A 56363-nucleotide genomic window follows, 5' to 3' on the forward strand; every position below is an offset into this window, starting at 1 on the left:
ACGCCGAAGCCGATCGCCGCTTCCCCGACGCCGATCACCGGACGATCTCCTTGTCGGCGCCGCGGGCGAGGATGGCGCTGGCCTCGGTCGCCACCTCCTCCTCCAGCGTCATCGGCCCGTACCAGCGGTTCACTTTGCGCCAGTCGGTCAGCAGCAGCAGCAGCGCATGCGCGCCGAACATCCCGGCGGCGATGGCGAAGGCGACGAGGCCTGCCAGCCAGGCCGATTGCGGCAGCCACATCGGGGTGTTCAGCGGCGAATTGGCATGCGCCTGGAACAGCAGGCTTTCCTCCAGCACTGCCCAGCCGCGCCAGGCGGCGAAGATCGCCAGGCCCGCCAGCAGCACGAAGGCCAGCGTGTTCAGCACTGCCCGCGGATAGGGCGGCAGGTGCCCCAGCAGGAAGTCGACCCTTGTATGCGACTTCGCCACCAGCGCATGCGCGAAGCTGAGCGTCGAGAAGACCGCCAGCGTATAGGCGCCGATCTCGTCGACGCCGAGCAGCGAGAAGGCGAAGAACTTCCGCCCGAAGATCTCGACGCATGTGAGGAAGGCGAGGCCGAGCAGCCACCAGCCGCCGATGATGGCGACCACCCGCGCCGGCGTCTCCAGCCAGCGCGCCACCGGGTTGTCCTGGCTCACGCCGGCAATCCCGACAGCGCCCGCCAATGCCGCGCGATGTCCGCCCGACGGGCGATCCAGACGCCGGGCTGGCGCGTCACGTGTTCCAGCAGCAGCTCCAGGCCACGGATGCGCCCGGGCCGGCCGATGGTGCGCAGGTGCAGCCCGACTGACATCATCTTCGCGCCCTCCCGCATCAGCTGGTCGAAGGCGCCGATGCAGTACCGCGAGAAATCCTCGGCCTGGACGAAGCCCTGGCCGGGGGCGAAGCGCATGTCGTTGGTGTCGAAGGCATAGGGCAGGATCACGTGCGGCGCGCCGCCGACCTGCACCAGCCGCGGCAGGTCGTCGTCATAGGCATCCGAATCATAGAGGAACCCGCCTTCCTCGCGCAGCAGCCGCCGGGTGTTGACCGAGGGCGCGGATTTCGTGTGCCAGCCGACCGGGCGCGTGCCGGCGGCCTCGCCCAGCACCGCGACGGTGCGCGCGATCACCGCGCGCTCGGTGGCCTCCGGCATGTTGGCATGCATCTCCCAGCGCCAGCCATGCGCGCTGACCTCGTGCCCCGAAGCGGCCGGCGCCGCGGCCAGCGCCGGCGTCGCCGCGACGGCGCGGCCGCAGCAGGAAAACGTCGCCTTCACGCCGAAGCGCTCGAGCAGGTCCAGCACCCGCCACAACGCGACGCGCGAGCCATAGGCGAAATGCGTCTCCATGCAGGGATCGGCGGCGCCCTCGACCAGTTGCTTCGTCTCCGGCACCGCCTCGTTGCGCTCGTCGCCGCTGCCGATCGACAGCTCGGCGCCCTCCTCCACGTTGACGACGAAGGACAGCGCGAGGCGCGCCCCGTCCGGCCAGCGCGGATCGGGCGGGTTGCGGCCATAGCCGGCGAGGTCGCGGTCGGCGGGCGGCATGCCGCCGGGCAATGGGGTCATCTGGCGCCTCCGCTGGCCGAGGCCCCGAGGGCAGCAATCGCCATGCCATGCCGGACGCGCCACCCGTCCTCAAGCAGCGCGTCGGCGCTGGCGCGTCGGTGCGCAGCCTGCCCCGCCCGCGGGCAGGGCTCAGCCGGCCACCGCCACCGCGGCCCCACCATCCGGCGTGGCCTCGGGCGGGACGTCGAGGGCCTGCACCGTCTCGGCCGCGATCTCCAGCAGGACCCGCCGCAGCCGTAGCATCGTCTCCGGCGGCAGCCGCCGCGCGTCGCCCTGGAACTGCCGTGCCGCGGTCGCCAGCCGGGTCGCACCGAGCGTCGCCGCGGCGCCGGCCAGCCGATGCGCCGCCGGCACCATGCGGTCCGGCATTGCGGCGTCGATGCCGCGCAGCTGCTCGGCCGCCTCGCGCATCTCGCGCAGGAACTCGCCGGCCAGGCTGCGCGCCGCTTCCGGGTCCAGCCCCGGCACCACCAGCGCCGCGCCGGCCCGACGGCTCAGCAGCGGGATGCGCGCGAAGCTCTCCGGCTCAGGCCGCGCCGCAGGCTCCGCCGCCGGCGGCGCCTCGCCGGTCAGGCGGCCCAGCGCGGCGATCAGCGCCTCGCGCTCGATCGGCTTGGCCAGATGCGCGTCCATCCCGGCCTCGCGACAGGCATCGATATCCTCGGCGAAGGCGCTGGCGGTCACCGCCAGGATCGGCACCCGGGCGACCGGGCCGGGCAGGGCGCGGATCTGGCGCGTCGCCTCCATGCCGTCGAGGTTCGGCATCATGACGTCCATCAGCACCACATCGAAGGGCCGGTCGGTGGGTGCCTCGCACAGCGCGCGGACCGCGAGCGCCCCGTCGGCGACGCATCGCACTTGGTGGCCGGCGGATTCCAGCAGCGCCCGCGCCACTGCCAGGTTGGCCGGGACGTCGTCCGCCACCAGCACGTTCAGCGACCGCCGCGGTGCCATCGCCGGTGCCAGCCTGGCCGCGACGACGGCGACCGCCGGGCGCAGCCCCAGTTCCACCCAGAAGGTGGCGCCCTGGCCGGTCGGCGAGCGGGCATGGGCCTCGCAGCCGATGCGACCGCCCATCTGCTCGGCGATGCCGGCGGCGATCGCCAGGCCGAGCCCGGTGCCGCCCGCCTTGCCGTGGTCGAGCTGGACGAAGTCGCCGAAGATGGCGTGGCGCTCGGCCTCCGGCACGCCGGGGCCGGTATCCCGTACCTCGAGCCGCAGCGGCAACAGGCCCGTGGCGTCGGGCGGCCCGAGCGGCCGTGCGGCCAGCGCCACCCGGCCGCCTTCGGGGGTGAATTTCACCGCATTGGACAGCAGGTTGAGCACCAGCTGGCGCATCCGGGTCTGGTCGGTTTCCAGCGTCCGCGGCAGGTCGGGGGCGAATTCCAGCACCACCTCCACCCGCTTGCCGTCGGCCGCCGGCCGCACCAGGGTCGCGCAGTCGCCCAGCAGGGCCGGCAGGTCGACCGGGGTGAGGCGCAGCTCCAGCCGCCCGGCCTCCACCTTCGCCAGGTCGAGCACGTCGTTGGCGACCGCGACCAGGTGCCGGCCGGCGGCTTCCAGCGTCTCCGCCTGGGTCCGCTGCACGCCGGACAGCGCCGGGTCGCGCGCCAGCACCTGGGCCAGCCCGAGCACCCCGTTCAGCGGCGTGCGCAGCTCGTGCGACATCCGCGCCAGGAAGCGCGACTTCGCCTCGGTCGCCGCCGCCGCCGCGTCGCGCGCCTGCGCCAGGTCGGCCATGGCGGCCTTGAGCGCGCTGATATCGGTGCGGATCCCGACGGTGCCGCCATCCGGCGTGCTGCGTTCCGTCACCAGCACCCAGCGGCCATCGGGCAGCAGCCGCTCCATGCTCGGGTTGTCGCCGCGGTGCCAAGCCTTGATCTCGGCGACGAAGGCCTCGATATCGGCGCCCGCCTGCGGATACTGGCCGCGTTTCGCGCCCTCGCGGATGATGTCCTCGAACCGTGCGCCGGGCACGATGAAGGGCGCGCTGACCGCATAGAAGTCGCGGTAGCGCTGGTTGCAGATCACCAGCCGGTCCGCGGCGTCGAACATGACGAAGCCGTCGGGCAGGCTCTCGATCGCGCTTTCCAGCAGGCCGCGGGCGGCGGCCCGCTCGGCCTCGACCCGCTCGCGCTGGCGCAACGCGGCATTCAGCGCCAGGCCGAGCGCGCCGATCAGGCCGGCGGAGCCGAGTGCCACGAAGAGCAGGCGGCTGCGGTCCTGCGCGTAGGCGGCATAGGCGGCGCCGGTCTCGAGGCTCGCCACCACCAGGATGTCGCGGTAGAGCAGCGGCCGCGTCGCGGCGATGACCGATCCGGGGGCCAGCCGGCCGTCGATCTCGGACGCCGTCCCGTCCTGCGGCAAGGTGGTCGCGCTGCGGCTCAAGGGCCGGCCGATCCGCGTCTCGTCATGCGGCAGGCTGGCCAGCAACCGGCCGTCCGACCGCTCGACCGAGATGCGCAGGCCGGGCACCTCGCCGACCGGGGCGAGCATGGTGGCGAGCACCGAGACGGGCACTTCCGCCGCCACCACGGCCGCTTCGCCGCCGGGCAGGGCGAGGCCGCGCAGGAAGAACAACGTCCATTCGCCGGTCAGGGTGTTGCGCACCGGGCCGCTGATCACCGCCGAGCCGTTGCGGCGGGCTTCCGCCAGGCGGTCGGGATCGATCGGCGGCGGCCGGCTGCGCGACCCGGCCAGGGCGCTGGCCCAGGGGAGGCCATCGGCGCGGATGATGATGATGTCGCGGAAATTGAGATTCTGGAAGTTCAGGTCGCGCAGCATCCGGCTGGCGGCGCCGCGGTCGACCGTGCCGTCGCGCGCGATCTGGGCGAGCACCGGGGTCAGCCCCGCCAGCGTCCCGTCCACCGACAGGAAATGGCGGTTGACCGTGCCTTCGGCCACCCGGGCGACACGCTGCACCAGCTGCACGGCGGTGGTGCGCGCGGTGTCCTGCAGCCGGGCCAGAAGCAGGGTGGTGCCTACCGCGATCGTCAGCAGGACCAGCCCGCAGGCGAAGGCGACGGCCAGGCGGAGCCAGCGGGCCTGCATGGGTCAGTCCGCCTTGGCCTGGATGCCCCGGGCCTGCACCATGATCCCGTTCCAGGTCTCGGCGCATTCGCCGCCGCAGCGCTGCACCCAGGCGGGCAGCACGGAATCCGTGAGCAATTGCTGGCGCCGGGCGCGGTCCTGTGGCCGATCCTCGACGATGGTCATGCGGCCGCGGGTGCCGACGGCGCAATCCGGTTTGCCGGCATTGCAGTTCAGGCCGTCCTCGGTCTCCTGCTCGGCGCCGCGCCAGATATCCTCCTGCAGGGTGGCCAGGCCGGCGGTCAGCGCTTTGCGCGCCGTTTCCGGCAAGGCCGCCCAGGCCCGCTCGTTCGCGCCGAAGATGGACACGCCCCAGCTGATCGCCACGCGGGAGACATGCGTCGTCACCTCATGCAGGCCGATGGCGTTGCCGGACAGCGTTCCGGTGACGGCGCATTGCACGACATCGTCACGCACCGCCTGGACGATCTCGGCGAAGGGGGTGACCACCGGGGTGGCGTCCAGCGCCTCGATCAGCTCGCCCTGGCCGACGGAGGAGACCCTGACCCGCCGCCCCGCCAGGTCGCCGAGGCCGGCGAAGGCCTGGCGGCAGAACACAACCTGGGACGGGTAGGTATAAACCGCCAGCAACCTGATCCCGTAACGCTCGTGCAGCAGGGTCTCGAGCCGCGGGCGCCAGAGCGCCACGGTCTGCCGCAGCGTGGCGATGTCGGGGTTGAGCATCGGCAGGTCGATGGCGTTCAGCTCCGGCTCGTCGGCCGAGGCGAGGGCCAGCAGCACGGTGCCGAAGGGCACCACGCCGAGCCGCATCAGTTGCAGCATTTCCTGGCCACGGATGCCGCTGCGGTCGAAGGGGGCGACCTCCGCCTTGATCCGGCCATTGGTCAGGCCGGGGACTCGCTCGGTCCAGAATGGCGCCTCGTAACGGACATACTGGCTGATCGAGGCGAGGCCGCCGACCACCTTGATCTGGATCGGCGCCGGACCCTCGGCCACGGCGGGCCGAGGGGCGGCCAGCGTGATGGCCAGGCCGGCGGCCAACAGCGCCGCGCCGCGCCGGGCGCGGTGCGGAAGCCTGCGGAAAAGCGGTGGCAGGAGGTGAGCGAGCATGCCAGTCATCCGATGGGCTGGGGCGATGGGGTGGACAGCGCTCACCGTCCAGGAGTCGAACTGGGTAGATTATAAACTTACAGTTTGGTGCGCGTCACGATAACATAAAAATTCTTCCGAATTCGGAGCGGTCCTGCGATCCGCGCCGGGTCGCCGCCTGGCACCCGGCGCTCCGGCCCCCCATGGCCGGCGGCAATCAGGCGCCCTGCAGCGCCACCCCGGCCGCTGCCTGGCCGCGCTGGCCGTAATTGGCTCCCGAATACTCGCCCATGAATTCCGGATAGGTGAAGGGCGGGTAGCGCGGCGGGTTGTCCGGCGTGACGCAGGTCGGGATCGGCGCCATCACCGCGTCGTAGGAGCAATCCATGAAGAAGGGGATGGCGTAGCGTTCCTGGCCGGACCGGTTGGTCACCCGGTGGGGCGTCGCCAGGAAGACATGGTTGGTCCAGCGCCGCAGCATCATCCCGCCATTGACCAGGAAATGCCCATCCAGCGCCGGCGCGTCGATCCAGCGCGTGTCCGGCAGGCGGATCGACAGGCCCGGCACCTTGTTCTGCGCCAGGATGGTCATGAAGGAGGTATCGGCATGCGGCGCCAGGCCCCATTCGTCGGCCGGCGCGGTCGGCGCCTGCTGCGGGTAGTGGGTCATCCGCAGGGTGAACATCGGCTCGCGGAATTTGTCGGCGAACCAGTCATGCGGCAGGCCGAGGGCGGCGGCATAGACCGGCACCAGGCGGCGGCCGAGATCCTCCATCGCCGCGGCATAGTCGAGCGCCGCCTCGCGGAAACCCGGCAGGTCGGCCGGCCAGCGGTTCACCCCGCGGAAGCGGCGGCCGGCCAGCACATCCGGGTGGTCCGCCGGCAGGTCGCGCTTGAAGAACACCGCCGCGTTCGCATTCGGCGGCTTGATGCCGTCCACCGCGTTCATCCGCGTGGTGTTGCCGCGGAAGGGCAGGTAGCCCTGGTTGTTGGTGTCGAAGGGCAGCGCCAGCTTGGCCTCCAGCGGCTGGGCGTGGAAGCGCGCGGCGGCCGCGAAGGCGGCCTGCACCAGGGCCTCCGGCACGCCGGTATTGCGGACGAAGTAGAAGCCCACCTCGGTGAAGGCGCGGCGCAGTTGCGCGCCGAGCTCGTCCAGCGCGCCGGGCCTGCCCTCCCGCAGCGGGGCGAGGTCGAGGACGGGGATCTCGTCGGCCATGATGGGGCTCCCTGACGGTGCGGATGCGAAGGCTAGGCAAGGATCGCGCCGGGGCCAACCACCGTGTCGCGGCGCACAGGCCGGATCCGCTGCCCGGCGATGTGACCGCCGTCGTGCCGCCGGGCGCCTAGCCTCCGGCCGCCGCGTTGCCGCGGCTGCGGAGGACCTGTCCATGACCGTCGATCCCTTCCCGACTTCCGCCGTGCCGCTCGGCTTCGTCACCAACGATGCGGCGCTGACCTCCGGCATGGCGGCGCTGGCGGACCTGCCAGGCTTCATGGTGCTCTGCGCCGGGCTGGTCGACCTGACCGGCGATCCGGACCAGCCGCCCTATGCCGGACTGGCGGATGGCGAGATGCTCTATGCCGGCAGCCTGCTGAAGGTCTGCGCCCTCTATGCCGCCTTCGAACTGCGGGCGCGGGTGCGGCAGCATGTGGCCGAGGCGATCGATGCCGGCACCGCAACCGACATGCCGGGCTGGGAGAAGCCGGTCTTTGCCGCGCTGCTGCGCGCCTGGCAGCCGGCGCTGGCTGAGGTCATGCCGAAGCTGCCAGCGACGCCGCCGAACCTCGGCCGGCTTTTCGCCGTGACCCCGGATGGCGACGTCGACTTCACCGCCGCCGACCCGGCCCTGACCGATGCCGAGATCGACGCCGTGGGCGAGTTCGGCACGCCGCGCGGCGGCTACCGCGACTGGCTGCGGTCCATGCTGCGCTGGTCGAACAACGCCGCCGCCAGTCGCTGCATCCTCGGCCTCGGCTATCCCTTCATCGCCGGGACGCTGCGCGGGGCGGCGCTGATCGATGCCGACATGGCGAACGGCCTCTGGCTGTCCGGCGACTACCTTGGGCATGACTGGGTGCCGAACGCCGCCGCCGGGGCGCAGGCCAATGCCGCCGGCCGTCCGCTCAGCCCACGCTGGGCCACGGCGCAGAAGCGCCAGCGCAGCAATTTCACCGCGACCGCGGCGCAGGTCGCCACGCTGATGACGCTTCTGGCCAAGGACCTGCTGGTCGACCAGGCCGCCAGCCAGGAGATGCGCGACCTGATGACCGGCGCCGAGGGGATCGGCAGCTATATCGGCGGCACGCTGGCGCAAGACGGCCGAGCCACCGACCTCGTCGTCTCCAAGATCGGCTACGGCGACGACACCCGCAGCCATGACTGCGCCATCGTCGAGCGCACGGTCGACGGCAGGCCGATCCGCTACGTGGTGGTCGGGCTGGGCTCGCAGGCGGGGAACCGGCGCAGCCTGGGCGACCTTTTCATCCAGCTCGACCAGCTCATCCTCGACCGCAACGCCTGACCGGCGGTTGCCGGGCGGACCGCCGCCGGTCCAGTGTGGCGGCGGGCGGGACGGGGGCTATCGGCGTGGCAGTGGCGACGGAGACACCAGGTACGCTCCCCCGGCTTGCCGCGCTGCGCCAGTTGCTGCCCTATCTCCGGCCCTATCGCGGCCGGGTCGCGCTGGCGGCCATCGCCCTGCTGCTGGCGGCGGGGCTGGTGCTCGGCATCGGCCAGGGACTGCGGCATCTGGTGGACGAGGGCTTCGCCACCGGCAATGCGACGGCGCTGGACGGCACCGCGCTCGCCCTGTTCGGGGTGGTCGCGGCCCTGGCGGTGGCGACCGGCGGACGGTTCTGGCTGGTCTCCTGGCTGGGCGAGCGGGTCGCCGGCGACCTGCGGCGCGACGTCTTCGACCATGTGCTACGGCTGTCGCCGGCCTGGTTCGAGACGGCGCGGACCGGCGACATCCTGTCCCGCCTGACCGCCGACGTGACCCTGCTGCAGTCGCTGATCGGCTCCGCCATCTCCATGGGGCTGCGCAACATCCTGACCGGGGCCGGCGCCTTCGGCATGCTGCTGGTGACCAGCCCGAAGCTGGCCGGCATCGTTCTGCTGGTGGTGCCGCTGGTGGTGGTGCCGCTGGTGCTGTTCGGCCGGCGGGAGAAGCGGCTGTCGCGGGTGGCGCAGGAGCGCATCGCCGATCTGGGCGACCTGGCGGAGGAGACGCTGGCCGGCCTGCGCACCGTGCAGGCCTACACGCACGAGCCGATCGACCGCATGCGCTTCGCCGGGCGGGTGGAGGAGTCGGTCGCCGCCGCGGTGCGGCGGATCGCCAGCCGGTCGCTGCTGATCCTGATGGTGATCCTGCTCGGCTTCGGCGCCGTCACCTTCAGCCTCTGGGTCGGCGGGCGGGACGTGGTGACGGGACGGATGACCGGGGGCGAGCTCTCGGCCTTCGTGCTCTATGCCATCCTGATGGCCTCCTCCGGTGCGTCCCTCAGCGAGGTCTGGGGCGAGATCCAGCGCGCCGCCGGCGCCGCCGAGCGGATCTTCGACCTGATGGCGGTGCGGCCGGCGATCGCCGCACCGGCGGCCCCGGCGCTGCTGCCGAGCCCGGCGCGCGGCCGGATCGCCTTCGAGGCCGTGCGGTTCGAATACCCGACGCGGCCGGGGCAGCCGGCGCTGGAGGATTTCTCGCTGGTGGTGGAGCCGGGCGAGACGGTGGCCCTCGTCGGGCCGTCGGGGGCCGGCAAGACCACGGTGCTGCAATTGCTGCTGCGCTTCTACGACCCGCAGGCCGGGCGGGTGACGCTGGACGGGGTCGACATCGGCGCAGTGGACCCGGCCGAGCTGCGGGCGCGGCTGGGGCTGGTGCCGCAGGACCCGATCGTCTTCTCGGCGGATGCCGCCGAGAATATCCGCTTCGGCCGGCCCGGCGCGAGCCAGGCGGAGATACGCGCCGCGGCCGAGGCGGCGGCGGCGGACCGCTTCCTCGATGCCCTGCCGCAGGGCTTCGCCACCTTCCTCGGCACCAAGGGGGTGATGCTGTCGGGCGGCCAGCGGCAGCGCCTGGCGATCGCCCGGGCCATCCTGCGCGATCCGGCGGTGCTGCTGCTGGACGAGGCGACCAGCGCGCTGGATGCCGAGAGCGAGCAGGCGGTGCAGCAGGCGCTGGCCGTGGCCTCGGCCGGGCGGACCACGCTGGTGGTGGCACACCGTCTGGCGACGGTGCGGCGGGCCGACCGCATCGTGGTGATGGAAGCGGGGCGGATCGTCGCCACCGGCACCCATGCGGCGCTGGTGCGGGAGGGCGGGCTCTACGGCCGGCTGGCGGCGCTGCAATTCGGCGTCGAGGCCTGAGCGGTTTGCCCGCGCCGGCCGGCTGCCGTTAGTCTGGCGACCGTCCAGGACAAGCAACAGGCCCGATGACCACAGACATGCTCGCCACCCAGGATCTCGATCCCGGCCGCATCACTGCCGATTGGCTCGCCCGCTTCGCCGCGGCGCTGGAGGCGCGTGACGCGGCGCGGCTCGGCGCGCTGTTCCGCCCGGACGGGCATTGGCGCGACATCATCGGCCTGCGCTGGACCATCGCCACCACCAGCGGCCGCGAGGCGGTGGCGCCGGCCCTGCTGGCGGCGGCGCTCGCCGGCGGCGCGCGTGACTTCGCCGTCGACCCCGACCGCTGGCCGCCGCGGCTGGTGGAGCGCGCCGGGGAGCCGTGCATCGAAGCGATCCTGATGTTCCGCACCGAAGTGGGCCAAGGCGCCGGGCTGCTGCGCATCCAATGCGCCGACGCCGCGAATGGCTCGCCCCAGGCCTGGACCCTGCTGACCGCGCTGCAGAGCATCGCCGGGCATGACGAGGCGACCATCCGCGACGGGCGCGAGGAGCCGGCCTTCGAGCGCGACTTCGAGGGCCCCAATTGGCTCGACCGCCGCCAGGAATCCGCCCGCTATGCCGACCGCGACCCGGCGGTGCTGATCGTCGGCGGCGGCCATGCCGGCGTCACCGCCGCGGCGGCGCTGGGTGCGCTCGGGGTGGAGGCGCTGGTCGTCGACCGCATGGCCCGGATCGGCGACAACTGGCGGCTGCGCTACCGCGGGCTGAAGCTGCACAACCAGGTGCACAGCAACCACTTCCCCTACCTGCCCTTTCCGAAGACCTGGCCGCACTACATCCCGAAGGACAAGATCGCCAATTGGATCGAGTTCTACGTCGAGGCGATGGAGATCGACTTCTGGACCCGGACGTCGTTCGAGGGCGCCAGCTACGACGCCGCCGCCGGCTGCTGGGATGCGCGGCTGCGGCTGGCCGACGGCAGCGAACGCGTCATGCGGCCGCGCCACATCGTCATGGCGACCAGCGTCAGCGGCACGCCGAACCTGCCGGAGATCCCGACGCTCGACCGCTTCGCCGGCCCGGTGGTGCATTCCAGCGGCTTCAAGGACGGCGCCGCCTGGCGCGGCAAGCCCGTGCTGGTCTTCGGCACCGGCACCAGCGCGCACGACATCGCCCAGGACCTGCACGGCAACGGCGCGCAGGTCACCATGGTCCAGCGCAGCCCGACGCTGATCGTCAATGTCGAGCCCAGCGCGCAGCTCTATGACGGGGTCTATTACGGGAAGGGCCCGACCCTCGACGACCGCGACCTGATCAACACCTCCTTCCCAGTGCCGGTGATGAAGCGGGCGCACAAGCTGCTGACCGACAAGACGCGGGAATACGACGCGCCGCTGCTGGCGGGGCTGGAGAAGGTCGGCTTCCGGCTCGACTTCGGCGAGGACGGCACCGGCTGGCCGCTGAAGTACCGCACCCGCGGCGGCGGCTACTACTTCAACGTCGGCTGTTCCGACCTGGTCGCCAGCGGCGCGATCGGCCTGGCGCAGTACCAGGACATCGAGGAATTCACCGCCGCCGGCCCACGCATGAAGGATGGCCGGGTACTGGAAGCCGGGCTGATCGTGCTGGCGACCGGCTACAAGGGCCAGGACCACCTGGTCGGCACCTTGTTCGGGCCGGAGGTCGCGGCCCGCGTCGGCAAGGTCTGGGGGTTCGATGACGCGCAGGAGCTGCGCAACATGTGGATGCGCACGCCGCAGCCTGGCCTGTGGTTCACCGGCGGGTCCTTCGCGCAGTGCCGGATGTACTCGAAATACCTGGCGATGCAGGTCAAGGCCGTGGAACTCGGGCTGGCCTGAGGGCCGGTGCAATAGGCAGCAAGCTTGGGGAGGGAGAAATATTCCCTCCCCAAGCCCCACCGTTCCTTCTTGGGGAGTTGACACCTGCCGCGCGGCGAGTGCCGACCCATGGGGATAGATCAGGGGTTCCGGAGAAAATCTCCTGCCCGGCCTTGCGTTCGACGAACGGCTACTCCCGCACGACATAGGTGTGGAAGCGGATGCTTCCGTCCGCCGCCTTCTCCCGGTAGAGGCCCTGGATCTCGTTCTCGAAGCCGGGGAAGGCGTTGCCGGCGCGCTCGAAGGCCTTGAGGTAGGCGATCATCGGCCGTGACCGCTGGCCGAGCCGCTCGCCGGGAATGACCGTGGCGATGCCGGGCGGGTAGACCAGCCAGAGCGTCGCCGCGATGCGGCCATCAGCCTCCTCCAGCGGCACGTAGTCGACCTTGTTGCGCACCAGCATGCGCACCGCCTCGTGCGGCGGCATCACCATCTCGGGGAAATGCTCCGCGCGGAATTGCGCCGCCTGCAGCCGGCTGACATCCTCGGCCCGGTAGAAGGCGTGCATGGCGGCGCAGAGGTCGCGCAGCCTGGCGCGGCGGTAGCGCTCCGGGCGCTTGGCCACGAAGTCGGGGATCACGTCCTCCAGCAGCGCGTTCTCGTCGTGCAGCTTCTTGAAGGTGACGAGGTGCGACAGCAAGGTGCCGGCCTTGCTGCTCTCGCTGCCCGGGGTCAGCAGGAACAGCAGGCTGTTGAGATCGTTCTTCTCCGGCACGATGCGGTTCTGCCGCAGGTATTCGGCGACCACCGGGGCAGGAATGCCGTGTTCGTCGTAGCGGCCGGCGTGGAAGCCGGGGGTCAGCAGGGTCAGCTTGTTCGGGTCGGTCATTGCCCAGCCGGGGGCGACCTCGCCGAAGCCATGCCAGTCGGCCTCCGGCTGCAGCGCCCAATGCGCCGGGTCGCTGGCCAGAAGGTCGGTCGGCGCATCCTCCCAGCGTGTGGTGCTGCCATCGGGCAGCCGCACCTGCTTCGGCACGAAGGGCTCGAAGAACCAGCGGCGCGCCGGGTCGGACTCCTTCTCCTCGAACTCGTGGTGCAGCATGCGGATCTTCTTCCGCATCTCGATGCCGAGCCGGATGGTGTCGTCCCAGAGGATCTCGCCCTGCCGGCCCTTCATCATCTGCGCGCCCACGTCGAGCGAGGCGAAGAGCGGGTAGAAAGGGCTGGTCGAGGCGTGCAGCAGGAAGAACTCGTTGAAGCGCCGGTGATGCACCTGCCGCCGCTGGCCAGCGAGATGCGCGTCGCGCACATGGATCTGGCTGGCCTGGGAGAAGCTGGCGAGCTGCTTGTGGGTGGACTGGGTGACGAAGACGCCGGGGCTGTCGGGGCCGAGCTTTTCCAGCCCCATGCCGAACCGCCCCTTGTAGAGCGGGTGGAACTTCATGAAGCCGGCCCAGGCCTCGTCGAACAGGATGTAGTCGCAAAGGTGGCCGATCTTCGCCAGCACCGTCTCGGCGGAATAGATCGTGCCGTCATAGGTGCATTGCTCGACCACGGCGCAGCGGAAGGGGCGGGGGCGCTGCCAGGCCGCCTTGTCCTTCACCAGCGGGTTGTCGCGGATCGCCTGGCGCAGCCGGTCCTCGTCCAGCGCCGCCAGGTCCATCGGGCCGATCAGCCCATGCGGGTTGCGCGCCGTCTCGACGAAGATCGGCACCGCGCCGCCGAGGATGAGGGCGCCGTGATGCGCCGCCTTGTGGTTGTTGCGGTCGAACAGCACCAAGTCGTCCTCCGCCAGCAGGGCGGAGAGCACCACCTTGTTGGAGGTGCTGGTGCCGTTCAGCACGAAGTAGGTGCGCTCGGCGCCGAAGATCTCGGCGGCTTCCTGCTGCGCCTTCAGCGCCGGTCCCTCATGCGTCAGCAGGTCGCCGAGCTGCAGGACCGAATTGTCGAGGTCGTCGCGGAACACCGCCTCGCCCAGGTGTTCGACGAAGATGCGGCCGATCGGGCTTCGGCTGTAGAACATGCCGCCGTTGTGGCCCGGGCAGGTCCACAGCATGTTGCCTTGCTCGGCATAGTCGACCAGCGCGCCGAAGAACGGCGTCTTCAGCGTCTCGGCATACTGGCGCAGCCGGGAGACCAGGGTCTTGGCGATGAATTCCGGCGTCTCCTCGGCCAGGAAGACGAAGCCGTCGACATCGTCCAGCACCTGGACGGGGATGTCCTCCAGCCGGTGGCGGCGGACCAGGAGGATGATCGGCACGTCGAGGCCGCGCTTGCGCACCAGGCTGATCAGCGCCGCCGACTTGCCCTGCAGCCCCTTCTTGCCCCAGTCGACGATGATGCAGCCCAGCGCGCTGTCGGTGCGGATCACCAGCTCGGCATCGTCGTCGCGGCGGGCGCGGGTCACCGCATAGCCCATGCCCTCGACCTGGGTGAGGATCTCCCGCAGCCGCGCACCTTCCAGGTCGGACTCGTCGAAGGCGGGGGCGCAGACCAGCAGCTTGAAGCGGCGCGCGTATTCCATGGGTCACTCCAGGGGGCAGGTGCGGCGGTTCGACCCGGGCCGCCGCCGCTGCAAGGGTGGATCGGTGACGTCCCAGGCCGGGGTCAGGCCGTGCCGGCGACCGGCAGCAGGCCGCGGATCAGCCCGGCCAGTTCCGGCTCGTCGACCAGCAAGGCGGCCTCGTCCCGCGTCGCCCAGCGGGTCTGCCGCTGGCCCTGTTCCGGCCAGGCCGCAGCGAAGCCCTCGACACGCAGGGCGAAGACATCTACCTGGCAGAGCTGGCGGCGGCCGTTCGGCATGCGCTTGCTGTAGCTGTAGGCACCGATCGAGGTTTCCAGGGCGACGCCAAGGATGCCGGCTTCCTCGTAGGCTTCCCGGGCGGCCAGGGCATGCGGCGGCAATTCCGGCTCGGCCCAGCCTTTGGGTATCACCCAACGGCCGGTGCCGCGGGTGGTCACCAGCAGCACCAGCGGCTGGTCCGCGCCATCCGACAGCGGCAGGGCGGCGCATTGGCGCAGATGCTTGCGGCCCCAGGCCGCCCCGCGGGGTTTCGCCAAGCCTGCCTCCCAGCACCTCGAATCCCGGTTGAAGACACAGGGGTAGAGGCTTGCCTGGGAAGGGTCACCGCGTCCAGGCGGATCATGTGACGATTGCGTTGCGTTGCCGCGGAATCACCCGTGCGGCGGGGCGAGGGCCCGGGACAGCACGGCATTCTGGTAGCGCGCATCGTCGGTGACCTCGGCGCCGACCCAGTCCGGCCGGGCGAAGGGCTGGTCGGCGGAGGCCAATTCGACCTCCGCCATCACCAGCCCGGCCAGATGGCCGGCGAAGACATCCACCTCCCAGACCAGGCCGCCATGCGCGACGCGGGTGCGGGACTTCTCCAGCACCGGCGGGGTGCAGAGCGTCGCCAGCATCGCCTCGGCGTCCGCCGCAGGGATGGGGTATTCGAATTCGGCCCGGCTCAGCAGGCCGGGGCCCTTGATGGTGAGGAAGCCGTCCTCGCCCGCCAGCCGCACCCGCACCACCGGCGCGGTGGGCGCCCCGCCATTCGGCAGGTAGCCCTGGCGCAGCCGCAGGCCGGGGGCGAGCGCCGCCGCGCGCCAGCCTTCGCCGGTGACCAGGAATTTGCGTTCGATCTCGGTGGCCATGCCGCGGGGCCTCCCGGTCAGGCGCGGATCCAGGTCTCGGAGAAGGCCAGCATCGCCGTGCTGATCCGGTGCCCCGCGACCTCCCGCGGCACCGGCTTGCCGGGCAGGGCGCGGCCGTCGATCTCGATCGTCGCGGCCTCGCAGCCGAGGAAGACGCTCGGCATGTAATGCCGGCCGGTGGAGGACCGCTCCGGCGGATGGGCGAAGCAGAAGGGCGCACCCAGCCCAGTCCAGCCCAGCCGCACGGTGGTGCTGCCGGCGCGGATCACCTCGGCATAGGACGTGACCGCATCGCCCTCGGGGGTGACGCTGTCGATCGGCTGGAAGCGCAGCCCGGCCAGCCCCGGCAGGCCGCGCCAGGCGGCGAAATGGGAGACGTATTCGGCGATCAGCCAGCGTGCCAGCGGTTCGTTGTCGGTCAGGCAGATGTTGCCCGGCGCGTCCGCCTGCTGCGGCGAGTCCAGCAGCACCAGCGCATGGCCGCGGCCGTGCGGGGACAGCACGACGCGGAAGAAGCTGGCCAGCGCGGTGAAGGGGCCATCCGGGTCGGTCTTCAGGGAGATACCTGGATTCTCGCCCGACCACTCGACCAGCCCGGGAAACAGCATCGTCTCGGCCATGGAAGCCTCCTGCCCAATGGACCGCTATCCTGCCACGAAATCGAGGATCGCGCCGAATAGCCGGTCCGGCGCGTCAACCCGGATGGAGTGGCTCGACTCCTCGACCACCATCAGGTGCGAGCCGGGGATCAAGGCATGGATTTCGGCCGAGAATTCCGGCGGGCAGATCCAGTCCTTGCGGCCGGCCAGGATCAGCGTCGGCGCGGTGATGCGGGAGAGTTCCGGCCGCAGGTCGAAGCGGCGCAGGAAGCCGTCCGGCCGGAAGGCGCGGTTCAACGCCTCCGGGCTGTGGATGGCCCGCGCGAGCCCATCCTCGGCCCGCGCCGGGTCGTGCCTCGCCGCATAGAGCGGGCCCATGACGCGGTAATACTGCTTCAATTCGGCCTCGCTCTCGAAGCCGCCCGACCAGACCTTGGCGCAGAGCGCCTGCTGCTCCGCCGTGCCGCGCTCGGCCAGGATCTGCTGCGCGCGCGGGATGAAGCCGCCATGCGACGCGGTGACCACCAGCACCAGGTGCGAGACGCTGTCCGGGTAGCGGGCCGCATGCGCCATGGCGACCATGCCGCCATAGCTGGTGCCGATCGAGACGATTGGGCCGCAGCCAAGATGCCGGCGCAGCCCCTCCATGTCCTCGACGTTCTCGTCGAGGGTCCAGCGGCCTGGGTTGCCGCGCGCCGAGCGCCCCTGGCCGCGATGGTCGAAATAGACCACCTGCATCGCCGTCGTCAGCGCCGCATAGCCCGGCTTGAAGCCGCTGTGGTCGCCGCCAGGGCCGCCATGGATGGCGAAGGCGACGGGGCGTTCGCGCATTACCAGCCCGTCCGGGACCAAGCCGGGGCCGTCGATGTCGAAATAGATCTCGGTGTCACGGATCGCGGCGCGCATGGCTCTGGGCCCTCCATCGGCATGGTTCACGCGCCGCCGCGGCTGGGCAAGACTGCCAGCGATGGGGAGGGGAAGCGCCATGGACAAGCTGGTGGGGGTCATCGGCCTCGGCATCATGGGCGGCGCGATGGCGCGCAACCTGGCGGAAGCCGGCTGGCGGGTGGTGGGGTTCGATACGGATGCCGCCCGCTGTGCCGCGCTGGCCGAGTCCGGCATCGAGATCGCCGCAGACGCCGCCGCGGTGGCGGAGGCGGCACCGCTGCTGCTCTGCAGCCTGCCGAAGCCGGCGGCGCTGGCGGCCACCGCGGCGGCGATCGCCGGCGCCGGCCTGACGCCGCGCATTCTGGTCGAGACCAGCACCTTCACCCTCGCGGACAAGCAGGCGGCCGAGGCCGTGCTGCGCGCCGCCGGCCACACCCTGCTCGATTGCCCGCTCTCGGGCACCGGGGCACAGGCGGTGACGCGCGACATCGTCGTCTATGCCAGCGGTGATGCCGCGGCGATCGAGATGCTCGGGCCGTTCTTCGCCGACTTCGCCCGGGCCGCGCACAATGTCGGACTTTTCGGCAACGGCACGCGGATGAAATTCGTCGCCAACCTGCTGGTCGCCATCCACAACCTGGCCGCGGCCGAGGCGATGGTCCTGGCGGAGAAGGCCGGGCTGGACCCGGCGCAGGTGGTCGGCCTGGTCGCCAGCGGTGTCGGCACCTCCCGCGTCTTCGAATTGCGGGCGCCGATGATGGCGGCGAAGCAGTACGAACCACCCACGATGCGCAACGCCATGTGGTCGAAGGACCTGGCGGTCATCGGCGAATTCGCCGCGGCGCTGGAATGCCCGACTCCCTTGTTCAGCGCGGTGCTGCCGCTGCATGCGGCGACGTTGGCCGCGGGCCTGGGCGGCGAGGACACCGCGGCCATCCATGCCGTGCTGGCGCGGATGGCCGGGCTGCCGGGGAAGTAGCAAGGCCAGGAAGGAAGTATCCTTCCCTGGACCCTCCTCTCTTTCTGGGAGTCGGCACTCGCTGCGCGGCAGGTACCAACTCACAAAAAGGAAGGATGGGGTTTGGGGAAGGAATGCTTTTCCTTCCCCAACCTTGCTGCCCCGCCCACCGCGGCACCATTCAGTCCGTCGTGGCCCCGGACGCCCGGATGATCGGTATCCACAGCGCCAGCTGCTGGTCCCAGAAGGCGCCGAGCGCGGCCGAGCCCTCCGGCCGCGGCTCCACCCCGGCCGCCGCCAGCCGGGCGGATTGCGCCTGCACCGCGGCGATGGTCGCCGCCTCCAGCCGCGCCAGCACCGGTGCCGGCGTCGCCGCATGGGCGAAGACGGCGTGCCAGTTGTAGGTCTCGTAGCCCGGCAGCCCCCCTTCGGCGGCGGTCGGGATCTCCGGCAGGGCGGCGCTGCGCGTGGTGGTGGTGACCGCGAGCGCCCGGACCTGCCCGCCGCGGATGGCGGGGATGACGCTCGCCATGGTGTCCACCATCATGTCCACCGTTCCCGCCAGCAGGTCGGCGAAAGCGGGGCCGGAGCCGCGATAGGGCACATGCGTCGCCTCGGCGCCGGCCATGCTGGCCAGCAGATGTGCCGACAGATGCGTGATCGTCCCGGGGCCGGAGGAGGCATAGGTGATCCGTCCCGGCCGCGCCTTCATCAGCGCCAGCAGCTCCGCCAGCGTCCGTGCCGGCAGCTTCGGGTTGACCAGGACCACGTTCGGCAGGGTGCCGATCAGCGCCACCGGGGCGAAGGCCCGCCGCACGTCGAAGGACAGGCTGCGGTAGAGCCCGGCATTCAGCACCGCGGAGGACAGGGTGTGGAAGGCGAGGGTCGCGCCATCCGCCGGCGCCGCCAGCACGGCCTCGGAGCCGATGACGCCGCCGGAGCCGCCGCGATTCTCCACCACCACCGGCTGGCCCAGCGCCTCGGTCAGCCCCTGCGCGGTGATCCGGGCGACCACGTCGGCCGAGCCGCCGGCGGCGAAGGGGACCACCATGCGGATAGGCCGTCCGGGCTCCCCCTGCGCCAGCGTGCGGCGGCTCGGCAGCAACAGCGGGACGGCACCGAGGACGGCGCGGCGGGGCAGCGGCATGGACGGTCTCCCATTGTCCGGCTTGCAGGCGCCGGCGCTTGATACGCCGATGCTCCCATTCCCGCCGGCGCGCGGCCAGTCCGGATCGGCGCTGCAACCACGTCAGCTGATTCGTTGCAAGGGCATGAATCGGCCCTGCCACGGATCCGTGGAAGACCGGCAACGGTTGCCGCAGCCGCGTCGCCAACCCGCGCCAGAACTGGATTTTTTGCCCGTTCGGGTGTCACGCCCGAGCCACGCGCGCGATTGTTTCGCGACTACGGGCTGTGCCGGGCAGCGCGGGATTTGGCCCGGGCGCCGCCGGATGTATGATGGTCGTTCGATGCAGGAGACCCGTATGGGAGAGGCGCGGGCCCAGCCCGGCGGTACAGGAGACGGCATGGCGGTGCAGCGCGAGCTGGGCAGCCTGTCCTTCGAGGACGCGCTGCAGGAGCTGGAAGAGATCGTACGGTCGTTGGAGGCGGGCAAGGGCAGCCTCGCCCAGGCCATCGGGGATTATGAACGCGGCGCCGCCCTGCGGCAGCATTGCGAGCGCAAGCTGGCCGAGGCCGAGGCGAAGGTGCAGGCCATCGTCGAAGGGTCCGGCGGCCCGACGCTCCGCGATGTCGAATGAGGTTGCCTGAATGACCAGGACCACCGAGGCGCCGTCCCTCGCGCACGCCATGGCGGAGGCCGCCGCCGAGATCGACCAGGCCCTCGACATCCTGCTGCCGCCCGAGGAAGGGCCGGAAGCGCCGTTGTTCGCCGCGATGCGCTATGCCGTGATCGGCGGCGGCAAGCGGCTGCGCGGTTTCCTGGTGCTGGAAGGGGCGCGGCAATTCGGCGTCTCCCGCCAGGCGGCGCTGCGCGTCGCCGCGGCGATCGAGATGGTGCATGCCTATTCCCTGGTGCATGACGACCTGCCGGCGATGGACGACGACGACCTTCGTCGCGGCAAGCCCACCGTGCACAAGGCCTGGGACGAGGCGACCGCGATCCTTGCCGGCGACGCGCTGCAGTCCCATGCGTTCACCGTCCTGGCCGAGGAGGACACCCATGCCGATCCGGCGGTGCGGGTGGAGCTCATCCGCTGCCTGTCGAAGGCGGCGGGGCCGCGCGGCATGTGCGGCGGCCAGATGATCGACATGCTGGCCGAGCAATCGGGCGGCCAGATGGACGAGATGGAGGTCGGCCGGTTGCAGACCCTGAAGACCGGCAAGCTGATCGAATTCTCGGCCGAGGCCGGTGCGGTGCTCGGCAAGGCGGCTTTGCCCCAGCGCCATGCGCTGCTCGGCTATGGCCGCGACCTCGGGGCCGCCTTCCAGATCGCCGACGACCTCCTGGACGCCACCGCCTCGGCCGAGGAGACCGGCAAGGCGACCGGCAAGGATGCCGCCGCCGGCAAGGCCACCCTGGTCAGCCTGCTGGGCCTCGAGCGCGCCCGGCTGCAGGCCGAACGCCTGGTGGCCCAGGCCAAGACCCATCTTGACGGCTTCGGGGAGAGGGGTGACCTCTTGCGGATGCTTGCAGATTTCACGATCGAACGGAGGAAGTAGATGTCGGCCGCCCCCTCCACTCCGTTCCTCGACCGGGTACGCGTCCCGGCCGACATGCGCAATTTCTCGACCGACCAGCTGAAGCATCTGGCCGACGAGTTGCGGGCCGAGACCATCCATGCGGTCAGCCAGACCGGCGGGCATCTCGGCGCCTCGCTCGGCGTGGTCGAGCTGACGGTGGCGATCCATGCGGTGTTCGAGACGCCGCGCGACCGGCTGATCTGGGACGTCGGCCACCAGGCCTATCCGCACAAGATCCTCACTGGCCGGCGCGACCGCATCCGCACGCTCCGCACCGGCGGCGGGCTGTCGGGCTTCACCCGGCGGTCCGAGAGCGAATACGACCCCTTCGGCGCGGCGCATTCCAGCACCTCGATCTCCGCCGGCCTGGGCATGGCGGTGGCCAGCGACCTGAAGGGCGATACGCGGAACGTGATCGCCGTCATCGGCGACGGCGCGATGAGCGCCGGGATGGCCTACGAGGCGATGAACAACGCCGGCGCCGAGAAGTCCCGGCTGATCGTCGTGCTCAACGACAACGACATGTCGATCGCCCCGCCGGTCGGCGCGATGAGCGCCTATTTGTCGAAGGTCGTCTCTTCCCGCCCCTTCCTGTCGCTGCGCGACATGATGGCGAAATTGGCGCGGCGCTTCCCGGCACCGCTCGAACGTGCCGCCAAGCGGGCCGACGAATATGCCCGCGGCCTGCTGACCGGCGGCACCCTGTTCGAGGAATTGGGCTTCTACTATGTCGGCCCGATCGACGGGCACGACCTGGAGCATCTGCTGCCGGTGCTGCGCAACCTGCGCGACACCGAGCTGCACGAGCCGATCCTGCTGCATGTGGTGACCAAGAAGGGCAAGGGCTACGCCCCGGCCGAGGCCAGCGCCGACAAGTACCATGGCGTGGTCAAGTTCAACGTCATCACCGGGGAGCAGGTGAAGGCTCCGCCCGGTCCGCCGAGCTACACCAAGGTCTTCTCCAACGCGCTGATCGCCGAGGCCGAGGCGGACGACCGCATCGTCGCGATCAACGCGGCGATGCCGTCGGGCACCGGGCTCGACGCCTTCGCCAAGAAATTCCCCAAGCGCAGCTTCGATGTCGGCATCGCCGAGCAGCATGCCGTCACCTTCGCCGCCGGCATGGCGACGGAAGGCATGAAGCCCTTCTGCGCGATCTACTCGACCTTCCTGCAGCGCGGCTACGACCAGGTCGTGCATGACGTGGTGCTGCAGAAGCTGCCCGTGCGCTTCGCCATCGACCGTGCCGGGCTGGTCGGCGCCGATGGCGCGACCCATGCCGGCAGTTTCGACATCGCCTATCTCGGCTGCCTGCCGGACATCGTGCTGATGGCCGCCAGTGACGAGCTCGAGCTCATGCACATGGTGGCCACCTCGGCCGCCATCGACGACCGGCCGAGCGCTTTCCGCTACCCGCGCGGCGAGGGGCTCGGGCTCGAGCTGCCGAAGCGCGGCACGCCGCTCGAGATCGGCCGCGGCCGGGTCATCAGGGAAGGCAGCTCGGTCGCCATCCTGTCCTACGGCACGCGGCTGCAGGAATGCCTGAAGGCGGCCGAGGAGCTCGGCGCCCGTGGGCTGTCCACGACGGTTGCCGATGCCCGCTTCGCCAAGCCGCTGGACACCGCCCTGGTCGAGCGCCTGGCACGCGAGCACGAGGTGCTGATCACCATCGAGGAAGGCTCGGTGGGCGGCTTCGGCAGTCTCGTGCTGCACCATCTGGCGCTGCGCGGGATGCTGGATGCCGGGCTGAAGGTGCGGCCGATGTGCCTGCCGGACCGCTTCCTCGACCACGACAATCCGAAGAAGCAGTATGACGAGGCCGGGCTGAACGCGGCGCAGATCGTCGCCATGGCGGTCGCGGCGCTGGGTGCCGGCGCGGCGGCGGCGCCGGCGCGGGCGTAGCAGGGCAAGTCCAGGGAGGAAGTATCCTCCCTGGCCTCTCCTCTGTTTTTTAAAGTCTGGCACTCGCCGCGCGGCGGGTCCTGACTCACAAAAGGGAAGGGTGGGGCTTGGGGAGGGAATACCCATTTCCCTCCCCAACCTTGCTTACGGCTGCACCAGTTCTGCCCGCAGCGTCCGCGCGGCCTGGACAAGGTTGGCGATGGCGGGCTTCACCTCGGCCCAGCCCCGCGTCTTGCAGCCGCAATCCGGGTTCAGCCAAAGCCGGTCCGCCGGCAGGTGCCGCATCGCCCGGCGGAACAGCCCGGCCATCTCCTTGGCCGGTGGCACCCGTGGGCTGTGGATGTCCCAGACCCCCGGGCCGATGCCGTTCGGGTAGGCGAAGCCCTCGAAGGCGGCCAGCAGTTCCATCCGGCTCCGCGTCGTCTCGATCGAGATGACATCGGCATCCATCGCGGCGATCGCCTCGATGATGTCGCCGAATTCGGCGTAGCACATGTGGGTATGGATCTGCGTCTCGTCGCGCACCCCCGCGGCGGCGAGGCGAAAGCACCCCACCGCCCAGCGCAGGTAGTCGGCCCACCCGGCCCGGCGCAGCGGCAGGCCCTCGCGGAAGGCCGGCTCGTCGATCTGGATGATGGCGATCCCCGCCGCCTCCAGGTCCCGCACCTCGTCGCGGATCGCCAGGGCGAGCTGCCGGCAGGCGGTCTCGCGCGGGATGTCCTCCCGCACGAAGGACCATTGCAGCATGGTGACCGGCCCGGTCAGCATGCCCTTCACCGGGCGCGCGGTCAGCGACTGCGCATAGGTCGTCCAGTCCAGCGTCATCGGCGCCGGGCGGGAGACGTCGCGCCACAGGATCGGCGGCGCGACGCAGCGGCTGCCATAGGACTGCACCCAGCCATGCCTGGTGAAGGCATAGCCCGGCAGCTGTTCGGCGAAATACTTGACCATGTCGTTGCGCTCGAACTCGCCATGCACGGGCACGTCGACCCCGGCCTCCTCCTGCCAGCGCACCGCCTCGGCGATCAGCCGGCGCATGGTCGCGGCATAGTCCGCCGCCCCGGTCTCGCCGCGGACGAGGCGGGCGCGGGCCGCCCGCACCTCGGCGGTCTGCGGCAGGGAGCCGATGGTCGTGACCGGCAGCAGCGGCAGGCCGAGCCGCGCCTGCTGCCGGGCGCCGCGTTCCGGATAGGGGCTGGCGCGCTGCTCCATCGCCGGCGTCGCCGCGGCGAGCCGCGCCGCGACCGCGGGGTCGGCGCCGTCGGCGCGCAGGGCGTCCAGGGCCGCGGCGCTTTCGGCGAAGGCGCCACGCGCCACCGCCTCGCCCTCGTCCAGCGCGCGGGCCAGCAGCGCCACCTCGGCCAGCTTCTCCTCGGCGAAGGCGAGCGCGTTGCGCAGCACGCGCGGCAACGCGGTCTCGTCCCGCAGGCTGTGCGGCACGTGCAGCAGCGAGCATGACGGGGCGACCATCAGCCGCTGGGCACCGCCGGGCCGGGCGGCTGCCTGCTGTGCCAGGGCAAAGGCGGCGCGCAGGTCGCGGCGCCAGACATTGCGGCCATCGACCAGGCCGAGCGAGAGCCATTGCTCCGGCCGCATCGCCGCGAGGACCGGCGCCAGTTGTTCCGGTGCGCGGACCAGGTCGAGATGCAGCCCGTCGACCGGCAGGCGGCAGGCCAGGCCGAGATTGTCGCCGAGCCCGCCGAAATAGGTTGCGACCAGCAGGCGTAGCCCCGGCGCGGCCTCGGCCAGGCAGCGATAGGCGAGTTCGAAGGCCGCGGCCCCACCGGCGGGCAGGTCGGTCACCAGGCAGGGTTCGTCGAGCTGCACCCAGCAGCCGCCCGCTTCGGCGATGCCGCGGAGTGCCTCGGCATAGGCCGGCAGCAGCGCCGGAAGCTGGGCGAGCGGGTCGCCGCCCTCCGCCGGCTTCGCCAGCAACAAGAAGGAGACCGGTCCCAGCAGCACCGGCCGGGTACGGCAGCCTGTCACCAGACCTTCCCGGACCGCCTCGGCCCAGGGATTCTCGGTCAGGTGGAAGCGGGTGCCGGGCGCGATCGGCGGGACGAGGTAGTGGTAGTTGGTGTCGAACCACTTCGTCATCTCGAGCGCCGGCGCATCCGCAGCGATGCCGGCCGCCTGCTCGGCCGCCGTGCCGCGGGCGCCGCGCGCCAGGGCGAAGCGGGTCGCGAGCGAGGCCGGGCCCTCGCCGGACCAGCCATAGCCGGGCGGGATGGCGCCGAAGGCGCAGGCGGTGTCCAGCACATGGTCATAGAGCGCGAAGTCGCCCGCCGGGATATGCGAGATGCCGGCGCCCTGCTGCAGCCGGCGGCTGGCGGCGCGCAGGCCTGCGGCGGTGCGGCGGAGGTCGTCCTCCGTGCTGCGCCCGGCCCAGAAGGCTTCGAGGGCGGTCTTGAGCTCGCGGCGTGGCCCGATGCGTGGGAAGCCGAGATTGGCGGCGATGGTCATGCGTCGGCACTCCGCCCCCGGTGCGCCCAGCCCGGGGGTAGGGTTGCGGCGCCCGGTGCGGGTCGCCGATGCCGGCAGGTCTCCTGGCTCGCGGGTCGCCGCCGCCGGCCCGGCCTTCCCACGCGGTCACCCGCGCAGTGGCCTGCCCCCGAGGTTTGGCCTCACGGGCATTGGACCGGCGGCTCGCCGCCGACAGTTGCTGGGGCAGCCACCGACTGGGCGCAGCGCGCCGCACGGTGTTCCCTTTTCACCCGTTCGCACGGGACCGGCATGCCATAAGGATATGTGCATATCCAAATGGCGACAACTTGCATCTGGTCACGCTACCGCGAGACCAACTGGCCGTTGCCGGCCACCGCGGCCGCGATTTCCTGCTGGGCCGGGTTGCGCTAGAAGCCCACCCATGCCGGATCACAAGCAACCACGGGCAGTTGGCCGGGTCCGTGCCGATCAGCTGCTGGTCGATCGCGGCCTTGTCGAAAGCCGGACCCGTGCGCAGGCGCTGATCATGGCGGGCAAGGTGTTCTCCGACACGCGGCGGATCGAGAAGGCGGGCCAGGTGCTGGAAGCCGGTGCGCCGCTCGAGCTGCGTGGCCAGGACCACCCCTGGGTCTCCCGCGGCGGGGTGAAGCTGGCGCACGCGATCGCGCATTTCGGCCTTTCGTCCGAGGGCCGCATCTGCATCGATGTCGGCGCCTCGACCGGCGGCTTCACCGACGTGCTGCTGCAGCATGGCGCAACCAAGGTCTTCGCCGTCGATGTCGGGCATGGCCAGCTCGCCTGGAAGCTGCGGAACGACCCGCGGGTGGTGGTGATGGAGCGGGTGAATGCCCGCTACTTGGAACACCTGCCGGACGCGCCTTCGGTGCTGGTCTGCGATGCCAGCTTCATCGGCCTTGGCACCGTGCTGCCGGCGCCGCTGGCGCTGGTAGCGCCCGGCGGCTGGGCGGTGGCATTGATCAAGCCGCAATTCGAGGTCGGGCCGGCCGTTGCCAAGGGCGGCGTGGTGCGGGACGCGAACGTGCACCGCCAAGTCTGCCACCGCATCGCCGACTGGTGGGCCGCACTGCCCGGCTGGCGGGTGCTGGGGGTCGAGGCCAGCCCGCTGCTGGGACCGGAGGGCAATCGCGAGTTCCTCATTGCGGCGCACAAGGCCGCCTGACGGCCGGCGCGGCTGCCGCTATATCGAGGGCATGAACGAGATCGCGCCCCCCGAACGCCGCTTCCCCGACCTGAAAGCCGAACAGGCCATCGCCCCAGACCTCAAGGCCGCCGGCTGGAAGGCGGTGCCGGCCCGGGACTATCCGGCGATGATCGGCCCCTTCCTCGCCCGCCGCGCCGGCGAGGGCTGGGAGTACGGCTTCCTGCCGGAACAGCGCCACCTCAACATCGGCGGCGTCGTGCATGGCGGCATGCTGATGAGCTTCGTCGACGACGTGCTCGGCATGACGGTCTGGGAAGCCGCCGGGCGCAAGCCGGTGACGACCGTGCAGCTCAACAACCACTTCATCGCGCCGGGCAAGCTGGGCGAGCTCATCATCGGCCGCGGCGAGGTGCTGCGGGCGACCCGCAGCGTGGTCTTCATCCGTGGCATGCTGATGCAGGGCGACAAGGTCCTGACGCATGCCGATGGGGTCTGGAAGATCCTCGGCAGCAACTAAGGAAGGCTGGGGGAGAAGGTATTCTTCCCCAAGCCCCCGCATCTATGTTTCCGAGCCGGCACTGGCCACGCGGCAGGTGCCGACCCACAGAAAGCAAAGGTGGGGTCTGGGGAGGAAATGCTTTCTCCTCCCCGGCCTTCACCCCAAGGGAGGACACAACCAATGCGCACCGCCGTCATCGTCTCCACTGCGCGCAGCCCGATCGGCCGCGCCTATCGCGGCGCCTTCAACGACACCCAGGCCCAGGCGCTCGGCGGCCACGCCATCGCCGCCGCGGTGCAGCGGGCGGGCATCGAGCCCGGCGAGGTCGAGGACGTCATCCTCGGCGCCGCCCTGCAGCAGGGCAGCCAGGGCAGCAATTTCGCCCGGCAATGCGCGCTGCGCGCCGGGCTGCCGCACAGCGTCCCCGGCATGTCGCTCGACCGGCAATGTTCCTCCGGCCTGATGGCCATCGCCACCGCGGCGAAGCAGGTGATCGTGGACGGCATGCAGGTCGCGGTCGGCGGCGGGCTCGAATCCATCTCGCTCGTGCAGAACGACAAGATGAACCGCCACCGCACCCGCGACCCCTGGCTGGAGCAGCACGTCCCGCAACTGTACATGTCGATGCTGGAGACGGCGGAGATCGTCGCCGACCGCTACGGCATCCCGCGCGACGCGCAGGACGAATACGCCCTGCAATCGCAGCAGCGCACCGCCGCAGCCCAGGCCGCCGGCCGGTTCGAGGCCGAGATCGTCCCCATGACCACCATGATGGCGGTGCAGGACAAGGCGACCGGCGAGATCAGCCACAAGCAGGTCACCCTGGCCAAGGACGAGGGCAACCGGGCCGACACCACGTTGGAAGGCCTGAACGCGCTGAAGCCGGTGTTCAAGGATGGCCAACGGGTCAAGGAAGGCCGCTTCATCACCGCCGGCAATGCGTCGCAGCTCTCGGACGGCGCCAGCGCCTGCGTGCTGATGGAGGAGGTCGAGGCTTCCCGCCGCGGCCTGCACCCGCTCGGCATCTACCGCGGCATGGCGGTGGCCGGCACCGACCCGGACGAGATGGGCATCGGCCCGGTCTTCGCCATCCCGAAGCTGCTGAAGCAGCATGGGTTGAAGGTCGGCGATATCGGTCTCTGGGAGCTGAACGAGGCCTTCGCCTGCCAGGTGATCTATTGCCGCGACAAGCTCGGCATCCCGGGCGAGCTACTGAATGTCGATGGCGGCGCCATCGCGGTCGGCCATCCCTATGGCATGAGCGGTGCGCGGATGACCGGCCATGCCCTGATCGAGGGCAAGCGGCGCGGCGCGAAATATGTGGTGATCACGATGTGCATCGGTGGCGGCCAAGGCGCCGCGGGCCTGTTCGAAGTCGCCTGAAACGCGGGCGTGGGCAGGGAGAAATAGTCCCTGCCCAGCCACACGGCGGGTGCCAACCCACAGAAACAGGTGAAGGATCTGGGGAGAATACCTTCTCTCCGGCCTTTTCGTCAGGCGCGGGCGGTCGCGCCCAATTCTTGCGCGCTCAACTCGGCCAACAGGGCCCAGACCCGGTCCGGGTCCATGCGGATTTCCGGGTCGTTCAGCAGCCGGTCCAGTTCGGCAAGCTTGGCCTGGAACTCACGCTCAGTCATGCAACCCCGTCCTCCCGGTTTGGCCGCGGCGTCAGCGGCAGCGTCCATCGAAGCTGCGGAGAAACGTGGCTGAAACACGCCGGTTGCCTTGCGCAACGCGGCGTGTCCCGTGTCACACGGAGGAGAGAATCGCGGGCGCCAGGCCTGGATGCTTGGCTGCGGCATGGTTCTGGTTGCGGAAGCGAAGCTCGCCTTCCACCACCGCCTCCGGCGACCCGAACATCTCGAAGCGCGAGGTGCAGGACACCGCCACGACCCGGCGCGCCGGCGGGGTCGTGAGGAAGCGGCGCACCGCGCCTTCCAGCTCCAACTGCTCGCCGCGCAGCGCGCGCCAGTCCAGCCGGTCGAGGTCGTCGAGGAAGACCGCCAGGATGCCCGGATGCTGTCCGGTCAGGCGCGTCTCGGCGGCCAGCGCGGCACGGCGGCACACCGCGGCGGCGATCGCATTCTCCCGGCCCGCCCGCGCCGCCATGGCGAAGACGCTGCCGCTGCCCGGCTGGGTGGTCACGGCCAGATGGGCTTCCGGCCCGAACTGTGCGCGCAGGCGGGCCGGCAGGCCGCCGCCGGCCCGGTCCTGCGCCTGGGCGCCGGCCAGCATCAGAGGGTCGAGCTTGAGCACCGCCTGGGCGCCGCTGTCCTGGCGCTTCTCGGCGACCAGCATGGCGCTGATCCGCTGCTGCAACTCGGCCAGCTGGTCGGGGCCGGAGATGCCGTCCGGCAGCGTCATCTTCAGCAGATACCGGCCGGGATGGGCGGCCAGCCAGGTCTGCAATTCAGGGTTGATCGCATCAACCAGCGCCCACCAGTCGCCGCGGTTGACCGGACGGCCTTCCTCGGCCGAGACGCTCTCGCACACCACCTCGGCGGTCGCGCCACCGCGTTCGGCCAGCAGGTCGTAGGGAGCCTCGTCGGCCAGCCCGTCGAAGCGGACGGTGAAGCCGCGTGCCCGCAGCAGCGACGCGGTGCGCAGCAGGTGGAAGAAGGGGATCAGCGTGGCGGGACCGGTCAGGCCCTGCATGATGCAATCCTGCAGCCGGGCGCGGCCGGCCGGTGGCAGGCCGGCGGCCAGCGCCACGGCATCCTGCGCCAGGGCGCAGAAGCGGCGTTCCGCCAGGCCGGCCTTGGCCATTGCCCGAGGATCCGACAGGCGCGACAGCGCCAGTTCCAGCCCATGCCGCTGCTGCGCGGCGCGGCCGCTGAGAGAGCCGGGCTGCATGCGCAGGCCGAGTTCCGCCACGCGCGATTGCCAGGGGCCCTCGCCGCACAGGGCGAAGAAGGCATCCAGCGGCGGGTGGTCGGACCGGGGATCGGCGAAGGGCATGGCTGCGTCTCACACTCCGCGTGCGGTTCACCTTTCCCGACCTTCTTGACGGGCGTCAAGGGCACGTCGTTAGCCGGAACACTCGACTTCAGCATACGTTGTCGTGGTGCGGCCGCCCGGCCGCTGGGGATAGGGCGTTTCATGGCGGGTATGACGGCGCTGTTGCGGGTGGGAGAGCCCGGCGGCCTGGCGGCGCGGTGGAACTTCCCGGCCGCCGCCGGCAGCCTAGCCGCCGCGCCGGCCGGCATCGGCGATCCGGTGAGCGTAACCTACAGCTTCATGCAGGCGTTGCCGGGCTACGAACAGGCGGCCGACCATCCCGGCTTCCTTGCCTTCGATCCGGCCATGCAGGCCGCCACGGCGGAGGCGCTGGCCGCCTGGGCCGAGGTCTGCGGCATCGACTTCGCCGCGGTCGCCGATGCGGGGGAGGGCGGGGCGATCCGCTTCGGCCGCAGCGACATGGGCTATGGCGGCTTCACCTGGTTCCCTGACCATGCCTATGCGGTCGATGCCGATGGCCGAATCGTCGCCCCGGCCCCCTATGCGCGCGGCGGCGATGTCTGGCTCTCGACCGATGCCGGGCTCGATGCGCAGGCAGCAGGTGGCTATGGCCGCTACGCCCTGACGCATGAGATCGGCCACGCGATCGGCCTGAAGCATCCCTTCGAGGGCGCCGACACGCTGCCGGCCGGGGAAGCCACCATGGCGTACAGCATCCTGGCCTATGCCTCGCCGGCCAATGCCGGCGTGGTGACGGTGACGGGCACGCCGGAGGCCTATCAGTGGACCGTCGCCAGCCTCTACCCCGCCAGCCCGATGACGATCGACATCGCCGCGGCGCAGTATCTCTATGGTCCCAACCTGACGACTCGTGCCGGCGACAGCCACTATGCCTGGGCGCCGGGGGCGCGCTTCCTGCAGACGATCTGGGATGCCGGCGGCACCGATGCGATCGATGCCGGCAACCAGCCGCTGGCCTGCATCATCGACCTGAACGAGGGGCATGCCAGCAGCATCGGCATCCGTGCGACCGAGGCGGCGCGGCGGGCCGAACTGCCCGACTGGGCGGAGGCGGCGCCGACGCCGAGCTATGACGGGCGCGACAACCTCTGGATCGCCTGGGGCGTGACGATCGAGGGCGCGATCGGCGGCGCCGGCGACGACCTGCTGGTCGGCAACGCCGTCGACAACGGCCTGACCGGGGGGGCAGGCAACGACATCCTGGTCGGCGGTGCCGGCTGGGACACCGCGGTGCTGCCGGGGATGCGGACGGAGACGCTGCTGCTGCCCCAGGCGAATGGGGGCTGGTGCGCCTTCGGCCCGGGTGGCGACGACGTGCTGCTGCAGGTCGAGGCCGTGCTGTTCGACGACGGCGCGGTGGCGATCGCGCCGCCCGACTGGGTGGCGTGACGCACCCGAAGGGTCAGGCCGGATCCGCGGCGTGGACCTGATGCACCTCGACGATATTGCCTTCGGGATCGTGGAAGAAGACCTGCTCCCAGCCGTTCATGGCCCAGGTCCCGTAATCCGAGAAGGGAATGCCGCGCTCTGTCAGGCGCCGCTTGAAGGCTGCGATGTCGTCGGTACGGAATGCGATATGGCCGCGCTCGAGCGGGTTGATCGCGTTCCCCGTACGGAATCCGACCCCAAGGTCCCGCTCCGCCAGGTGCAGTTGCGTCGTGCCGTCAGTGACAAACGCGACATTGCCGGCATAGCCGGAGGTGGAGACCCGGGCGGTCGCAAGGGAGGGCTCCGGTCCGAGGTCGAGCACGGAGCGGTAAAACTCCTCCATCGCCGGTACCTGGGTGGAGCAGAAATTCACATGATGCAGCTTGATCTTCATCGGCGTTCTCCTCCGCGCCGGATCGGCGGTTCCGCCCCGGAGCCTGCCGGGCGGAGCGCCTCCCGACCCGGCTGAGCTTAGCGGGCCTGGTCGCCGGCCGGCCAGCAATCCGCACGGCCGCCCGAGGCGCCTTCAGTTCCGCGGCAGCCGCGCCGTGCCCGGCGCATCCGGGTTCTGCGCCCGGTGCCGTAGCAGGTGGTCGGCGAGCACCAGGGCCACCATCGCCTCCCCCACCGGCACGGCACGGATGCCGACGCAGGGGTCGTGCCGGCCCTTGGTTAGCACCTCCACCTCCTGCCCGAAGCGGTCCACCGAGCGGCGGGGCGTGAGGATGGAGGAGGTGGGCTTCACCGCGAAGCGGGCCACCACCGGCTGACCGGTCGAGATCCCGCCGAGGATGCCGCCGGCGTGGTTGTCGCCGAAGACCACCCGGCCATCGGGGCCCATGCGCATCTCGTCGGCATTGGCCTCCCCGGTCAGGGTGGCGGCGGCGAAGCCCTCGCCGATCTCGACGCCCTTGACCGCATTGATGCCCATCAGCGCCGCGGCGATCTCGGCATCGAGCTTGCCGTAGATCGGCGCGCCGAGGCCGGGCGGGATGCCCTCGGCCACCACCTCGATGATCGCACCCAGCGAGGAGCCGGATTTGCGCGCCTCGGTCAGCATGGCTTCCCAGCGGAGGGCAGCGGCGCGGTCGGGGCAGAAGAAGGCGTTGTCGTCCACCGCCGCCCAGTCCCAGGCGGCGCGGTCGATGCGGTCGGGACCCATCTGCACCAGGGCGCCGCGGACCGTCACCTCGGGCCCGAGGACCTTGCGGGCGACGGCACCGGCGGCGACCCGCATCGCGGTCTCCCGCGCGCTGGACCGGCCGCCGCCGCGGTAGTCGCGGATGCCGTATTTCAGGTCGTAGGTCAGGTCCGCGTGGCCGGGGCGGTAGCGGTCCCTGATCTCGCCGTAATCCTTGCTGCGCTGGTCGGTGTTCTCGATCACCAGGGCGATCGGGGTGCCGGTGGTGACGCCCTCGAAGGTGCCGGACAGGATGCGGACCTCGTCGGCTTCTTGCCGTTGCGTCACGAATTTGGACTGGCCGGGGCGGCGGCGGTCGAGGAAGGGCTGGATGTCTGCCTCGGTCAGCGCCAGCCGGGGCGGGCAGCCATCGACGACGCAACCGATGGCCTGGCCATGCGACTCGCCCCAGGTGGTGACGCGGAAGAGGTGGCCGAAACTGTTATGGGACATGGTGGGGCCTCAGCCTGCGCGGCGCTCAGACCGTGCTGATATCCGGCGCGTCCACTGCCTTCATCCCCACCACGTGGAAGCCGCTGTCCACATGGTGCACCTCCCCGGTCACGCCCGCCGAGAGGTCACTCAGCAGATAAAGGCCCGCCCCGCCGACCTCCTCGATGGTCACGTTGCGCTTCAGCGGCGCGTTGTACTGGTTCCACTTGAGGATGTAGCGGAAGTCGCCGATGCCGCTGGCCGCGAGTGTCCGGATCGGCCCGGCCGAGATCGCATTGACCCGGATGCCGATGCCACCGAGATCGACCGCGAGGTAGCGGACGCTGGCTTCCAGCGCCGCCTTGGCGACACCCATCACGTTGTAATGAGGCGTGACGCGCTCCGCGCCGAGGTAGCTCATGGTCAGCAGCGACCCGCCCGGCTTCATCAGCGGCACCGCCCGCTGGCAGACCGAGACGAAGGAATAGGCCGAGATGTCGAGTGCCTGCAGGAAGGCCTCGCGCGGCGTGTCGAGGTAGCGGCCGCGCAGATATTCCTTGTTGGCGAAGCCGATGGCATGGACCAGGAAGTCCATCCCACCCCAGGCTTCCTTCACCGCGGCGAAGGCGGCATCGACGCTGGCATCGTCGGTCACGTCGCAGGGCAGCACCAGGGTCGAGCCCAGGCTTTCGGCGAGCGGGCGGACCCGCTTCTCCAGTGCCTCGCCCTGGTAGGTGAAGGCGACCTCCGCACCCTGTGCCGCCAGGGCCCGGGCGATGCCCCAGGCGATGGAGCGGTCATTGGCGACGCCCATGATGAGGCCCCGCTTTCCGGCCATCAACGTGCCGGTGGGGGCTTCGGCGAGGGGCGCGTCTGACATGCGGAGGAGTGACCAGCTTGTTGCGGATGGGCAGGCGTGGTGGCACACCCCCGAACGCCGGGCAAGGGATTCCGGCCGCACGCTTCGTGACCCGGAGTTACCGCCATGCCCAGCAGCACCCTCGACCCGATCGCCCATTTCGAGTCGTGGATGGCGGAGGCGACGCGATCCGAGCCGAACGACCCGAACGCCGTCTGCCTGGCGACCGCCACGCCGGAGGGGCGGCCTTCCGCCCGCATGGTGCTGCTGAAGGGCGTCGATCCGAAAGGGTTCGTCTTCTACACCAACCTCGAAAGCCGCAAGGGCGGCGAGCTCGCGGGCAATCCCTTCGCCGCGCTCTGCTTCCACTGGAAGTCGCTGCAGCGCAGCGTCCGGGTGGAGGGGCCGGTCGAGCCGGTCTCGGCGGCGGAGGCGGATGACTATTATGCCTCCCGCGCGCGGGGATCGCGGATCGGAGCCTGGGCAAGCCGGCAGTCCCGGCCGCTGGAGGGGCGCTACGCGTTGGAGAAGGCGGTGGCGGAATACACCATGAAATTCGGCATCGGCGAGATTCCCCGGCCGGAATTCTGGTCCGGCTTCCGGGTGCTGCCGGAACGCATCGAATTCTGGCGCGACATGCCCTTCCGCCTGCACGAGCGGCAGGTGTTCCATAAGGATGGTACGGGCTGGCGGATCGAAGCGCTGTATCCGTGACCGTCCCGCCGGGGCAGGCCGAGGTCGCGGCGCTGCTCCAGCGCCTGGCGGGCGTGCCGCCGGTGGAGACGCATATCTCCGCCGTCTTCGTCGGACCCGATGCGGTCTGGAAGCTGAAGAAGGCGGTCGCCCTCGGTTTCCTCGACTTCTCGGCACTCGCCGCGCGGGAGCATTTCCTGCGCCGCGAATTGGCGCTCAACCAGCCGGTGGCACCGGCGCTCTACCGCGACGTGGTGCCGGTCGTGCGCACGTCGGAAGGCGGCCTGGCGCTGGGTGGGGCGGGCACGCCGGTGGATTGGGTGCTGCGCATGGCGCCGGTGCCGGCCGGCGACTTCCTCGATGCCGTCGCCGCCCGGGGCGGGCTGGACGACCGGCTGCTGGACGCCATCGCCGACGCCGCCTTCGCCCTGCATGCCGTGCTGCCGCCGGTGCCGGGGGTGGATGTGCCGGCGGCGCTGCACCGGGTTCTGGAGGGCAATGCCGCCGCCGCGCTGGCCGCCGGCCTGCCCGCGCCGCGGGTCGGCGCCCTGGCCGCGGCGACGCGCGGCTGGATCGCCCGGCTCGCCCCCATCCTGGCGGCGCGGGCCGCGGCCGGCCGGGTGCGGCGCTGCCATGGCGACCTGCACCTGGGCAACCTTTGCCTGCTGGAGGGGCGCGTCACGCCCTTCGACGCGCTGGAATTCGACGAGGCGCTGGCCACCGTCGATACCGGTTACGACCTGGCCTTCCTGCTGATGGACCTCGACCACCGGGTCGGCCGGGCGGCGGCGAACCGAGTGCTGAACCGCTACGTGGCGCGCGGCGGCGATGCCGGGCTGGTCGCCGGCCTGCCGCTCTGGCTCTCCCTGCGGGCGATGATCCGGGCGCATGTGCTGGCCAAGGCGAAGGGCGCGGCACAGGGCCAACCCTATCTCGACCGGGCCGAGGCGATGCTGGCGCCGCCGCCGGCACGGCTGGTGGCGGTGGGCGGGCTGCAGGGCACCGGCAAGTCGCGCCTGGCCCGCGCCCTGGCGCCGGCGATGGGGGCGGCACCCGGCGCGCTGGTGCTGCGCAGCGACGAGATCAGGAAACGTTTGGCCGGGCTGGCGCCCGAGGAACGGCTGCCGCCGGCGGCCTATACGCCGGAGGCCAGCGCTGCGGTCCTCGCCGCGCTCATCGATTCGGCCGCCACGGCACTGCGCGGCGGCCATGCCGTGATCGCCGACGCCGCCTTCCTGCGCCCGGCGGAACGTGCGGCGATCGAGGCGGCGCGCGGCGCGGCGCCATTCCAGGGCTTCTGGCTGGAGGCGCCGCTGGACGTGCTGCGTGCCCGGGTCACGGCGCGGCGCGGCGACGCGTCCGATGCCGATGCGGCGGTGCTGGACGCCGCCGCGGCGCGCGACCCCGGCCCGATCGGCTGGCTGCGGCTGGATGCCGCCGGGGACCCGAATCCGGCGGCGCGAATCGCACTGGGCTTGAACCCGGACGATCCGTGATAGACATGTCTGAAATGCGCCTTTGGGGAGATGCGCCATGGCCTACAGACGCCTGCTTCTGCCGCTGACCGGCACCGCTGCCGGGGAAGCCGCGCTTGCCACCGCGCTGGGCGTGGCGCGCATCTGGAACGCCCACGTCCACTGCCTGCATGTGCGGGTGGATGCGCGGGACGTGGCGCCGCTGGCCGGCGAGGGCCTGTCGGGCGCCATGATCGAGGAGATGATGGCGGCGACCGAGCGCGAGAGCGGCGAGCGCGCCAACCGCGTCCGCGCGCTGTTCGAGCGCTTCACCGGCCATGCCGGCGGCGTCGCCCTGGCCAACAGCGCCGAGACCGCGCTGAAGACCGACGGGCCGACCCTGTCCTTCGAGTCCATCGCCGGGCGGGAGGAGGACGTCGTGGCGCAACAGTCGCGCCTCTACGACATGGCGGTGGTGCCGCATCCGGAGGCGGACGAGGATGTCTCGTCCTCCGACGCGCTGCATGCCGTGCTGTTCGATTCCGGCCGGCCGGTGCTCATCGCCCCGCGCGAGGCGCCGGCGACCATCGGCACGCGGGTGTGCTGCGCCTGGAACGGCTCGGCCGAGAGCGCCGCCGCGGTCGCCGCGGCGCTACCCTGGCTGCACCGGGCCAATGCGGTGCAGTTGCTCTACGCCGACGAATATCAGCGGCGCGGGCCGACGGTGGAGGGCATCCGCAGCTACCTGCGCTGGCACGAGATCGAGGCCGAGCCGAAGCTGTTCAAGCCGCAGACCAAGGATGTCGGCGCCGGGCTGCTGGGTGCCGCGCGCGACTTCCGCGCCGATCTGCTGTGCATGGGGGCCTACAGCCATTCGCGGCTGCGGCAGCTGATCCTGGGCGGGGTGACGCGGCATATCCTGGAGAACAGCGACATGCCGGTGCTGATGTGCCGTTGAGGCCGCGCCATAGGCGTCCCTGATGATGGCGATCACCGCCGCCCCATGGCGGCGGCGGTCGGGCTGGACCATCTTCCGGCTCAACGGACGACAAACCCGTCCGGCATGAGGAACTGATGATCGATGTCCGCCCTTTCGGCACGCTCGGTGGTGCCAACCACGGCTGGTTGAAGGCCAAGCACCATTTCTCCTTCGCCAGCTACCATGACGACGCAAGGATGAACTGGGGGCGCCTCCGTGTCTGGAACGACGACGAGATCGCCGCCGGCACCGGGTTCGACCCGCATCCGCACCGCGACATGGAGATCATCACCTATGTCCGGGACGGCGCCATCACGCACAAGGACAGCCTGGGCAATATCGGCCGGACCGAAGCGGGCGACGTGCAGATCATGTCCGCCGGCACCGGGGTGGTGCACAGCGAGTACAACCTGGAGTCCGAGACGACCCGGATCTTCCAGATCTGGATCATCCCCGACCGCCGCGGCGCCAAGCCGAACTGGGGCGCCAAGGAATTCCCGAAGGCGACCCGCGAGGCCGGCTTCGAGGTGCTGGCCAGCGGCCGGCCGCAGGACGAGGCGAGCGGCGCGCTGCCGCTGAACGTCAACGGCGCGGTGCTCGCCGCCACGCTGAAGGCCGGCCAGACCCTGCGCCAGCCATTGGCCGAGGGCCGCGCCGCCTATCTGGTGCCGGCCAAGGGTGCGGTCACGGTGAACGGCCGGGCGCTCTGCGCCCGCGACGGCGCCGGCATCGTCGACGAGCCGGTGATCGAGATCACCGCCTCCGAGGATGCCGAGCTGGTGCTGGTCGAGGTCGCCAAGGAATAGCGGGGAGGGGGCGGGCGACCGCCCCCTTTCGCTGGCCGCGCTTTGGCGCGAACCTGCCTCCCAACACGACACGGGAGGACACCATGCCGAAGATCCAGGCCGAGAGGCTGCGCGTGCTGGGCCGCGCGCTGCTGGTGGCGAATGGCGTGCCGGAATCCGAGGCCGCCACGGTCGCGCGGCACGTGGTCAACGCCAACCTGGCCGGCCACGACAGCCACGGCATGATCATGCTGCCGAACTACATAGAGCGGGTGAAGGCCGGGCACATCGTCCCCGGCGCGCCCTTCACCATCGTCCAGGAAAGCCCGACCACCACCGTCGTCGACGGCAATTGGGGCTTCGGCTACGTCATCAACGAACAGGCGATGGCGCTGACCATCGAGAAGGCCGAGACCAACAACATCGCCGCCACCACGGTGTTCCGCCAGGGCCATGTCGGCCGCCTGGCGAGCTACCCGCTGATGGCGGCCCGCGCCGGGATGATCGGCATGGCCTGGGCCGACAGCGGACGGTCCCCCAAGGGCGTCGCCCCCTTCGGCGGGCGGGAGCCGCGGCTCGGCACCAACCCTTGGGCGATCGCCGTGCCGTCCGACCTCGACGGGCCCTTCTGCATGGACTTCGCCACCTCCGCCGTCGCCATGGGCAAGATCAAGCTGGCCGAGGCGCGCGGCCAGGAGATCCCGCTCGGCTGGGTCGTGGACAAGGACGGCGACCTGACCACCGACCCGGCGAAGATCAAGGGCGGCGCGCTGATGCCGCTTGGCGGGTCGGAGGGCTACAAGGGCACCGCCTTGGCCGCGATGGGCGAGATCTTCTGCGGCATCCTGACGGGCCTGGGCTTCGGCGTGGAGCCCACGGGCCGTCACAACGACGGCTGCTTCCTGATCGCCATCAAGGTCGAGGCCTTCCGGCCGCTGCTGACCTTCCGGAAGGATGTGGCGGAGTTTGCCCACTACCTGAAGGACACGCCCCCGGCCAAGGGCAGCCAGGGCGTGCTCTATCCGGGCGAGGTCGAGCACCGCGCCGAGCAGGCGCGCGGCACGGCGGGGATCGAGATCGAGGATGCCACCTGGCAGAAGCTCGGCGCGCTCGCCGTGGCGGGCGGAGTGCCGATGCCAGCCTAGGCAAGGCTGGCGAGGGGAAATATTTTCTCCCCTCGACCCGCGCGGCAGAGGCCAACTCGGAAGAATAGATGAGGGGTCCGGGGAGAATACTTTCTTTCCAGTCTTTCTACCCTGCCTTCCGCGGCAGCGCGGCGATCGCCCCGGCGAAGGCCCGCAGCGTCTGCTCCAGGTCTTCCGCGGTATGCGCCAGCGAGATGTAGTACTTGCTGTCGCCTTTCAGGATGCCGGCCGCCCGCAACTGGGTGTTGAAATGCTTCTGCAGTCCGGCATCGGCCCGCAGCGTGCTGCGGTAGTCGCGCACCTCCTCGGCGCTGAAGACCACATCGAACAGGGGTGGCTCGCCCACCACCTGGGCCGGCAGCCCGGCCTTCTTCAGCATTGCGTCGATGCCGTCCATCAGTGTCCGGCCAGTGGCGAAGACCTGTTCGTAGGCGCCGGGACGGCGCAGCACCCCCAGCGTCGCCAGGCCGGCGACCGCGGCGACCGGGTTGCCCGACAGCGTCCCCACCTGCATCAGGAAGCCGTCCTCGCCGACGATCCCCTTGTCGAAATGCGCCATGATGTCGGACCGGCCGGCGATCGCCGCCAGCGGGAAGCCGCCGCCGATGATCTTCCCGAGCGTGCAGAGGTCGGGCGTCACGCCATAGTAGGACTGCGCGCCGCCATAGGCGAAGCGGAAGCCGGTGACGACCTCGTCGAAGATCAGCGGGATGCCGTATTGCGCGGTGATGTCGCGGATGCCCTGCAGGAAGCCGGGCGCCGGCGGGATCAGCCGCTGGAAGGGCTCGAGGATCACCCCGCCGAGCTCGTCGTGATGGGCCGCGATCAGGGCGCGGGCGGCGTCGAGGTCGTTGAAGGGGGCGACCAGCACCTCCTCCCGCGCGCTTTTCGGGATGCCGGCCGAATCGGGGACGGCGACGGGGAAGTTGGCCAGCCGCCTGGGCGCCAGGCTCATCAATCCCCAGTCGGACATGCCGTGGTAGCCGCCCTCGAATTTCAGGATGCGGTCGCGGCCGCGGAAGGCGCGGGCCACGCGCATCGCATACATGTCGGCCTCGGAGCCGCTGCTGACGAAGCGCACCTGCTCGGCGCAGGGCATGGCGTCGACGATCACCTCGGCCAGGCGGATGCCGTGCTCGTTGTTGGCGAAGAAGGTGGTGCCGCGCGGCACCTGGGCCAGCACCGCCTCGGTCACCTCCGGATGCGCATGGCCGATGAACATCGGGCCGGAGCCGAGCAGGTAGTCCACGTACTCGTTGCCGGAGACATCCCAGACCCGGCCGCCGCGGCCTTCCCGGATGACGATGTCCGAGGCGAAATTGCCGAAGCCGCCGGCCGGCAGCACCCGGTGCGCCGTCCGCACCAGCGCCTGTTCGTCCAGGCTGCGCGTGATCCCGTCCATCGGCCCCACCCCGTTGCTGCGTCGGCTGCAGGCTAGAACAGGTTCATGCGGCCGTCATACCCGGTGCGGGTCGTCCCGCGGCAGGATGTCGCGGATGTAGTCGCGGCCCTTCCATTCCGGCGGCAGCTGGCTGCCGTCCGGCCGCGGCAGGTAGGCCGAGGGCGCATCGCCGCCGAGGTCCGGAACGTAGCGCGGGCAATTCGGGAAGATGTCGGTGACCGCCACCCGCACCAGGCGGCGCGCGCCGGGGATGGCGGCGATCCGTGCCGGGTCATCGACCAGGCTGGCCTGGCCGCGCAGGCGGACTCGCAGGGATTTCCCATCGAAGGCGATGAACAGCATGCCGACCGAAGGGCTGCACAGGATGTTGCCCAGCGAGAGATACATCGAATTGCCGTCGTAGTCCGGCCATTCCAGCTCGGCCGGGCCGGTGATGCGGACGAAGCCGGGTGGGCCGCCCTTGAAGCTGCAATCGACCGCGCCCTTCGCCGCGGTGGCCAGGAAAAAGAAGGGTGCCGCCTCGATCAGCCCCACATGGGCCGGCTCGAAGGTCGCGGCCCGGCGGCGCGCCTCCAGCGTGTCGGCGACGCGGCGGCCGTCATGGCGGTCCTGCAAGGCGCGGTTGCCGGCATGGAACAGGCGCGAGGGGTCTGGGCTGGGCATAAGGCATCTCCTCCGGTGCGGCATCCTGCGCCGGCGCGGGTCAGGCCAGCAATTCGCCGCGCAGGAAGGCCGCCGCCTCGGGTGCCCTGGATCCGGCGAAGAAATCCGCGGCCGGCGCGCGGTCCAGCAGCCGGCCCCGATGCAGGAAGGCGACCTCCCCGGCCAGCCGCCGTGCCTGGGCGAGGTCATGCGTGGTCATGACGATCTTGCAACCGCGTGCGGCGATGCCGGCGATCGCCGCCTCCACCGCCCGGGTCGCCGCCGGGTCCAGGCTGGCGCAGGGCTCGTCGAGGAACAGCACCTCCGGCGCCAGGGCGGCGGCGCGGGCCAGGGCCAGGCGCTGCTGCTCGCCGCCCGAGAGCCGCCGCGCCGGCCGCCCGGCCAGCGCCGCCAGCCCGGCCTCCGCCAGCGCCGCCTCGGCCCGCGCCCGCCTTGCCGCCCGCGGCAGCCCGGCCAGGGCCAGCGGATACTCCAGGTTTGCCAGCACGCTCCGCCGCAGCATCACCGGGCGCTGGAAGACCATGGCGTCGTGCCGCCCGCCCGCCCCCGCCCAGCGGATCCGGCCGGAGGTCGGCGCCAGCAGCCCGTGCAGCAAGCGCAGCAGGACGGACTTGCCAGCGCCGTTCGGGCCGATGACCAGCAGCGGCGGCCCGGCCTCGATCGCCAGCGAGACGTCGCACAGGATCGCCACCCCACCGGCGGCATAGCCCAGCCGCTCGGCCAGCAGGGGCAGGGCGGCATCCGGTGCCCGCATCAGTGGCCCGCCCGGGCGGCGCCGTCGCGCAGCGCCTGGGCGGCGACATTCACCGCCAGCACCATCGCCATCAGGATGCCGCCCAGCGCCAGGGCCAGCGGCAGGTCGCCCTTGCTGGTCTCCAGCGCGATGGCGGTGGTCATCACCCGGGTGAAGCCCTCGATGTTGCCGCCGACCACCATCACCGCGCCGACCTCGGCGCTGGCCCGGCCGAAGCCGGCCAGCAGCACGGTCAGCAGGGCGAAGCGGCCGTCCCACAGCAAGGTGGGCACCGCCCGCCAGGGCCCGGCGCCGAAGGAGCGCAGCTGCTCGGCGTAATCCTCCCACAGGGTCTCCATCGCCTGGCGCGACAGGGCGGCCAGGATCGGCGCGATCAGCAGGGTCTGGGCGATCACCATGGCCCAGGGGGTGAACAGCAGGCCGAGCCCGCCGAGCGGCCCGCTGCGCGACAGCGCCAGGTAGATCAGCAGCCCCGCCACCACCGGCGGCAGGCCCATCAGCGCGTTCAACCCGACGATGATCGCCCGCCGCCCGGGAAAGCGCGCCACCGCCAGCAGGGCGCCGAGCGGCAGGCCGACCAGCGCGGCGCAGAGCGTCGCGGCCAGGCTGATGCGCAGGGACAGGCCGACGATCCGCAGCACCGTCGGGTCGCCCGTGGCGACCAGGTGCAGCGCGGTGGCAAGGGCGGCGCCCAGATCGGTCAACGGAATCCTCGTGGCAGGCCATGCCGTGGGGCGCAGCTTGGCCCCGATATGCCGCAACCTGCCGCCTGGTTGCCCATGGGCAAGCGCACCGGTGACGAAATTGCATCGCGGCACGCAGATTTCCACGATGGGCTGGCGCGCGAAGCAGGAAGCCTTATGCTAGATGCTTGGCGAATGCCATTCGCTGTCCAAGGGGGCAGATGAAGGCAGGCCGTGTCCTGGTGCCGGAGTTCCGGTACCGGGCGTGGCCAGTGGAGCACCGAAGAGTCCGAGCGATGGCCAAAAACGAAAGCTGGCGCCCCCGTAAGCCCCGCAAGCGCGGGTTTGACGACGATACCCCCGAGTTTGGCGGTGGTGGTGGTGGCTGGGGAGCCCCACCCTCTTTCCCGATCCCGAGCGGCCCCCCGGCCTCTCGTGGTCCCTCGGTCTTTGCCACGGGTCCCGAGGTCGAGGCCACGGTCAAGTGGTTCAACCCGGAGAAGGGCTTCGGCTTCGTGGAGCTCGGCAACGGCTCCGGCGACGCCTTCCTGCATGTCTCCGTGCTGCAGCGCTCGGGCAGCGAGGCGGTGAACCCCGGCGCCGGCCTGAAGGTCCGCGTCGGACCCGGGCAGAAAGGCCAGCAGGTCACTGAGGTGGTCGAGATCACCAGCCCCGGTGAGCCTGGCGGCGGCGGTCCCGGCGCGGGTGCCGGCGGCCCGCGTGGCGGCTTCGGCGACCGGCCCCCGCGTCCGGCGGGCGGCTTCGGCGACCGGCCGCCGCGGGCTGGCGGCTTCGGTGCCGGTGGCGGCGGCTTCGCCCCCGCCGGCCCGGCCGAGGAGATGCGCGGCACCGTGAAGTGGTACAGCGCGGAGAAGGGCTTCGGCTTCGTCTCCCCGGACGGCGGCGGGCGCGATGTCTTCGTGCATGCCACGGCGCTGGAACGCAGCGGCGTGCCGCCCCTGGCCGAAGGCCAGGCGGTGGTCATGCAGGTCGTGCAGGGCAAGAAGGGCCCGGAGGCCTCGACCCTCACCCGCGGCTGAGCGGGCGAGGACAAGGCTGATAGGGAAGGGGCGGCGCCCAGGCGCCGCCCGAGGGCTTTCACGCCCTTGGGGGGAAACACGCATGCTGCTGCGCCGGGAACGGGCGATGACCGCGGTGGCGATCATGCTGGACGTGGCCTTCCATGCCGGCCGCAGCGAGGCGGTCAGCGCCGCCGACATCGCCGAACGGCTTGGCCAAGCGCGCCGGGGCATCGAACCCGTGCTGCAGGCGCTGTCGCGCGCCGGGCTGCTCGACAGCATCCGCGGGCCTAAGGGCGGCTACCGGCTGGGCCGGCCGCCGCGCGACCTGCGGGTGGCGGAGATCGTCTCCACCGCGCTGGACGAGGATGCCGGGGCCGAAGTGCCCGCCGGGCGGCTGCAGGCGGCAGTGGTGCAGCCGCTCTGGACCGAGATGGAGGCGCTGTGCCGCGACCACCTCTCGCGTCTCACGGTGGCCGACCTGATCAAGCGCGCCGCCGCGGCCGGCGTGAAGCGGCCGACGGTGGAGCCGTTGAATTTCGTCATCTGACATGGCGCGCTAGGCTGCGCCCCTGCACCCAGGGGAGAACGCCATGGCCCGCGTCCGCGACATCGACAGCGCCGAATTGCCGCCTGAGCTGGCGGAGATCTACGAGCGCTTCGCCGGCAGCTACGGACCCTTCCGCAACCAGGTCGCGGTCTTCGCCCATGTGCCGGCGGCGCTGCGGCACCTCTTCCCCATGCTGATGGAATTGCGCGCGGCGGCGACCCTGCCGAAGCGGGCGCTGGAGATCGCCATCGTCGTGGTCTCCAACCTCAACGCCTGCCATTACTGCGTAGCGCACCACAAGCCGTTCCTGGAGGTCGAGGGCATCTCCTCGGCCGGCATCGACCGCATCATGGACTGGCAGGACCACCCGGAACTGGATGCGACGGACAAGCTGGTGGTGCAGTACGCCATCGCCGCCTGGGAGACGCCGAACCGCATCCCGCAGCCCTTGTTCCGCGCGGTGCGGGAGGTGTTCTCGGAGGCGCAGGTGGTCGAGCTGACGCTGCGGATCACGCTGTGCGGGTTCTTCAACCGGTTCAACGATGCCTTGCAGATCGAGGAAGAACAGTAAGGAAGGTTGGGGAGAAAAAAGCATGTCCTCTCCAACCTTCCTTTGCTTTATGCGAGTCGGGAGCTGCCGCGCAGCGAGTGCCTAGCTTACAAAAACAGAGGAGGGTCCAGGGAGGATACTTCCTCCCTGGCCTTCAGTTGGCGTCGCGCATCGCCCGCCACACGCTCTCCGCCGTCGCCGGCATCTGCAAGGCCGTCACGCCCAGCGGCCGCAGCGCGTCCAGCACCGCGTGCATGACGGTCTGCGGCGCGCCGATCGCGCCGGCCTGGCCCACCCCCTTGACGCCGAGCGGGTTGGACTGGGTCGGCGCCTCGCCGAAGGTGATGGCCAGGTCCGGCAGGTCGGCGGCGCGCGGCAGGGCGTAGTCCATGAAGGACGCGCTCAGCAGCTGCCCCGTCTCCGGGTCGTAGGCGATGCGTTCCTGCAGGGCTTGGCCGATCCCCTGCGCCAGGCCGCCCTGCACCTGCCCACGGGTCAGCATCGGGTTCACCAGCGCGCCGTAGTCGTCGACCGCCTGGTAACGCGCCAGCGTCACCGCACCGGTCTCGCGGTCGATCTCCACCTCGGCGCAATGCGCACCGGACGGGAAGGTGACGAGCTCCGAGAGGTTCATCGCCTCGGCATCCAGGCCGAGCTCCATCCCCTCCGGCACGTCCTCCGGGTCGCGCGAGGCCTCGACCAGCGCATCCAGGGTGAAGGCCTGGCCGGTGGCGGTGCAGGTGAAGCAGCCCTCGGCGAACTCCACCGATTCCGGCGCGACCTGCAGCAGGTGGCCGGCGAGACGACGGGCCTTCTCGATCACCTTGTCCATCGCCAGGACCAGCGCCGTGGCGCCGACATGCAGGGACCGCGCGCCGCCATGGCCATTGCCGAAGGCGACCAGGTCGGTATCGGCCTGGACCAGGCGGAAGCGGGACTCCTCCAGCCCCAGCCAGGCCGAGGCGATCTGGGCGAAGCTGGTCTCCAACCCCTGGCCGTTGCTCTGCGTGCCGATGGCCAGGTCGACCATGCCGTCGGCCGCAAAGCGCACCGCCGCCCATTCCCGCGGCGCGCCGCGGGACGTTTCCAGGAAGCAGGCGACCCCTTGGCCGCGCAGCATGCCGCGCGCTTCGCTCTCGGCCCGCCGCGCGGCGAAGCCCTCGCGGTCCAGCAGCGCCTCCAGGTCGCCGAGGTTGTCGCGGAAGCGGCCGGTATCCATCAGCATCCCCGTCGCACTCCGGTAGGGGAAGGCGGCGATGGCGTTGCGCCGGCGGATCTCGACGGCATCGATCCCGGTGGCGCGGGCGGCGGCCTCGACCAGGCGCTCGGTCAGGTAGTTCGCCTCCGGCTTGCCGGCGCCGCGATAGGCATCCACGGGCAGTGAATTGGTGAAGGCGCCCTCGACCTCGAGCAGGATGGCGGGGATGGCATAGACGCCGCCGATCGCGGTCGAGACCGAGTTGGTCGGCACCGCCGGGCCGAAGGCCGAGCAATAGGCGCCCATGTCGCCCGCCATTTGCGCATGCAGCGCGAGGAACCGGCCCTCGGCATCGAGCGCCAGCCGCGCCTTGCCCTGGAAGTCGCGGGCATGCACGGCGCCCTGGAATTCCTCCGTATGCTCGGCGATCCAGGCGACGGGGTGGCCGAGCCGGCGCGCCGCGGCGAGCAGGGCGACATGTTCGGGGAAGAGGAAGTTCTTCATGCCGAAGCCGCCGCCGACATCGGGGCAGCGCAGGTGGAAGGCGGCCTCGTCCAGGCCGAAGACGGTGGCCAATTGCGCGCGGATGCCGTGCACGCCCATGCCGGAGAAGAGCAGGTCGAATCGGCTGCCGTCCCAGGATGCCACCGCCCCGCGCGGCTCGATCGGCGCGGCATGGACGCGGTGGTTGACCAGGTCGAGCTCGACGACGCGGGCGGCGGCGGCGAAGCCGGCCTGCATCGCCGCGCGGTCGCCGCGTTCGAAGCGGAAGGCGCGGTTGCCGGGCGCCTCCGGCCAGAGCTGCGGCGCGCCGGGGGCCAGCGCGGCGCGGCTGTCGACCACCGCGGGCAGCGGGTCGTAATCGACCAGGATCGCCTCGGCCGCGTCGCGCGCCTGGGCCGGCGTGGCGGCGACGACGAAGGCGACCGGCTCGCCGACATGCTTCACCTCGTCGCGCGCCAACGCCGGCCGATCCGGGATGATCAGCGGGCCGATGGTCGCCACCACGGCGGGGCAGGGCAGCGGGCCGATGCCCTCGTCCGCCAGGTCGGCGCCGGTCAGCACCAGAGCGACGCCCGGCAGGGCACGGGCCGCGGCGGCATCGACCGCCGTGATCCGCGCATGCGCATGCGGCGAGCGCAGCACCGCGCCATGCAGCGCGCCTGAGGGGATCAGGTCCGCGACATAACGGCCCTCGCCGAGGAGGAAGCGCGCATCTTCGATGCGGCGGCGGTTCTCGCCGATCATGCCGGGCCGCCGGGGCTGGGATGTCGCATCACTCGCTCCTGCACTGTCGGCGGCGAGTGTAGCGAGCCTCCCCTACCCCTTGGCCAGTCGCTTGGCGACGAATTCCAGCCGGTCCTGGCCCCAGAAGATGTCCTCGCCGATGACATAGCTCGGCGCGCCGAAGACGCCGCGGGCCAGGGCGGCGGCGGTGTCGGCCTCGCGCATTGCCGCCCAGCGCGGGTCGTCGCCCAAGCCCAGCACGGCCTTGGGATCGAGGCCGCATTCACCGATCAGCCCGGCCAGCACGTCGCGGTCGGCGGGGTTCAGCTCGTCCTCCCAGACCGCCTTCAGCACCCGGTGGGCGAGCCGGATGGCCGGGGCGTCGCCCTGGGTCTCGCGCAGGCCGATGACGCAGGCGCTGCTCAGCGCCTCCGAGCTGGGGAAGAATTTCGGGTGGGTCTTGATCGAGATACCGGTCGCCTCCCGCCAGCGGGCCAGCTCCTGCAGCCGGTAGGCCTGGCGCTGCGGGCTGCGCTTGGGCAACGGCAGCCCGCCGGAGCCGGCGAAGATGGTGCCGAAATCCACCGGGAAGATGCGCATGCTGGCGCCGTGCTGCGCCGCCAGCGCCTCGATCCGCGCCGCGCCCAGATGGGTCCAGGGCGAGTTCAGCGAGGCGTAGTAGTCGATGTGCAGGGCCATCTCAGCGTCCTTGTGTCAGTGGTGCACCGGTGGCGGCCTGGGCCGCCTCGAAGCTGATCCCGGGCGCCAGTTCGCGCACCGCGAAGCCCTCGCCGGTCGGCGCGAACAGGCCGTAATTCGTGGCGACGAGCGTCACCACCCCGCGCGCCGTCACCGGCAGCGCGCAATGCGGCACCAGCCGCGGCTCGCCCTTGCGGGTGGTATGTTCCAGGATGATGAAGACCCGCTTCGCGCAGGCGGCGAGGTCCATTGCCCCGCCGATGCCGCCGCCCTTGGCCCGCCCCACCTTCCAATTGGCGAAGTCGCCGCCCGCCGAGACCTCGTAGGCGCCCATCACCGTCACGTCGATCCGGCCGCTGCGGATGATGCCGAAGCTGTCGGCATGGTGGACGATGGCGGCCCCCGGCCGTAGCGAGACATTCTGCCCGCCGGCATTGACCAGGTGCAGGTCCTCCGCGCCCGCCGGCAGCACCGGGCCGTAGCCGATCACGCCGTTCTCGGCGTGATAGAGGATGTCGCGGTCGCCAATGTCGGTGTTGCTGCAGAGCGTCGGGATGCCGACGCCGAGGTTGACGATCCAGCCGTCCTGGAATTCTTGGGCGAGGCGATCGGCCATCTGCTGGCGATCCCAGCCCTTCGCGTCCGTGCCGCTCATTTCGCGCGCTCCTGCCGGCGGACCGTCCACAACCCCTCTGGCGCCGGCGGCACCTGCACCAGGCGTTGCACGAAGATGCCGGAGAGATGGATCTGGTCGGGGTCGAGCGCGCCGGCCGGCAGGATCGGCTCCTCCACCTCGACGATCGTGAGCTTCGCCGCCATCCCCATCAGCGGGCAGAAATTGCGCTGGGCCAAGCGGAATTGCAGGTTGCCGGCGGTATCGGCCCGCCAGGCGCGGATGAAGGCGACGTCGCAGGGCAGCGCATGTTCCAGCAGATACTCGCGGCCGTCGATGATGCGGGTCTCGCGCCCCTCGGCCAATTCCGTGCCGACCGCGGTCGGGGTGTAGAAAGCGGGAATGCCAGCGCCGGCGGCGCGCAGCCGCTCGGCCAGCGTCCCCTGCGGCACCAATTCGGCCTCGACCTCGCCGGCCTCGTAGTACCTGGTGAAGGGCAGCACGTCGGTCGGGCGGGTGGCGGCAGTGAAGCTGCAGATCACCTTGGCCACCTGCCCGGCCTCGACCAGCATGCCGATATCGGGCAACCGCGGCTGGTGCGCCCCGCCGGTGGTGTTGGCGATGCAGGTCAGCCGCTTCGCGCCCTGCGCCAGCAGCGCCTTCGTCAGGTTGTAGGGCGTGCCCGGCCCGGCGAAGCCGCCGATGGCGACCACCGCGCCATCCGGGATATCCGCCACCGCGGCGGCGAAACTTGCCACCACCTTGCCTGGTCGCGCCATGCGCTGCCCTCCCCCGATCGTCTTGGCGGGAAGCTTAGGCCGCGATCGCCCGGGGTGGAAACATCGGCAATCGCCGGCGCGATGGCGATTGCATTCCGGAACAGGCAAATGCCCGCGCTTTGGGCAGTCGTCGGCCGCTTCCTGCAACCCTCATGCCCAGGATCATCATGCCGCGCATGGCGCCGGTTTTGCTGTAAACCGGGCCGACTCATCGCAGGCTCACCGATCATGCCGCTCCACGTCGCCTTGAACCACCGGACCAGCTACCGCTACGACCGGGCCATACAGCTCGGCCCGCAGACGATCCGGCTGCGACCGGCGCCGCATGCCCGCACGCCCATCGTCAGCTACGCGCTGAAGATCGAGCCCAAGCCGCATTTCCTCAACTGGATGCAGGACCCGCAGGGCAACCACCTGGCCCGCGTTGTCTTCCCCGACCGCGTCACGCATTTCAGCGTGGAAGTGGACCTCGTCGCCGACATGGCGACGATCAACCCCTTCGATTTCTTCCTCGAGCCCGAGGCCGAGACCTACCCCTTCACCTACGACGCGGTGCTCGAGCAGGAGCTCGCCCCCTTCCGCCGGCTGGAGGAGCCCGGGCCGCTGCTCAAGCAATTTCTCGCCGAGATCCCGCGCGAGGAGAAGCGCACCATCGACATGCTTGTCGACCTGAACCGCCGGGTCCAGGAGCGCACCGCCTATGTCGTGCGCATGGAGCCCGGCGTCTGGACGCCTGAGGAGACGCTGGGCAATGCCAAGGGCTCCTGCCGCGACAGCGCCTGGCTGCTGGTGCAGGCGCTGCGGCATCTCGGCCTCGCCGCGCGCTTCGTCTCCGGCTACCTGATCCAGCTGGTCGCCGACCAGAAGGTGCTGGTCGGCCCGTCCGGCCCGACCGAGGACTTCACCGACCTGCACGCCTGGGCCGAGGTCTACCTGCCGGGCGCCGGCTGGGTCGGGCTCGACGCAACCTCGGGCCTGATGACCGGGGAGGGCCATATTGCGCTCGCGGCGACGCCGGAACCGGCCTCGGCCGCGGCGATCAGCGGCATGGCGGAGAAGGCCGAGACCGAATTCGACTTCGCCATGGGCGTCACCCGGGTGCGCGAGACGCCGCGGGTCACCAAGCCCTACACGGACAAGCAGTGGCAGGGGATCCTGGCCGGCGGCCGGGCGGTGGATGCGGCGCTCGCGGCCGGCGACGTGCGGCTGACCATGGGCGGCGAGCCGACCTTCATCGCCACCGACGACATGGACGCGCCGGAATGGAACACCGCGGCGCTGGGGCCCACCAAGCGCCGCTATGCCGGCCGCCTGCTGCGCCGGCTGGTGCCGCTGTGGTCGCCCGGTGCGGCGCTGCAATACGCCATGGGCAAGCACTATCCCGGTGAGCAGCTGCCGCGCTGGGCGCTGTACTCGCACTGGCGGAAGGATGGCGTGCCGGTCTGGAACGACCCGGCGCTGCTGGCCTCCGACGACGACACCGACGACGCGACGGCGGCGGACGCCGACCGCTTCGCCCGCATCCTGGCCGAGCGGCTGCAGCTCGACCCCGGCCTGGTCACCCCGGCCCATGAGGACATCCACTATTTTCTCTGGCGCGAGAAGCGGCTGCCGGCGAACGTCATCGTCGAGGACGCGAAACTCAAGGACCCGCTGGAACGGGCGCGACTGGCCAAGGTCTTCGGCCAGGGGCTGACCGCGCAGGTCGGCTCGGTGCTGCCGATCCGCCGGGTGATTGAGGATGGCGCGCGGCGCTGGCAGTCCGGCCGCTGGTTCTTCCGCGGCGACCACATGTTCCTGGTGCCCGGCGACAGCCCGGTCGGCTTCCGCCTGCCGCTGGAGAGCCTGCCCTGGATGTCGGAGGAGGACGCGGCGCGGATCTTCGAGAGCGATGCCGATCCCTTCGCCCCGGTCGGCCCGCTGCCGCCGCGCCAGGCCTTCGAGCGCCAGGGCTTCGAGCGGGTCGGCGCGGCTGCCGGCGGCGGCCCGGCCGGGATGACGCCCAATGCCTGGCGGCTGGTGCCGCAGCAGGACCCGCGCGCCGCGCGCCCCGGTGCCCCGGGTGGTGGCGATGGTGGCGGCCGCGGCGATGGGCATGGCCCCGGCATGGGCGCCGAGGGCTTCCGCCCGGTGCCGCAGGACCTGCCGGTGGTCGGCCGCTCCGACCCCGGCGTGGTCCGCACCGCGATGGCGGTCGAGGCGCGCGGCGGGCTGATCCATGTCTTCTTCCCGCCGCTGCATGCCGCCGAGGACTGGCTGGACCTGGCCGCGGCGATCGAGGCCACCGCCACCGAGCTGGGCCGCAAGGTGGTGCTGGAAGGCTATCTGCCGCCGCGCGACGAGCGGCTGCTCAACTTCTCCGTCACCCCCGATCCGGGCGTAATCGAGGTGAACATCCACCCCGCCACCGCCTGGCCGGAGATGATCGAGCGCACCGAGCAGTTGTACGAGGAGGCCCGGCAGACCGGGCTCTCGGCCGAGAAGTTCATGCTCGACGGCCGCCATGTCGGCACGGGGGGCGGCAACCACGTGGTCATGGGCGCGGCCAGCCCGAAGGACAGCCCCTTCCTGCGCCGGCCCGACCTGCTGAAGTCGATGCTCGGTTTCTGGCACAACCACCCGAGCCTGTCCTACCTGTTCAGCGGACTGTTCATCGGCCCGACCAGCCAGCATCCTCGCGTCGACGAGGCGCGGCAGGACAGCCTGGCCGAGCTCGAGATCGCCTTCTCCCGCATCACGGCGGGGGAGGAGATGCCGCCCTGGATGGTTGACCGGCTGTTCCGCAACATCCTGGCCGACATGACCGGCAATACCCATCGAACCGAGTTCTGCATCGACAAGATGTACGCGCCGGAGAGCAGCACCGGCCGGCTCGGCCTGGTCGAGTACCGCGCGTTGGAGATGCCGCCCCATCCGCAGATGGCGGCGGCGCAGATGCTGCTGATGCGCAGCGCCGTTGCCGCCTTCTGGAAGACCCCCTACGACCGCCGCCTGGTCCGCTGGGGGACGCGGCTGCACGACGAGTTCATGCTGCCGCACTACGTGGCGCAGGATTTCGGCGACGTGCTGCGGGAGCTGGGCGATCTCGGCTTCCCGCTGGAGGCCGAGTGGTTCGCGCCGCACCTCGAATTCCGCTTCCCGCTGGTCGGCGAGGTGACGCTGCGCGGCGCCAAGGTCGAGCTCCGCCATGCGCTGGAACCCTGGCACGTGCTGGGCGAGGAGCCCGGCAGCGGCGGCGCGGTGCGCTACGTCGACAGCAGCACGGAACGGCTGCAGGCCAAGGTCGCCGGCTGGGTCGAGGAACGCTACGCGCTGGCCTGCAACGGCCACGAGGTGCCGCTGACCCGGACCGAGACCGAAGGCGAATACGTCGCCGGCATCCGCTTCAAGGCCTGGGACCCGCCGAGCGCGCTGCACCCGACCCTCAAGGCGCAGACGCCGCTGACCTTCGACGTCTACGACCGCTGGACCGGGCGGAGTCTCGGCGGGCTGACCCATCATGTCTCCCACCCCGGCGGCCTCAGCTACGAGACGCTTCCGGTCAATGCCAACGAGGCCGAGGCGCGGCGCCGGGTGCGGTTCCAGCCCTTCGGCCATACGCCGGGGCCGATGCCGGCGCCGCGGCCGCTGCCGGCCAAGGAGTCGCCGCGCTCGCTCGACCTGCGGCGCGCGGGGTGACCCTGGCGGAATGGCCGCGTGCGGAGGGCCGCGGTCCGGCCTGCCGGGCGGCACTACGCGCCTGGTTTGCGCCATCTGGGCTGCGTGTCGATGCGCAGCCCCCTCGCCGTGGGCCGCCGATCATGGCATCACGGCAGGCACATGCCTGATTCCGCCCCGCTCGATGAAATGGTCGACGGCGCCGGCGGCTTCCGCCCGCACTGGGGCGGGCTGCTGGGCGCCCTCTCCTCGCTCGGCCGGGGCGAACTGGCCGAGCGCGCCAGGCTGCTCGACCAGCATTTCCTGGACGAAGGCGCCACCAGCCTGCTGCCGGGCGGCTCCAATCTCCCGGCCTGGCGCTGCGACCCGGTTCCGCTGATCCTGCCGCCGGGCGAATTCGATGCGCTGGCCGGCGGCCTTGCCCAGCGTGCCACGCTGCTCGAAGCGATCCTGCAGGATGTCTACGGGCCGCAACAATTGCTGGCGGAAGGCCTGCTGCCGCCGGCCCTGGTCTTTGCCAACCCGGCCTTCCTGCGCTCCTGCCGGGACTCGGCGGGGCACCGCCCGGGGCCGCTGCTGCATCTGTATGCTGCCGACCTGCTGCGTGCCCCCGACGGCACCTGGCGGGTGCTGTCGGACCGCACCGCCGGCCCGACCGGCCTGGCCCATGTGCTGGAGAACCGCCGCGCCCTGTCGCGCTACGTGCCGGAATTGGTCCGGGCGCGCGACCTCAGGCGGCACGGCCCCTTCTTCGACATCTGGCAGGATGCGCTGCAGCGCCTGGCGCCGCCCACGGCGGATGGCCGCAACCCCGGCGTCGCCATGCTCACCGCCGGGCATTCCAGCCCGCACTGGTACGAGCACGTCATCCTCTCCCGCCGGCTGTCCTGCGCCCTGGTCGAGGGCGGCGACCTGACGGTGCGGGACGGCGCGCTGTACCTGAAGACCCTGCGCGGGCTGCAGCCCGTCGACGTGCTGCTGCGCCGGGTCGACGGGCGGCAGATGGACCCGCTGGAGGGCGACCAGAGCCCGGTGCATGGCGTCGCCGGCCTGCTGGACGCGGTGCGGTCGGGGACCGTCCGCATCGTCAACGATCCCGGCGCCGGCTTCGCCGAGGCCCCGGGGCTGGCCGCTTTCCTGCCCGCCCTTGCCCAGCGGCTGCTGGGGGAGCCGCTGCGGTTGGGCGCCGCCCGCACCCTCTGGCTCGGCGACCCGGCGGCGCGCGCTGTGGTCGGCGCCGACCTGGACCGCTGGATGGTCCGCCGCGCGGTGGACGGCACGGTGCGCTCGATCACCGCCGCGGCGCTGCCCGACCCGGCGCGGGCCGAGCTGGTTCAGCGAATCCTCGCAGCACCCGAGGAATACGCCGTTTCCGCCCGCATGCCGGCCTCGGTCGCGCCCTGCTCGGGGTCGGAGGGGCTGGAGCCGCTGCCGGTGATCCTGCGGCTCTTCCTGGTGCATGACGGCAGCCGCTGGCAGGCCCTGCAGGGCGGCCTGGCGCGGGCCTTCCCGGCGCCCGACCCGGGCACCGGCGCGCGGCCCGGCATGCGCTTCAGCAAGGATGTCTGGGTCCCCTTCGAGGACATGACGGAGGTCCAGGGCGGGCCGCAGCTGCTCACCCTGCCGTCGCTGCCGATCCGCCGCGGCAGCGGCGACCTGCCGAGCCGCGTCGCCGACAATTTCTTCTGGCTGGGCCGCTACCTCGAGCGGTTGGAAAGCGCCGCCCGGCTGCTGCGCGCGAGCGCCGCCCGCCTCGCCACGACCAGCGCCAGCCCACGCGAGCTGGCAGAATTGAAAAGCCTGGCCGCCTGCCTGGTGCGGGCCGAGCTGCTGGACGCCGAGACGGCGCAGGAGATCGGCACCGTGCCGGTGACCCGCGCCCTGCTGCGTGCGGTGCGGGAGAAGGGGCGGATGCAGTCCCTGCTGAACCAGGTCGCCCGCCTCGCCGGCCTGCTGCGGGACCGGCTGACCGGGGAGATGCACCTGGCGCTGAACCGCGGCCTCCGCCAGCTGGCCGAGGAGTTCAACGCGGTGCCGCTGGGCCGTGAGGAGACGCGCGGGTTGGAGGCCCTGGGGAATGCCAGCGCCGGCGTGCTCGGCTTCGCCGCCACCGTCGCGGGGCTGGCCGCCGAGAACATGGTGCGCGGCGGCGGGCGGTTGTTCCTCGACCTCGGCCGGCGGGTCGAGCGCGCCCAGGCGATCGTCGCCGAGTTGACCCGGGCGCTGGACCAGCCGGGCGCCGCCACCCAGCCGGCCCGGCTGGAGCCGGGTCTGCGGCTGGTACTGGAGCTGCGCGATTCGGTCATCACCTATCGCAGCCGCTACCTGACCGTGCTGCAGGCCGCGCCCGTGCTGGACCTGGTGCTGGCCGACGAGGGCAATCCGCGCGGCCTCGCCTTCCAGCTGGCCGCAGCGCGCGACATGCTGGTGGACCTGGAGGGCGAGCCTGGGTCACCCTTGGCGCAGGTGGCGGAATCGCTGATCGAGGAAGCGCGAGGGATGGTGCGGCAGGTGGCGGAGGCGCCTTCCCAGGCGGAGGCGGCGGTCAGGCTACGGCCCCGGCTGATCGCGATGGAGGGCGCGATCGCCGCGCTGTCCAACCGCATCACCCGGCGCTGGTTCGCCCTGCTGCCGGCGCCGCACAGCCTGGGACCCGCGCCCGCGGTCCGCCTGCGCGGCGCCGCGTGATCTACCGGGTCCGGCACACCACCCGCTATGCCTATGGCAGCACGGTGGACCTGGCGGCGCATATGCTGCACTTGCGGCCGCGCGACCTGCCCTATCAACGGGTGGTCTCGGCCGGGATCTCCACACTGCCCGAGGCCTCGCGCCGGCAGGACCGGGTGGACCATTTCGGCAATGCCGTCACCTGGCTGTTCATCGACGCGCCGCACGACGTCTTCGAGGTGACGGCCGAGGCCGAGATCGAGGTGCGCTACCCCGACCCGCCCGCGGCCGAGGCGACCCTGCCCTGGGAACAGGTCGCGGCCCTGGCCCGGGCCGGCGGGCCGGGCGCCTGGCAGGCGGCGGAATACCGCTTCGACAGCCCGATGTGCCCCGCGGTCGCCGCGGCCGGGGCCTACGCCGCGGAGAGCTTTCCGGCCGGCCGGCCGGTGCTGGCCGGGCTGGTCGAGCTCAACCGCCGCATCCGCACCGATTTCCGCTTCCGCGCCGGGGTGACCGACCTGCACACCCCGGTGGCCGAGATCCTGCGGCGGCGGGAGGGGGTCTGCCAGGACTTCACCAACCTGATGATCAGCGGGCTGCGCGCCATCGGCCTGCCGGCGCGCTATATGTCCGGCTACATCCGTACCCGCCCGCCACCCGGCCAGCCGCGCCGCCGCGGCGCCGACCAGAGCCATGCCTGGGTCGGCGCCTGGCTGGGGCCGGAGGACCAGTGGGTCGAGCTCGATCCGACCAACGACGTGGTGGTGCGGGACGAGCACGTGGTGCTGGGCTGGGGCCGCGACTACGGCGACATCAGCCCAGTGCGCGGGGTGATGCTGGGCGGCGGCGACCATGGGTTGGAGATCGGGGTGGATCTGGAGCCGATCGAGGAGGAGGAGACGGCGGCGGGCGGCTGACCCTGTCGGCCTTCAGGCCTGACCCTTCGCAACCCGCGGCTTCCCCTTGGCCAGCAGCACGAAGAGGATGGCGATCGCCGAGGCCGCCATGTAGAGGCCGAAGGCGTTGAGGTAGCCGATCATCGCCGCCTGCCGCTCGATCTCCTTCGCCAGCCGCGCCAGGCCCTGCGGCGTCTCGGTGCTCCAGCCGCCCATGATGTTGGGCGCGGCCAGCGACCGGTTGTAGGGCGAGACCAGCTCGGTCATCCGGCTGTAATTCATCGTGGTGGACCGGACGATCTCGGCCACGCTGAGCGAGATGAACAGGCTGGAGCCCAGGTTGCGCAGCAGGTGGAACAGTGACATCGCCTCGGCGGTGTAGCGGCTG

Annotated in this window: 49 protein-coding genes and 1 riboswitch (2 of these 50 only partly in view); of the genes, 22 read left to right on the forward strand and 27 right to left on the reverse strand. The window is 71.3% G+C overall.

Going from position 1 to position 56363, the window contains the following annotated elements; translation table 11 throughout:
• The 6 genes from ACFQS7_RS16940 to ACFQS7_RS16965 form a co-directional block, all read right to left on the reverse strand.
• A protein-coding gene (locus ACFQS7_RS16940; protein ID WP_380068282.1) for a TRAP transporter large permease crosses the window boundary here: on the reverse strand, positions 1-38 show its 5' portion. 1267 nt of this gene lie to the left of the window's left edge; 38 of the gene's 1305 nt are visible here — the first part of the coding sequence; the start codon lies at positions 36-38; its stop codon lies off the left edge, out of view.
• Positions 35-640, reverse strand: coding sequence for a TRAP transporter small permease subunit (locus ACFQS7_RS16945; protein WP_380068283.1), 606 nt, complete (start codon positions 638-640; stop codon positions 35-37). Before ACFQS7_RS16945 ends, ACFQS7_RS16940 begins: the two co-directional genes overlap by 4 nt.
• Positions 637-1551, reverse strand: coding sequence for a polysaccharide deacetylase family protein (locus ACFQS7_RS16950; protein ID WP_380068284.1), 915 nt, complete (start codon positions 1549-1551; stop codon positions 637-639). The genes ACFQS7_RS16945 and ACFQS7_RS16950 overlap by 4 nt, the downstream gene beginning before the upstream one ends.
• A gap of 129 nt (positions 1552-1680) precedes the next feature.
• Positions 1681-4602, reverse strand: coding sequence for a PAS-domain containing protein (locus ACFQS7_RS16955; protein WP_380068285.1), 2922 nt, complete (start codon positions 4600-4602; stop codon positions 1681-1683).
• A gap of 3 nt (positions 4603-4605) precedes the next feature.
• A complete protein-coding gene (locus tag ACFQS7_RS16960; RefSeq protein WP_380068286.1) occupies positions 4606-5712 on the reverse strand; it encodes a TRAP transporter substrate-binding protein in 1107 nt (368 codons plus the stop codon).
• Positions 5713-5908: 196 nt separating this feature from the next.
• A complete protein-coding gene (locus tag ACFQS7_RS16965; RefSeq protein ID WP_380068287.1) occupies positions 5909-6907 on the reverse strand; it encodes an isopenicillin N synthase family dioxygenase in 999 nt (332 codons plus the stop codon).
• 172 nt (positions 6908-7079) lie between these two features.
• On the opposite strand from ACFQS7_RS16965, the gene ACFQS7_RS16970 reads away from it, so the two are divergent.
• The 3 genes from ACFQS7_RS16970 (at position 7080) to ACFQS7_RS16980 (ending at position 11895) form a co-directional block, all read left to right on the forward strand.
• Positions 7080-8213, forward strand: a complete 1134-nt coding sequence (locus ACFQS7_RS16970) for a serine hydrolase (RefSeq protein WP_380068288.1) — start codon at positions 7080-7082, stop codon at positions 8211-8213.
• A gap of 65 nt (positions 8214-8278) precedes the next feature.
• Positions 8279-10054, forward strand: a complete 1776-nt coding sequence (locus ACFQS7_RS16975; RefSeq protein WP_380068289.1) for an ABC transporter transmembrane domain-containing protein — start codon at positions 8279-8281, stop codon at positions 10052-10054.
• Between the two features lie 65 nt (positions 10055-10119).
• Positions 10120-11895 carry an NAD(P)-binding domain-containing protein gene (locus tag ACFQS7_RS16980; RefSeq protein WP_380068290.1) on the forward strand — a complete coding sequence of 592 codons (1776 nt, stop codon included), beginning with the start codon at positions 10120-10122 and terminating at the stop codon, positions 11893-11895.
• Between the two features lie 169 nt (positions 11896-12064).
• Here ACFQS7_RS16980 and ACFQS7_RS16985 read toward each other — a convergent pair whose 3' ends face one another.
• The 5 genes from ACFQS7_RS16985 to ACFQS7_RS17005 form a co-directional block, all read right to left on the reverse strand.
• Positions 12065-14398, reverse strand: coding sequence for an Orn/Lys/Arg decarboxylase N-terminal domain-containing protein (locus ACFQS7_RS16985; RefSeq protein WP_380068291.1), 2334 nt, complete (start codon positions 14396-14398; stop codon positions 12065-12067).
• An 83-nt stretch (positions 14399-14481) separates the two neighbouring features.
• Positions 14482-14934: an NUDIX hydrolase gene (locus tag ACFQS7_RS16990; RefSeq protein ID WP_380068292.1), complete on the reverse strand. Its 453-nt coding sequence runs from the start codon at positions 14932-14934 to the stop codon at positions 14482-14484.
• A gap of 114 nt (positions 14935-15048) precedes the next feature.
• Positions 15049-15528 (reverse strand): CYTH domain-containing protein, encoded by a 480-nt coding sequence (locus ACFQS7_RS16995; RefSeq protein WP_380068293.1) that lies wholly within the window; start codon positions 15526-15528, stop codon positions 15049-15051.
• Positions 15529-15545: 17 nt separating this feature from the next.
• On the reverse strand, positions 15546-16148 hold the full coding sequence (locus ACFQS7_RS17000) for a hypothetical protein (protein ID WP_380068294.1): 603 nt from the start codon (positions 16146-16148) through the stop codon (positions 15546-15548).
• Between the two features lie 24 nt (positions 16149-16172).
• Complete coding sequence (locus ACFQS7_RS17005; protein WP_380068295.1) at positions 16173-17033, reverse strand: alpha/beta hydrolase; 861 nt, start codon at positions 17031-17033, stop codon at positions 16173-16175.
• A 79-nt stretch (positions 17034-17112) separates the two neighbouring features.
• Between ACFQS7_RS17005 and ACFQS7_RS17010 the strand changes: the two genes are divergently transcribed.
• Entirely contained in the window at positions 17113-17994 is an 882-nt protein-coding gene (locus tag ACFQS7_RS17010; RefSeq protein ID WP_380068296.1) for an NAD(P)-dependent oxidoreductase, read from the forward strand.
• Positions 17995-18154: 160 nt separating this feature from the next.
• On the opposite strand, the gene ACFQS7_RS17015 is transcribed toward ACFQS7_RS17010, so the two are convergent.
• Positions 18155-19120 carry a Bug family tripartite tricarboxylate transporter substrate binding protein gene (locus tag ACFQS7_RS17015; protein ID WP_380068297.1) on the reverse strand — a complete coding sequence of 322 codons (966 nt, stop codon included), beginning with the start codon at positions 19118-19120 and terminating at the stop codon, positions 18155-18157.
• A 379-nt stretch (positions 19121-19499) separates the two neighbouring features.
• Between ACFQS7_RS17015 and ACFQS7_RS17020 the strand changes: the two genes are divergently transcribed.
• From ACFQS7_RS17020 to dxs, 3 genes are read left to right on the forward strand one after another with little or no spacing between them, the layout of a single operon-like run.
• Positions 19500-19733, forward strand: a complete 234-nt coding sequence (locus ACFQS7_RS17020) for an exodeoxyribonuclease VII small subunit (protein WP_380068391.1) — start codon at positions 19500-19502, stop codon at positions 19731-19733.
• Between the two features lie 10 nt (positions 19734-19743).
• Positions 19744-20655 carry a polyprenyl synthetase family protein gene (locus ACFQS7_RS17025; RefSeq protein ID WP_380068298.1) on the forward strand — a complete coding sequence of 304 codons (912 nt, stop codon included), beginning with the start codon at positions 19744-19746 and terminating at the stop codon, positions 20653-20655.
• Positions 20656-22578, forward strand: a complete 1923-nt coding sequence (gene dxs, locus ACFQS7_RS17030) for a 1-deoxy-D-xylulose-5-phosphate synthase (protein WP_380068299.1) — start codon at positions 20656-20658, stop codon at positions 22576-22578.
• Positions 22579-22722: 144 nt separating this feature from the next.
• On the opposite strand, the gene metE is transcribed toward dxs, so the two are convergent.
• Positions 22723-25041, reverse strand: coding sequence for a 5-methyltetrahydropteroyltriglutamate--homocysteine S-methyltransferase (gene metE / locus ACFQS7_RS17035; protein WP_380068300.1), 2319 nt, complete (start codon positions 25039-25041; stop codon positions 22723-22725).
• Between the two features lie 55 nt (positions 25042-25096).
• A riboswitch (cobalamin riboswitch) is annotated at positions 25097-25326 on the reverse strand.
• A 118-nt stretch (positions 25327-25444) separates the two neighbouring features.
• Here metE and ACFQS7_RS17040 point away from each other — a divergent pair.
• The 3 genes from ACFQS7_RS17040 (at position 25445) to ACFQS7_RS17050 (ending at position 28067) form a co-directional block, all read left to right on the forward strand.
• Positions 25445-26203 (forward strand): TlyA family RNA methyltransferase, encoded by a 759-nt coding sequence (locus tag ACFQS7_RS17040; protein ID WP_380068301.1) that lies wholly within the window; start codon positions 25445-25447, stop codon positions 26201-26203.
• A gap of 31 nt (positions 26204-26234) precedes the next feature.
• A complete protein-coding gene (locus ACFQS7_RS17045) occupies positions 26235-26702 on the forward strand; it encodes a PaaI family thioesterase (RefSeq protein ID WP_380068302.1) in 468 nt (155 codons plus the stop codon).
• Between the two features lie 162 nt (positions 26703-26864).
• Positions 26865-28067 (forward strand): acetyl-CoA C-acyltransferase, encoded by a 1203-nt coding sequence (locus ACFQS7_RS17050; protein ID WP_380068303.1) that lies wholly within the window; start codon positions 26865-26867, stop codon positions 28065-28067.
• A gap of 110 nt (positions 28068-28177) precedes the next feature.
• Here the strand turns inward: ACFQS7_RS17050 and ACFQS7_RS17055 are convergent, their stop codons facing one another.
• Positions 28178-28321: a peptide chain release factor 1 gene (locus ACFQS7_RS17055; RefSeq protein ID WP_380068304.1), complete on the reverse strand. Its 144-nt coding sequence runs from the start codon at positions 28319-28321 to the stop codon at positions 28178-28180.
• A gap of 112 nt (positions 28322-28433) precedes the next feature.
• The gene (locus ACFQS7_RS17060; protein WP_380068305.1) at positions 28434-29642 is read right to left on the reverse strand and encodes a hypothetical protein; all 1209 of its coding nucleotides are present in this window, start codon (positions 29640-29642) and stop codon (positions 28434-28436) included.
• Positions 29643-29783: 141 nt separating this feature from the next.
• Here ACFQS7_RS17060 and ACFQS7_RS17065 point away from each other — a divergent pair, with 141 nt between their 5' ends.
• Positions 29784-31052, forward strand: coding sequence for a M10 family metallopeptidase C-terminal domain-containing protein (locus ACFQS7_RS17065; protein ID WP_380068306.1), 1269 nt, complete (start codon positions 29784-29786; stop codon positions 31050-31052).
• Between the two features lie 13 nt (positions 31053-31065).
• Here the strand turns inward: ACFQS7_RS17065 and ACFQS7_RS17070 are convergent, their stop codons facing one another.
• The 3 genes from ACFQS7_RS17070 to fabI all read right to left on the reverse strand — a co-directional run bounded on the left by ACFQS7_RS17070 (position 31066) and on the right by fabI (position 33583).
• The gene (locus ACFQS7_RS17070) at positions 31066-31485 is read right to left on the reverse strand and encodes a VOC family protein (RefSeq protein WP_380068307.1); all 420 of its coding nucleotides are present in this window, start codon (positions 31483-31485) and stop codon (positions 31066-31068) included.
• Positions 31486-31617: 132 nt separating this feature from the next.
• The gene (gene aroC / locus ACFQS7_RS17075; RefSeq protein WP_380068308.1) at positions 31618-32724 is read right to left on the reverse strand and encodes a chorismate synthase; all 1107 of its coding nucleotides are present in this window, start codon (positions 32722-32724) and stop codon (positions 31618-31620) included.
• Positions 32725-32749: 25 nt separating this feature from the next.
• On the reverse strand, positions 32750-33583 hold the full coding sequence (fabI, locus tag ACFQS7_RS17080; protein ID WP_380068309.1) for an enoyl-ACP reductase FabI: 834 nt from the start codon (positions 33581-33583) through the stop codon (positions 32750-32752).
• A 105-nt stretch (positions 33584-33688) separates the two neighbouring features.
• On the opposite strand from fabI, the gene pdxH reads away from it, so the two are divergent.
• The 5 genes from pdxH to ACFQS7_RS17105 all read left to right on the forward strand — a co-directional run bounded on the left by pdxH (position 33689) and on the right by ACFQS7_RS17105 (position 38618).
• Entirely contained in the window at positions 33689-34276 is a 588-nt protein-coding gene (gene pdxH, locus ACFQS7_RS17085; RefSeq protein ID WP_380068310.1) for a pyridoxamine 5'-phosphate oxidase, read from the forward strand.
• The gene (locus tag ACFQS7_RS17090; protein WP_380068311.1) at positions 34273-35751 is read left to right on the forward strand and encodes an AAA family ATPase; all 1479 of its coding nucleotides are present in this window, start codon (positions 34273-34275) and stop codon (positions 35749-35751) included. The genes pdxH and ACFQS7_RS17090 overlap by 4 nt, the downstream gene beginning before the upstream one ends.
• 37 nt (positions 35752-35788) lie before the next feature.
• Positions 35789-36667 (forward strand): universal stress protein, encoded by an 879-nt coding sequence (locus ACFQS7_RS17095; protein WP_380068312.1) that lies wholly within the window; start codon positions 35789-35791, stop codon positions 36665-36667.
• 116 nt (positions 36668-36783) lie between these two features.
• Positions 36784-37494, forward strand: coding sequence for a pirin family protein (locus ACFQS7_RS17100; protein WP_380068313.1), 711 nt, complete (start codon positions 36784-36786; stop codon positions 37492-37494).
• 83 nt (positions 37495-37577) lie between these two features.
• Positions 37578-38618, forward strand: coding sequence for an Ldh family oxidoreductase (locus ACFQS7_RS17105; RefSeq protein ID WP_380068314.1), 1041 nt, complete (start codon positions 37578-37580; stop codon positions 38616-38618).
• A 106-nt stretch (positions 38619-38724) separates the two neighbouring features.
• Here the strand turns inward: ACFQS7_RS17105 and ACFQS7_RS17110 are convergent, their stop codons facing one another.
• Genes ACFQS7_RS17110 through ACFQS7_RS17125 form a run of 4 tightly spaced genes read right to left on the reverse strand, consistent with a single transcriptional unit; the run spans position 38725 to position 42141 of the window.
• Positions 38725-40020, reverse strand: coding sequence for an aspartate aminotransferase family protein (locus tag ACFQS7_RS17110; protein WP_380068315.1), 1296 nt, complete (start codon positions 40018-40020; stop codon positions 38725-38727).
• Between the two features lie 54 nt (positions 40021-40074).
• A complete protein-coding gene (locus tag ACFQS7_RS17115; protein WP_380068316.1) occupies positions 40075-40683 on the reverse strand; it encodes a pyridoxamine 5'-phosphate oxidase family protein in 609 nt (202 codons plus the stop codon).
• 40 nt (positions 40684-40723) lie between these two features.
• Entirely contained in the window at positions 40724-41437 is a 714-nt protein-coding gene (locus ACFQS7_RS17120) for an ATP-binding cassette domain-containing protein (protein ID WP_380068317.1), read from the reverse strand.
• On the reverse strand, positions 41437-42141 hold the full coding sequence (locus ACFQS7_RS17125) for an ABC transporter permease (protein ID WP_380068318.1): 705 nt from the start codon (positions 42139-42141) through the stop codon (positions 41437-41439). The genes ACFQS7_RS17120 and ACFQS7_RS17125 overlap by 1 nt, the downstream gene beginning before the upstream one ends.
• Positions 42142-42416: 275 nt before the next feature.
• Here ACFQS7_RS17125 and ACFQS7_RS17130 point away from each other — a divergent pair, with 275 nt between their 5' ends.
• From ACFQS7_RS17130 to ACFQS7_RS17140, 3 genes are all read left to right on the forward strand, one after another.
• Entirely contained in the window at positions 42417-43160 is a 744-nt protein-coding gene (locus ACFQS7_RS17130; protein ID WP_380068319.1) for a cold-shock protein, read from the forward strand.
• A gap of 82 nt (positions 43161-43242) precedes the next feature.
• Entirely contained in the window at positions 43243-43689 is a 447-nt protein-coding gene (locus ACFQS7_RS17135) for an RrF2 family transcriptional regulator (RefSeq protein WP_380068320.1), read from the forward strand.
• 43 nt (positions 43690-43732) lie between these two features.
• Entirely contained in the window at positions 43733-44260 is a 528-nt protein-coding gene (locus ACFQS7_RS17140) for a carboxymuconolactone decarboxylase family protein (RefSeq protein WP_380068321.1), read from the forward strand.
• A 133-nt stretch (positions 44261-44393) separates the two neighbouring features.
• On the opposite strand, the gene ACFQS7_RS17145 is transcribed toward ACFQS7_RS17140, so the two are convergent.
• The 4 genes from ACFQS7_RS17145 to ACFQS7_RS17160 all read right to left on the reverse strand — a co-directional run bounded on the left by ACFQS7_RS17145 (position 44394) and on the right by ACFQS7_RS17160 (position 48755).
• Positions 44394-46685, reverse strand: a complete 2292-nt coding sequence (locus tag ACFQS7_RS17145; RefSeq protein WP_380068322.1) for a xanthine dehydrogenase family protein molybdopterin-binding subunit — start codon at positions 46683-46685, stop codon at positions 44394-44396.
• Positions 46686-46757: 72 nt separating this feature from the next.
• Complete coding sequence (locus tag ACFQS7_RS17150; protein WP_380068323.1) at positions 46758-47363, reverse strand: 2-hydroxychromene-2-carboxylate isomerase; 606 nt, start codon at positions 47361-47363, stop codon at positions 46758-46760.
• Position 47364: 1 nt separating this feature from the next.
• Complete coding sequence (locus tag ACFQS7_RS17155; RefSeq protein ID WP_380068324.1) at positions 47365-48018, reverse strand: 3-oxoacid CoA-transferase subunit B; 654 nt, start codon at positions 48016-48018, stop codon at positions 47365-47367.
• On the reverse strand, positions 48015-48755 hold the full coding sequence (locus tag ACFQS7_RS17160; RefSeq protein WP_380068325.1) for a CoA transferase subunit A: 741 nt from the start codon (positions 48753-48755) through the stop codon (positions 48015-48017). Before ACFQS7_RS17160 ends, ACFQS7_RS17155 begins: the two co-directional genes overlap by 4 nt.
• 228 nt (positions 48756-48983) lie before the next feature.
• On the opposite strand from ACFQS7_RS17160, the gene ACFQS7_RS17165 reads away from it, so the two are divergent.
• The 3 genes from ACFQS7_RS17165 to ACFQS7_RS17175 all read left to right on the forward strand — a co-directional run bounded on the left by ACFQS7_RS17165 (position 48984) and on the right by ACFQS7_RS17175 (position 55996).
• Positions 48984-52433, forward strand: a complete 3450-nt coding sequence (locus ACFQS7_RS17165; protein WP_380068326.1) for a DUF2126 domain-containing protein — start codon at positions 48984-48986, stop codon at positions 52431-52433.
• 141 nt (positions 52434-52574) lie between these two features.
• Positions 52575-55100, forward strand: coding sequence for a circularly permuted type 2 ATP-grasp protein (locus ACFQS7_RS17170; RefSeq protein ID WP_380068327.1), 2526 nt, complete (start codon positions 52575-52577; stop codon positions 55098-55100).
• Positions 55097-55996, forward strand: a complete 900-nt coding sequence (locus tag ACFQS7_RS17175) for a transglutaminase N-terminal domain-containing protein (protein WP_380068328.1) — start codon at positions 55097-55099, stop codon at positions 55994-55996. The genes ACFQS7_RS17170 and ACFQS7_RS17175 overlap by 4 nt, the downstream gene beginning before the upstream one ends.
• Positions 55997-56008: 12 nt before the next feature.
• Here the strand turns inward: ACFQS7_RS17175 and ACFQS7_RS17180 are convergent, their stop codons facing one another.
• Positions 56009-56363, reverse strand: partial view of a DHA2 family efflux MFS transporter permease subunit gene (locus ACFQS7_RS17180; RefSeq protein ID WP_380068329.1) — the 3' portion only. It continues 1172 nt past the right edge of the window; the window shows 355 of its 1527 coding nt (coding positions 1173-1527); the start codon falls outside the window, past its right edge; the stop codon is at positions 56009-56011.

The organism is Dankookia sp. GCM10030260 (assembly GCF_042666655.1).
Lineage (GTDB): Bacteria > Pseudomonadota > Alphaproteobacteria > Acetobacterales > Acetobacteraceae > Paracraurococcus.

Coding starts and splice junctions, on each gene's coding strand:
- ACFQS7_RS16950 (WP_380068284.1), bottom strand. CDS start 1,551: ATGACCCCATTGCCCGGCGGCATGCCGCCCGCCGACCGCGACCTCGCC.
- ACFQS7_RS16955 (WP_380068285.1), bottom strand. CDS start 4,602: ATGCAGGCCCGCTGGCTCCGCCTGGCCGTCGCCTTCGCCTGCGGGCTG.
- ACFQS7_RS16960 (WP_380068286.1), bottom strand. CDS start 5,712: ATGCTCGCTCACCTCCTGCCACCGCTTTTCCGCAGGCTTCCGCACCGC.
- ACFQS7_RS16965 (WP_380068287.1), bottom strand. CDS start 6,907: ATGGCCGACGAGATCCCCGTCCTCGACCTCGCCCCGCTGCGGGAGGGC.
- ACFQS7_RS16970 (WP_380068288.1), top strand. CDS start 7,080: ATGACCGTCGATCCCTTCCCGACTTCCGCCGTGCCGCTCGGCTTCGTC.
- ACFQS7_RS16980 (WP_380068290.1), top strand. CDS start 10,120: ATGACCACAGACATGCTCGCCACCCAGGATCTCGATCCCGGCCGCATC.
- ACFQS7_RS16985 (WP_380068291.1), bottom strand. CDS start 14,398: ATGGAATACGCGCGCCGCTTCAAGCTGCTGGTCTGCGCCCCCGCCTTC.
- ACFQS7_RS16995 (WP_380068293.1), bottom strand. CDS start 15,528: ATGGCCACCGAGATCGAACGCAAATTCCTGGTCACCGGCGAAGGCTGG.
- ACFQS7_RS17000 (WP_380068294.1), bottom strand. CDS start 16,148: ATGGCCGAGACGATGCTGTTTCCCGGGCTGGTCGAGTGGTCGGGCGAG.
- ACFQS7_RS17005 (WP_380068295.1), bottom strand. CDS start 17,033: ATGCGCGCCGCGATCCGTGACACCGAGATCTATTTCGACATCGACGGC.
- ACFQS7_RS17010 (WP_380068296.1), top strand. CDS start 17,113: ATGGACAAGCTGGTGGGGGTCATCGGCCTCGGCATCATGGGCGGCGCG.
- ACFQS7_RS17015 (WP_380068297.1), bottom strand. CDS start 19,120: ATGCCGCTGCCCCGCCGCGCCGTCCTCGGTGCCGTCCCGCTGTTGCTG.
- ACFQS7_RS17020 (WP_380068391.1), top strand. CDS start 19,500: ATGGCGGTGCAGCGCGAGCTGGGCAGCCTGTCCTTCGAGGACGCGCTG.
- ACFQS7_RS17025 (WP_380068298.1), top strand. CDS start 19,744: ATGACCAGGACCACCGAGGCGCCGTCCCTCGCGCACGCCATGGCGGAG.
- dxs (WP_380068299.1), top strand. CDS start 20,656: ATGTCGGCCGCCCCCTCCACTCCGTTCCTCGACCGGGTACGCGTCCCG.
- metE (WP_380068300.1), bottom strand. CDS start 25,041: ATGACCATCGCCGCCAATCTCGGCTTCCCACGCATCGGGCCACGCCGC.
- ACFQS7_RS17040 (WP_380068301.1), top strand. CDS start 25,445: ATGCCGGATCACAAGCAACCACGGGCAGTTGGCCGGGTCCGTGCCGAT.
- ACFQS7_RS17045 (WP_380068302.1), top strand. CDS start 26,235: ATGAACGAGATCGCGCCCCCCGAACGCCGCTTCCCCGACCTGAAAGCC.
- ACFQS7_RS17050 (WP_380068303.1), top strand. CDS start 26,865: ATGCGCACCGCCGTCATCGTCTCCACTGCGCGCAGCCCGATCGGCCGC.
- ACFQS7_RS17055 (WP_380068304.1), bottom strand. CDS start 28,321: ATGACTGAGCGTGAGTTCCAGGCCAAGCTTGCCGAACTGGACCGGCTG.
- ACFQS7_RS17060 (WP_380068305.1), bottom strand. CDS start 29,642: ATGCCCTTCGCCGATCCCCGGTCCGACCACCCGCCGCTGGATGCCTTC.
- ACFQS7_RS17065 (WP_380068306.1), top strand. CDS start 29,784: ATGGCGGGTATGACGGCGCTGTTGCGGGTGGGAGAGCCCGGCGGCCTG.
- ACFQS7_RS17070 (WP_380068307.1), bottom strand. CDS start 31,485: ATGAAGATCAAGCTGCATCATGTGAATTTCTGCTCCACCCAGGTACCG.
- aroC (WP_380068308.1), bottom strand. CDS start 32,724: ATGTCCCATAACAGTTTCGGCCACCTCTTCCGCGTCACCACCTGGGGC.
- fabI (WP_380068309.1), bottom strand. CDS start 33,583: ATGTCAGACGCGCCCCTCGCCGAAGCCCCCACCGGCACGTTGATGGCC.
- pdxH (WP_380068310.1), top strand. CDS start 33,689: ATGCCCAGCAGCACCCTCGACCCGATCGCCCATTTCGAGTCGTGGATG.
- ACFQS7_RS17095 (WP_380068312.1), top strand. CDS start 35,789: ATGGCCTACAGACGCCTGCTTCTGCCGCTGACCGGCACCGCTGCCGGG.
- ACFQS7_RS17100 (WP_380068313.1), top strand. CDS start 36,784: ATGATCGATGTCCGCCCTTTCGGCACGCTCGGTGGTGCCAACCACGGC.
- ACFQS7_RS17105 (WP_380068314.1), top strand. CDS start 37,578: ATGCCGAAGATCCAGGCCGAGAGGCTGCGCGTGCTGGGCCGCGCGCTG.
- ACFQS7_RS17110 (WP_380068315.1), bottom strand. CDS start 40,020: ATGGACGGGATCACGCGCAGCCTGGACGAACAGGCGCTGGTGCGGACG.
- ACFQS7_RS17115 (WP_380068316.1), bottom strand. CDS start 40,683: ATGCCCAGCCCAGACCCCTCGCGCCTGTTCCATGCCGGCAACCGCGCC.
- ACFQS7_RS17120 (WP_380068317.1), bottom strand. CDS start 41,437: ATGCGGGCACCGGATGCCGCCCTGCCCCTGCTGGCCGAGCGGCTGGGC.
- ACFQS7_RS17130 (WP_380068319.1), top strand. CDS start 42,417: ATGGCCAAAAACGAAAGCTGGCGCCCCCGTAAGCCCCGCAAGCGCGGG.
- ACFQS7_RS17135 (WP_380068320.1), top strand. CDS start 43,243: ATGCTGCTGCGCCGGGAACGGGCGATGACCGCGGTGGCGATCATGCTG.
- ACFQS7_RS17140 (WP_380068321.1), top strand. CDS start 43,733: ATGGCCCGCGTCCGCGACATCGACAGCGCCGAATTGCCGCCTGAGCTG.
- ACFQS7_RS17145 (WP_380068322.1), bottom strand. CDS start 46,685: ATGATCGGCGAGAACCGCCGCCGCATCGAAGATGCGCGCTTCCTCCTC.
- ACFQS7_RS17150 (WP_380068323.1), bottom strand. CDS start 47,363: ATGGCCCTGCACATCGACTACTACGCCTCGCTGAACTCGCCCTGGACC.
- ACFQS7_RS17155 (WP_380068324.1), bottom strand. CDS start 48,018: ATGAGCGGCACGGACGCGAAGGGCTGGGATCGCCAGCAGATGGCCGAT.
- ACFQS7_RS17160 (WP_380068325.1), bottom strand. CDS start 48,755: ATGGCGCGACCAGGCAAGGTGGTGGCAAGTTTCGCCGCCGCGGTGGCG.
- ACFQS7_RS17165 (WP_380068326.1), top strand. CDS start 48,984: ATGCCGCTCCACGTCGCCTTGAACCACCGGACCAGCTACCGCTACGAC.
- ACFQS7_RS17170 (WP_380068327.1), top strand. CDS start 52,575: ATGCCTGATTCCGCCCCGCTCGATGAAATGGTCGACGGCGCCGGCGGC.